The organism is Streptomyces sp. NPDC029041, from assembly GCF_040637515.1.
Lineage (GTDB): Bacteria > Actinomycetota > Actinomycetes > Streptomycetales > Streptomycetaceae > Streptomyces.
Genome location: NZ_JBEZWO010000016.1, coordinates 113,686 through 165,739, shown reverse-complemented (window position 1 = coordinate 165,739; position 52,054 = coordinate 113,686). Strand labels below are relative to the sequence as shown.

Annotated in this window: 25 protein-coding genes (1 of these 25 cut by a window edge); 2 read left to right on the top strand and 23 right to left on the bottom strand. The window is 74.7% G+C overall.

The window, feature by feature from the left end; all coding sequences use genetic code 11:
• The 20 genes from AB0F04_RS32855 to AB0F04_RS32760 form a co-directional block, all read right to left on the bottom strand.
• A partial coding sequence (locus AB0F04_RS32855) for a homocysteine S-methyltransferase family protein (protein WP_362048396.1) occupies positions 1-708 on the bottom strand: 708 nt, incomplete at its 3' end.
• The gene (locus AB0F04_RS32850) at positions 705-1,688 is read right to left on the bottom strand and encodes a carbohydrate kinase family protein (RefSeq protein ID WP_362048393.1); all 984 of its coding nucleotides are present in this window, start codon (positions 1,686-1,688) and stop codon (positions 705-707) included. The genes AB0F04_RS32855 and AB0F04_RS32850, both read right to left, overlap by 4 nt.
• Positions 1,689-1,716: 28 nt before the next feature.
• Positions 1,717-2,946: a methionine adenosyltransferase gene (metK, locus tag AB0F04_RS32845; protein ID WP_362048390.1), complete on the bottom strand. Its 1,230-nt coding sequence runs from the start codon at positions 2,944-2,946 to the stop codon at positions 1,717-1,719.
• A 31-nt stretch (positions 2,947-2,977) separates the two neighbouring features.
• Positions 2,978-3,811: an LLM class flavin-dependent oxidoreductase gene (locus tag AB0F04_RS32840; protein WP_362048387.1), complete on the bottom strand. Its 834-nt coding sequence runs from the start codon at positions 3,809-3,811 to the stop codon at positions 2,978-2,980.
• Positions 3,808-5,100, bottom strand: coding sequence for an LLM class flavin-dependent oxidoreductase (locus tag AB0F04_RS32835; RefSeq protein ID WP_362048384.1), 1,293 nt, complete (start codon positions 5,098-5,100; stop codon positions 3,808-3,810). Before AB0F04_RS32835 ends, AB0F04_RS32840 begins: the two co-directional genes overlap by 4 nt.
• Before the next feature lie 36 nt (positions 5,101-5,136).
• The gene (locus AB0F04_RS32830) at positions 5,137-12,483 is read right to left on the bottom strand and encodes an amino acid adenylation domain-containing protein (protein WP_362048381.1); all 7,347 of its coding nucleotides are present in this window, start codon (positions 12,481-12,483) and stop codon (positions 5,137-5,139) included.
• Between the two features lie 151 nt (positions 12,484-12,634).
• Entirely contained in the window at positions 12,635-13,957 is a 1,323-nt protein-coding gene (locus AB0F04_RS32825; RefSeq protein WP_362048378.1) for a PLP-dependent aminotransferase family protein, read from the bottom strand.
• Complete coding sequence (locus tag AB0F04_RS32820) at positions 13,954-14,172, bottom strand: MbtH family protein (RefSeq protein WP_362048375.1); 219 nt, start codon at positions 14,170-14,172, stop codon at positions 13,954-13,956. Before AB0F04_RS32820 ends, AB0F04_RS32825 begins: the two co-directional genes overlap by 4 nt.
• A complete protein-coding gene (locus AB0F04_RS32815) occupies positions 14,169-15,014 on the bottom strand; it encodes an alpha/beta fold hydrolase (protein WP_362048372.1) in 846 nt (281 codons plus the stop codon). The genes AB0F04_RS32820 and AB0F04_RS32815 overlap by 4 nt, the downstream gene beginning before the upstream one ends.
• Positions 15,015-15,081: 67 nt before the next feature.
• Positions 15,082-16,494, bottom strand: a complete 1,413-nt coding sequence (locus AB0F04_RS32810) for an enoyl-CoA hydratase/isomerase family protein (protein ID WP_362048369.1) — start codon at positions 16,492-16,494, stop codon at positions 15,082-15,084.
• A 17-nt stretch (positions 16,495-16,511) separates the two neighbouring features.
• The gene (locus AB0F04_RS32805; RefSeq protein ID WP_362048366.1) at positions 16,512-31,046 is read right to left on the bottom strand and encodes an amino acid adenylation domain-containing protein; all 14,535 of its coding nucleotides are present in this window, start codon (positions 31,044-31,046) and stop codon (positions 16,512-16,514) included.
• Complete coding sequence (locus AB0F04_RS32800; protein WP_362048363.1) at positions 31,043-38,836, bottom strand: amino acid adenylation domain-containing protein; 7,794 nt, start codon at positions 38,834-38,836, stop codon at positions 31,043-31,045. Before AB0F04_RS32800 ends, AB0F04_RS32805 begins: the two co-directional genes overlap by 4 nt.
• A 104-nt stretch (positions 38,837-38,940) precedes the next feature.
• Complete coding sequence (locus tag AB0F04_RS32795) at positions 38,941-39,651, bottom strand: response regulator transcription factor (RefSeq protein WP_362048360.1); 711 nt, start codon at positions 39,649-39,651, stop codon at positions 38,941-38,943.
• 140 nt (positions 39,652-39,791) lie between these two features.
• Positions 39,792-40,598: a 4'-phosphopantetheinyl transferase superfamily protein gene (locus AB0F04_RS32790; protein WP_362048357.1), complete on the bottom strand. Its 807-nt coding sequence runs from the start codon at positions 40,596-40,598 to the stop codon at positions 39,792-39,794.
• Between the two features lie 124 nt (positions 40,599-40,722).
• A complete protein-coding gene (locus tag AB0F04_RS32785) occupies positions 40,723-42,513 on the bottom strand; it encodes an acyl-CoA dehydrogenase (protein ID WP_362048354.1) in 1,791 nt (596 codons plus the stop codon).
• Positions 42,510-43,466, bottom strand: a complete 957-nt coding sequence (locus tag AB0F04_RS32780; RefSeq protein WP_362048351.1) for an aromatase/cyclase — start codon at positions 43,464-43,466, stop codon at positions 42,510-42,512. The genes AB0F04_RS32785 and AB0F04_RS32780 overlap by 4 nt, the downstream gene beginning before the upstream one ends.
• A 46-nt stretch (positions 43,467-43,512) precedes the next feature.
• Positions 43,513-44,316: a 3-oxoacyl-ACP reductase FabG gene (gene fabG, locus AB0F04_RS32775; protein ID WP_362048348.1), complete on the bottom strand. Its 804-nt coding sequence runs from the start codon at positions 44,314-44,316 to the stop codon at positions 43,513-43,515.
• Positions 44,313-46,052, bottom strand: coding sequence for an FAD-dependent oxidoreductase (locus AB0F04_RS32770; RefSeq protein WP_362048345.1), 1,740 nt, complete (start codon positions 46,050-46,052; stop codon positions 44,313-44,315). The genes fabG and AB0F04_RS32770 overlap by 4 nt, the downstream gene beginning before the upstream one ends.
• Positions 46,049-46,372 carry an antibiotic biosynthesis monooxygenase family protein gene (locus AB0F04_RS32765; RefSeq protein WP_362048342.1) on the bottom strand — a complete coding sequence of 108 codons (324 nt, stop codon included), beginning with the start codon at positions 46,370-46,372 and terminating at the stop codon, positions 46,049-46,051. The genes AB0F04_RS32770 and AB0F04_RS32765 overlap by 4 nt, the downstream gene beginning before the upstream one ends.
• 84 nt (positions 46,373-46,456) lie before the next feature.
• A complete protein-coding gene (locus AB0F04_RS32760) occupies positions 46,457-48,043 on the bottom strand; it encodes a class I adenylate-forming enzyme family protein (RefSeq protein WP_362048339.1) in 1,587 nt (528 codons plus the stop codon).
• Positions 48,044-48,239: 196 nt separating this feature from the next.
• Here AB0F04_RS32760 and AB0F04_RS32755 point away from each other — a divergent pair, with 196 nt between their 5' ends.
• Complete coding sequence (locus tag AB0F04_RS32755) at positions 48,240-48,692, top strand: nuclear transport factor 2 family protein (protein ID WP_362048336.1); 453 nt, start codon at positions 48,240-48,242, stop codon at positions 48,690-48,692.
• A 16-nt stretch (positions 48,693-48,708) separates the two neighbouring features.
• Here the strand turns inward: AB0F04_RS32755 and AB0F04_RS32750 are convergent, their stop codons facing one another.
• Positions 48,709-49,641, bottom strand: a complete 933-nt coding sequence (locus AB0F04_RS32750) for an MBL fold metallo-hydrolase (protein ID WP_362048333.1) — start codon at positions 49,639-49,641, stop codon at positions 48,709-48,711.
• A 252-nt stretch (positions 49,642-49,893) separates the two neighbouring features.
• On the opposite strand from AB0F04_RS32750, the gene AB0F04_RS32745 reads away from it, so the two are divergent.
• A complete protein-coding gene (locus AB0F04_RS32745; protein WP_362048330.1) occupies positions 49,894-50,112 on the top strand; it encodes a DUF6059 family protein in 219 nt (72 codons plus the stop codon).
• Between the two features lie 158 nt (positions 50,113-50,270).
• On the opposite strand, the gene AB0F04_RS32740 is transcribed toward AB0F04_RS32745, so the two are convergent.
• Together AB0F04_RS32740 and AB0F04_RS32735 are read right to left on the bottom strand one after the other, a co-directional pair.
• Positions 50,271-51,728, bottom strand: coding sequence for an FAD-binding protein (locus AB0F04_RS32740; protein WP_362048327.1), 1,458 nt, complete (start codon positions 51,726-51,728; stop codon positions 50,271-50,273).
• A protein-coding gene (locus AB0F04_RS32735; RefSeq protein ID WP_362048324.1) for an FAD-dependent monooxygenase crosses the window boundary here: on the bottom strand, positions 51,712-52,054 show its end. 1,010 nt of this gene lie beyond the right edge of the window; only the last 343 of its 1,353 coding nucleotides appear in the window; the start codon falls outside the window, past its right edge; the stop codon is at positions 51,712-51,714. The genes AB0F04_RS32740 and AB0F04_RS32735 overlap by 17 nt, the downstream gene beginning before the upstream one ends.

Below are 52,054 nucleotides of genomic sequence, written 5' to 3'. Positions count from 1 at the left end.
GCAGTTCAGGCCGATCATGTCGATGCCGAGGGGCTCCAGCGCGGTCAGGGCCGCGCCGATCTCGGAGCCGAGCAGCATGGTGCCGGTCGTCTCGAAGGCCAGCGAGACCAGCAGGGGCACCTCGACGCCGGTGGCCTCCATGGCGCGGCGGGCACCCAGGATCGACGACTTCGTCTGCAGCAGGTCCTGCGTGGTCTCCACGATCAGGGCGTCCGCGCCCCCGGCGAGCAGGCCCTCGGCGTTCGCCTGGAACCCGTCGCGCAGGGTGGTGTAGCCGGTGTGGCCGAGGGTCGGCAGCTTGGTGCCGGGACCGATCGAGCCGAGCACCCAGCGCGGGCGGCCGTCGCGGGCCGCGTAGGCGTCGGCGGTCTCGCGGGCGATGCGGGCACCGGCCTCGGACAGCTCGTGCACGCGGTCGGCGATGTCGTACTCGGCCATGGCGGAGTGGTTCGCGCCGAACGTATTGGTCTCCACGCAGTCGACGCCCGCGTCGAAGTACTCCTCGTGGACCGAGCGCACGATGTCGGGCCGCGTGAGATTGAGGATCTCGTTGCAGCCTTCGAGGTGCCGGAAGTCCTCCAGGGTCGGATCCTGCGCCTGCACCATGGTGCCCATGGCCCCGTCGGCCACCACCACGCGCCGGGCGAGGGCTTCGCGGAGGGCGCTCACGCGGTCCCGGGCGGACAGCGGTGTGGACGGGGCGGTCATGACGCGCTCCCGAGCCAGGGCCCGAACGGCTCGGCCGCTTCGGTGCCGTACGTCCGCGCCACCGTGTCGAGCAGAGCGGGGGCGTCCACGCGGTAGGTCTGTGAGCCGACCGCCGCCAGCGCCCGCGCCGCCATGGCGCAGCCGAACCGGGCCGCCGCCACCGGCGTCAGGCCCCGGGCCACGGCGCCGAGGAAGCCGGCGCGGAAGGCGTCACCGACGCCCGTCGGATCGGTCACCGGCACCCCGGTGACGGCGGGCACCGTCACAGCGGGCTCGCCGGCGCTGTCGACGTGGGCGCCCCGTTCGCCGAGCGTGGTGATCCAGGTTCCCACCCGGGACAGGACCTCCTCGCGTGTCCACCCGGTGCGCTCGCGCAGCAGCTCCGCCTCGTACTCGTTGGTGAACAGCCACCGTGCGCCGGACACCAGCTCCCTGACCTGCGGGCCGTCCAGCCGGGCCAGTTGCTGGGAGGGGTCGGCCGCGAACGCCACGCCGAGGTCCCGGCACTGCCGGGTGTGGCGCAGCATCGCCTCCGGGTCGTTGGGGGCGACGACGACCAGATCGAATTCGGCGGCCGGTACGGGCAGGCCGGTCAGGTCGATGTCGCGGGCCTCCGCCATCGCGCCGGTGTAGAAGGACGCGATCTGGTTGGAGTCGCGGTCCGTGGTGCACATGAAGCGGGCGGTCTGGCGGGTGCCGGACACCCGGACCCCGCCGGTGTCGACGCCGTTGTCCTTGAGCCACACCTCGTACTCGGCGAAGTCCGCGCCGACGGCGCCGACCAGCAGGGGTGCGAGGCCGAGGCCGCCGAGGCCGAAGGCGATGTTGGCGGCCACGCCGCCGCGTCGTACGTCGAGGCTGTCGACGAGGAACGACAGTGAGACACGGTCCAGCCGATCAGGGATCAGCTGGTCCGTGAAACGGCCGGGGAAGACCGTCAGATGGTCGGTGGCGATAGAGCCTGTCACCGCTGTACGCACGAGCACTCCCGTCGGGCCGACGCGCCGGTCAGATACCGGCGGCGACCTTGAGTTGCTGGGTGCGGTCGGTCCGCTCCCAGGTGAAGTCGGGCAGTTCACGGCCGAAGTGGCCGTAGGCGGCCGTTCGGGAGTAGATCGGGCGCAGCAGGTCGAGGTCGCGGATGATCGCGGCGGGGCGCAGGTCGAAGACCTCCCGGACGGCCTGTTCGAGGCGGGCCTGGGCGACCCTGCCGGTGCCGAAGGTGTCGATGAACAGACCGACCGGTTCGGCCTTGCCGATCGCGTACGCGACCTGGACCTCGCAGCGGTCGGCGAGGCCGGCGGCGACCACGTTCTTGGCGACCCAGCGCATCGCGTAGGCGGCGGAGCGGTCGACCTTGGACGGGTCCTTGCCGGAGAACGCGCCACCGCCGTGGCGGGCCATGCCGCCGTAGGTGTCGATGATGATCTTGCGGCCGGTCAGTCCGGCGTCGCCCATCGGGCCGCCGATCTCGAAGCGGCCGGTCGGGTTGACCAGCAGCCGGTAGTCGTCCGTCTCGAGCTTGATGCCCTCCTCGGCGAGCACGGCGAGCACGTGCTCGACCACGTGCCGCTCGATGTCCGGGGTCAGCAGGGTGTCCACGTCGATGTCGGGAGCGTGCTGTGAGGAGACGACGACCGTGTCGAGGCGCACCGGCCTGCTGCCGCGGTATTCGATGGTCACCTGGGTCTTGCCGTCGGGGCGCAGGTACGGGAGCGTCCCGTTCTTGCGGACCTCGGTCAGGCGGCGCGAGAGGCGGTGGGCCAGTTCGATCGGCAGCGGCATCAGCGTCGGCGTCTCGTGGGTGGCGTAGCCGAACATCAGGCCCTGGTCGCCCGCGCCCTGCCTGTCCAGCTCGTCCGCCGCGGCCGCCCGGGAGGCCCCGGCCCCCTCGACGCGGTGCTCGTACGCGGTGTCGACGCCCTGCGCGATGTCGGGCGACTGGGCTCCGATGGACACCGACACACCGCAGGAGGCGCCGTCGAAGCCCTTGGCCGAGGAGTCGTAGCCGATTCCCAGGATGGTCTCGCGCACCAGTTGCGGGATCGGTGCGTACGCCTTGGTGGTGACCTCGCCCGCGATGTGCACCTGGCCGGTCGTGACCAGGGTTTCCACGGCCACGCGGGAGGCAGGGTCCTCGCGCAGCAGGGCGTCCAGGATCGCGTCGCTGATCTGGTCGGCGATCTTGTCGGGATGGCCCTCGGTGACGGACTCCGAGGTGAACAGGTAAGAGGACATGTTTCTCCAGGGACCGGGGTGGGATGGAGCGTCAGGCCGTGCCCGTGGCGTACCGGCCGGCGGGGCGGCGCAGTCCGAGCCGGGCACGCAGGGTGGCCGGTGTCGTGCCGGCGCCGTGCGCCGCGGGGGGCGTCGTGGTGAGGAACGGATCCCCCGCGTCGCGCAGCGGGACGACGAGGCCGTCGGCGCCCGAGGCGGCGAGCAGACGCTCGGCGTCGGCGTGGTCGAGGAGCGGGACGAGGACCTTGGCGCCGGGGGCCTCGGCCCGCACGCCGGGCAGGTCCGCGGGGTCGTCGAGGAGGACGAGGTCGGCGTGCGCGGCCAGGGCGGGTCCGGACACGGCGACGACGGGGTGGCCCTGCGGCGGGCGGGCCACGTTGAGCGGGCCCGCCACGTCGAAGTGACGTCCGCGGTGGTCCAGTCGGTGGATCGCGTCGAGGCGCCAGTACAGGCCGTCGGCGCGGTCGTGGACGTAGGCGTCGTCGTCGAAGCTGTCCCACAGGCCGCGGGCGACCTCGATCAGTTCGGCCGTGCGGCCCTCCGGGTCGCCGGCGCCGGCCAGCCAGCCGGTGCGGCCCCGGCCGAGGTGGTCGAGCGAGGCGACGATCCGCGCCACGTGGTACGGGGCCTGGTCGGCGGGAAGCGGGGAGACGACCAGGCCGATGTGGTCGGTGCGGGCGGCGAGCGCCGCCGCCAGGGTCGTCGTCTCGAAGCGGCCCTGCCCGCCGGGCGGCCGGGACGAGTCGTCGAGTATCAGCGCGTCGAACCCGGCGTGTTCCGCGGCGCGTGCGAGTGCGGTGAGCGAGTCGAGCGTGGCGTCGTCGGCGTGCGTGTCGATCCGGCCGACCAGAAGAGGGGCGGTCATGCGGTGGCTCCTGCGGTGGTGTGGCCGGCCGTCCGGCCCGGCGCGGGGGCGTCCAGGCCGAGGTTCTCGCGCAGCGTGGCGCCCTCGTACGAGGTGCGGTACAGGCCGCGGCGCTGGAGCTCGGGGATCACGTGGTCGACGAAGTCGTCGGCGGAGCCCGGCAGATACGGGAAGTCGATGTTGAACCCGTCGGCCCCGCGCCCGGTGAACCAGCTCTCCATGTGGTCGGCGAGCTGCTCCGGAGTGCCGACGACGATGTCGCCCATCAGCCGCAGGGCCAGCTGCCGGATCGACAGGTTCTCGCGGCGGGCGAGCCCGATCAGGCGCTCGGTCGTCGACTGGGACTGGTTGGTGTACGGGATGTCGGGCACGGGGCCCTCGATCGGGTACGCGCTCAGGTCGACGTCGCCGAGGAAGTCCTGCAGGGTGCGCAGCGCGACGTGGTCGTGGGTGAGGTCCTGCAGTTCCTGCCGGCGCTGCTCCGCCTCGGCCTCGGTGGCGGCGACGATCGGCGCGAGGGTCGGCCATACGAGGACCTTCTCCGGGTCGCGGCCCTGGCGGGCGACGCGCGCCTTGAGGTCGCCGTAGAAGTCCTGGGCATCGCTGAGCGTGTTGTGCCGGGTGAAGATCACCTCGGCGTGCCGGGCGGCGAACTCGCGTCCCACGGGCGACGATCCGGCCTGGATGATCACCGGGCGGCCCTGCGGCGGGCGGGCGACGTCCAGCGGTCCGGCCTCGTCGAAGTGCTCGCCGTGGTGGTCGATCGGGCGGTTCCCGCTGTCCCAGAGCGCCTTGACGACGTCGATGAACTCCTGGGCGCGCTCGTACCGCTTGCCGTGCTCCAGGTGCTCGGGGAAGCCGAAGTTGGCGGACTCCCAGGGAGCGGCGGAGGTGACGACGTTCCAGCCGGCGCGGCCGCCGCTGAGGTGGTCGAGCGAGGCGAAGCGGCGCGCGATGTGGGCCGGTTCGTTGTACGTCGTCGTCGCGGTGGCGCACAGCCCGATGTGCTCGGTGACGGCGGCGTAGGCGGCCAGCAGTGTCAGCGGTTCGAAGTGCTCGGTGCGCGAGGTGCGGCACAGCGAGTCGAGGCGGGTGCCCCACACGGCGACGATGTCGGCGATGAACACCGCGTCGAACAATCCGCGTTCGAGGGTCTGGGCGTTCTTGGCGTGGAACGCGAAGTCGAGTTGGGCGTCCGCCTGGGTCGACGGGTGGCGCCAGGCGGCGACGTGGCCGCCGGGGCCGTCGATGATGCCGGCGAGCGTGATGCGCCGGCGGGGCGTGGTCATGGTCGGTGCTCTCCCTGGGGTTCGGTGCGCCGGTCGTCAGTGCCTGACGGCGGACGCCAGGATGCGGGCGAGGCCGCGGACGTTGTCGCCGGTCAGCATCGTCACGTGGTTGCCCGGTACGACCCGGATGGACAGGTCCGCGACGTGGTCCTCCCAGCCGAGCCCGGCCCGGGCGTGGAAGCGGTCGCTCTCGTCGTACTTCGTGCCCTTGCCGAAACCGGTGTCCCCGGCGCGCAGCACGACGACGGGGCCGGAGTACGGGCGGGGCCCGTAGCGCTGGACCGCCTCCACGCTGTCGCGCATCAGCGCGACCGGGTCGCCGCCGCCGTCGCCGCGCATCCACTCGGCGATCTGGGCGAGTTCCTTCAGGTAGGAGGCGGAGCCGTCGGGTTCGGCGAGGGCGCCGGCCGGCACGGCCTTGTCCTCGGCGGGCCGCGCGCCCGGTCCTTCCGCGTCCGGGGCCGGGGTCCGGCCCTCGGCGACGGCGCGCAACTGGCTGGCGAAGGAGCCGTCGGCGTCGGCGTCGGTGAGCTCGCCGTCGGGGGCACCCGCGTCGACGAGCACGACCAGCGGGGGCCGGCCGCCCTCCTCGGTGATCATCCGGGCGATCTCGTAGGCGATGACACCGCCGCCGGAGAAGCCGCCCAGGACGATCCGCTCGTCCGCGTCGAGGGCGGGCCGCAGCGCCTGGAGGTAGTGATCGGCGAGTTGCTCGACGGACAGGTGGCGCGGTACGGACTCGTCCACCCGGGGGTCACGGATGCCGACCAGCGCCTCCGGGCCTTCGTAGCAGTGGGCGAGCTGCGCGTAGCAGGCGACCTGGCCCCCCGGCGGGTGGACGAGGTAGACGGTCCCGGCGCCGGGCCGCTCGGCAGGGCGCAGCGGGACGAGGACGCCGTCGCAAGCGGTGGTGCCGGTGTCCCCCGGTTCCCGGCCGAGCAGTCCGGCCAGTTCCCCGGCCCTCGGGTGGGCGAGCAGTTCGTCCAGGCGCAGGGACTGTCCGGAGCGCAGGTTGATCTCCCGCAGCAGCCGCATCGCCAGCAGCGAGTGACCGCCCGCCTCGAAGAAGTTCAGGCCGGGGCCGAGGGGCTCGGTGCCGAAGACGGCCTGCCACGCCTCCTTGACCAGCCGGGTGCTGGGCCCTTCCGGCCAGGTGACGTCCGCGTCGGCGGCGCCGGTGGCCGGCTCGGCACGGTCGGCCATCCTCGGCAGGTCGGGCGCGGACAGGGCGGCGACGATGTCGCCGACGGTCGTGGAATCGTCGGCGGTGCCGGGCAGGTCGCGCAGCAGCCGGGCGCACTGGCCGACGAGCCGGTCCGCGTCGGCGTCCGCGAGCCGGCCGCGGTCGTGCACCGCGGTGAGGACGAGGCTGCCGTCCACGTCGCGGAAGGCGAGGAGGGTGACCGGGAAGGCCGTCTGGGACCCGGCGGCCTCCGGGAGTTCCACGCGGATGTCCTGCGCGGCGAGCGCGGACTCCAGGTGGTCGGAGGAGCGCGGATAGTTCTCGTAGACGAGCAGGCTCTCGACGAGTTTCTCGTCGGCCCGGCGACCGCTCCACTCGTGGATCTGTCCGGTCGACACCCACTCGTACGCGGCCATGTCGAGCGCCTGGTCGCGCAGTTCGGCGAGCAGTTGGGGCACGGTGTGCGCCGGGTCGACCTGGAGGGTCATGGGCAGCGAGTTCATCAGCAGCCCGGGCAGCCGCTCGACGGAGTCGAGGGGGATGCCGCGGCCGGACACGGTGACGCCGAACCCGACGGGGGCGGGCCCGTCGACGCCGGAGGCCCGGTACAGCAGCAGCGCCCACACCGCCTGCAGCGCGCTGGACTCGGTCGCGGCGCGGGCGGCGGCCCAGGCGCGCAGCCGGTCGGCCTCCGAGCGGCTGAGCCGGGCCTCGGCGCGGCCCCAGCCGCTCTGGCCGGTCGCGGGGCCGGGGAGCGCGGGCCGCACGACGGGGGCCGCGGACGGCACGGCCGCCGACCAGAACTCCCGTGCCGGAGCGGTGTCCTGCTCGGCCAGCCAGTGCGCGTAGTCGCGGATGTCGGGCCGCCGTTCGCCGCCGGGCAGCGAGCCGTCGGCGAGATAGGCCCGGTAGAACTCCTGGATCAGGACGGACACGCTCCAGCCGTCCAGGAGGACGTGGTGGAAGGTGATCAGTACGCGGGTCGACGGGGCTTCGGGGCCGTCGGTGTCGTCGGTGTCGTCGTCGACGAGGGTGGCGCGCAGCAGGCCCGGCTCGCGCAGGTCGAAGCCGCGCAGCCGGTCCCGCTCCATCAGGTCGTCCCACTCGACGGTGCCGGCCGGGTGCCGGACGACCTCGGCGGTGACCTGGTCGTGCAGGACCAGACGCGGCTCGTCGTCCCAGTCGAAGGCGGCCCGCAGGACGGTCTCGCGCTCGAAGACGGACTGCCACGCGGCCCTGAACCGGTCGGTGTCCAGAGGCCCGTACCAGCGCCAGAACAGCTGCTCCACGTAGCGGCCGCTGCCGCGGTGGGCGAGCGCGTCCAGCAGCAGGCCGTGCTGCTGAGGTGTGACGGGCACCGTCTCCGGGGCGTTCGCCGCCCACGGTTCGGTGCCGGCGGTGGCGTCGGGGCGCTGCGGGACGGGGGTCCGCTCGGCGCGCCGCGGCAGCGTGACCGGGCGGCCCGGGGCAGCGATCTCGGCGGCCGAAACGGTGTCCGGGTCGGCGCCCGCGAGGGTCGCCAGGACCCAGCGCATCTGGTCCACGAGCGCCTCGACGCCCGTCTCGTCGACGCCGTCGGCGGGGCTGGGGACCCAGGTGAGCCCCATGCGCAGCCTGCCGCCGTGGACGATGCCGTACACCTCGATGCCGTACACCCGCTCACAGCGAGCGGAGTGCTCGCGCGGAATGGGCCGGCCGGACATGGTGAAGCCGCCGTTCGCACTCAACTGGTCGGCTTGACCGTAGTAGTTGAAGCAGACCAGGGCGGGCGGCAGGGTGCGCAGGAGGGTGCGCAGTCCGGGGTCGGAGGAGAACTCGCGGCACGCGCCGAAGCCGACGCCGCCGTCCGGCACCGCGGTCAGGCGGTCGGCGACCTGCGCCAGCCACCCCTGCGGGTCCCGGGCGCGGTCGGCGCCGAGGACGACCGGATGGATGGAGGTGAACCACCCGACGGTGCGGAACAGGTCGTCGCGACCGTGCCGGCCGTGGGTCTCCACGTCGAACGTCACCTGACCGGTGCCGCGCCACCGGGCGAGGGCCTGCGCGAAGGCACCGGTCATCACCTGGTGCACCTGCAGGCCCAGTTGCCGGGGCAGCGGGCCGATGAGCCGGGCGGTGGCCTCCGGGTCGAGGGAGAACTCGATCCGGCGGATGTCCCGCTCGTCGGGCGCCGGGGTGGTGAGCAGCAGGCTCTGCACCTCGCCCCGGGCGGCGGCCAGGGAACGCCAGTAGTCGGCCTCGCCCGGACGTGCGGCGACGGCGGGCAGGGAGGCCACCCAGTCCTCGTAGCGGCACGCCTCGGCGGGCAGGGTGGGCAGCGCGCCGTCGGACAGCGAGGCCAGCGCGTGTTCCAGGTCCTCCAGGAGGATGCGCCAGGAGACGCCGTCGACGACCAGGTGGTGGATGGCGACGAGCAGCAGGCCGTCGCCGTCGGCTCGGCGGCGGTCGTGCACCAGCAGGGCCCGCACGTGCACGCCCTTGAGCGGGTCGAGACTGCGCTCGATGTCCTCCAGGGCCTCCTCGAGTTCCCCGTCGTCGCTCACCTCGCGCTCGCGCAGGACGTCGCGGGGGTCGTAGGCGGCGAACGGCGCGGCCTCGAGCATGTGGCCCTCGGCGTGGTCGCCGTGTGCGTCGGCCTCGAAGCGGGCGCTGAGCGCGGGGTGCGCGGCGACGACCGCCTGCAGGGCCAGGCGCAGCACCGTGGGGTCGACGGGACGGTTCAGCTCCAGGAGCACGGACTGGTTCCACTGGTGCAGGTCGGTCCTGATGTGCCGGAAGAACCAGGACTGCACCGGGGCGAGCGGTGAGCTGCCGCTGCCGCGGGGGCCGGCCGCCGGGACGGTCGCGGCGGCGGGGGCGGGGGCGTCGGCGGGGCGGGGGGCGGCGGCGTCCATGTGCGCGGCCAGGTCCGCCAGGACGGGGTGGCGGTAGATCTCCCGCATGGCGAGCGTGAAGCCCTCGCGGCGCAGCCGGGACACCATCTGCATGGCGAGGATGGAGTCTCCTCCGGCCTCGAAGAACTGGGCGTCGTCGCGCGCCTCCCCCAGCAGTTCCCGCCAGACGGCGCGCACGGCTCGCAGCGCGCCGCCGGTGCCCGCGCCGTCGGGGCCCTGCCCGCGGGGGACGGCCGGCGCCTCGGCGGATGGCGCTGCGGCCACCTGGGCGTCGGCCGCCGGGGCAGGGGCCTCGGAGGCGCCGGCCAGGGGTGCGCCGGCCACAGGTGCACCGGCCTCGGGTGCGCCGGCCACAGGTGCGCCGGCCTCGGGTGCGCCGGCCTCGACGGCCTGGTCGTCCCGCGCCGCCAGGCGGGCCAGGGCCTGCCGGTCGGTCTTGCCGTTCGGGAGGACCGGGATGAGGGGGACGCGGTGGAAGTGGGCCGGGACCATGTGGGACGGCAGCAGCGCGGCGAGCGCCGCCCGCACCTGCGTCACCTCGGCGGACGTCACCACGTGGGCGACGATCTGCAGGCTGCCGTGGGCGTGCCGGGACACCTGCACCGCGGCGTCCCGGACGACGGGCAGCGACATCAGCGCTGCCCGCACCTCGCCCAGTTCCACCCGGTTGCCGTTGATCTTCACCTGGTCGTCGAGCCGGCCCAGATGGGTGAGCGCGCCGCCCGGCAGCATCCTGACCAGGTCACCCGTGCGGTAGACGGTGTCGGTGCGCGGGCCCAGCTCAAGGCTGCGGTAGCGCTCCGCGGTGCGATCGGGGTCGCCGACATAGCCGTCGGAGACGGTGCCGCCGCCGATCCACAGCTCGCCGGGGGCGCCCGGCGGGAGTTCGCGCAGACACTCGTCGAGCACGTAGCAGCGGATGTTGTCGAACGGCACGCCGATCGGCACCTCGGCACGGCGCGTCCAGAAGCTGTCGTCGCCGCGGGTCCAGGAGAAGACCGTCGAGTACGAGGTCTCGGTCGGCCCGTAGGCGTTGTGCAGCCGCGCCGGGTGGGCCGCCTCGAAGGCGGCGCGCAGTTCGTTGGGCAGCGACTCTCCGGTGGAGACGACCGCGCGCAGCGTGCGGTTGCGCGTGAAGGCGTCCGTCTCCAGCAGCAGCCGCAGTTGGGAGGGGACGGCGTGCAGCAGGGTGACGCCGTGCCGCTCGATGGACTCGGCCAGCAGGTCCGGGTCGCGTTCGGCGTCCGGTGGCGCCACGACCAGCCGGGCCCCCGACACCAGCGCGACGAGCATCTCGTGTGCGCTGACGTCGAAGGTGAAGGGGGCCTTGAGGAGCATCGCGTCGTCGGCGCCGATGCCGAAGTGGCGTACGGCGGCCAGCACATCGGTGACCAGCGCGCGGTGACTGAGCTGGACGCCCTTGGGGGTGCCGGTGGAGCCGGAGGTGTACAGGATGTGCAGCGCGTCGCCCGGCGCGGGGCGCCGTACGTCCGCCGGGCCGGGCCGGGCCAGGTCGGCCAGCGGCACCTGTTCGGGGCCGGGCGGGCAGGCCGCCGCCGTGTCGGGGGTGACGATCGCGAGCCGCAGCCCGCTGCTGTCGACGATGTGGCGGCGCCGCGCCTCCGGGTGGGCGGGGTCCAGCGGGACGTATGCGGCGCCGGTGCGCAGGATGCCGAGCATCGCGGCGACGGCCTCGTCGCTGCGGGGCAGCAGCACGCCGACCCTGTCGCCCGCGCGCACGCCCCGCGCGGTCAGTCCGGCGGCGTACGCCTCGATCCGTGCGTCCAGTTCGCGGCGGGTCCAGCGGCGGTCGCCGAATTCGACCGCGACGGCGTCCGGGCGTTCCTGGGCGGCGCGGCGGATCAGCGTGTCGATGTCGGTGTCGTCGAGCCGGTGGTCGGTGGCGTTGAGGGAGTCGAGTGCGGCGCGGGCGCGCGGCCCGATCCCGTCGAGCCCGGTGACGGCCGCGTCCGGCCGGCGCACCATCTGGCGGGCGAGCTCGGTGATGTGCTCGGTGAACGCCTCGGCGGTCGCGGCCTCGATGCGCGCGGCGTCGTACTTGAGCCGGCCGCGCAGCGTGCCCCCGCCCTCGTACAGCTCAAGGGTGAGCAGGCCGAGGCCGGGTGTGGGCACGTCCTGGCGCCAGCGGGCGCGCAGCCCGCCGCGCAGTTCGACGCCCTCGTCGGCGGCCGCGCCCGGGTCGGCCCAGCTGTGCATGACGAACGTGCAGTTGAAGGGTTCCGCGGTGGCGCCGCCGGGGGCGAGCCTGGCGATGCGCGGGAAGGGCAGGCGCGCGTGGTCGACGGCACGGGCCAGTTCCCTCTGCACGCCGGCGACGAACTCGGCGGCGGTCAGCTCCGCGTCCTGGGTGGGAGCCCGCACCAGGAGGGTGCGGACGAAGTAGCCGACCGTGCGGTCGAAGCGCGGGTCCGTGCGGGCGCCCAGCGGGACGCCGACGGTGGGCGCCGGCTGACGGCCGTACGTGCCGAGGGCCTTGAGATACGCGGCGAGCAGCACGGCGGCGGCGCCGGCCCGGCGCGCGCGGGAGAAGTCGGTGATCTCCCCCCACAGTCCGGCGTCCAGTTCCAGCGGCACCATCGCCTCGCGCGGGGTGTCCGCGCCGGGGGTGTCCAGCGGGAAGTCGACGGTGAGGTCCGCGCCGTCGAGCCGCTCCCGCCAGTACGCCTCGGCCTCCGCGGTGCGGGTATCGGCCTCACGGGCGCGGTCGGTGACGTAGGCGCCGAACGCGGTGGGCGTCCGGCCGGGGATCCGCCCGTGCTCGTAGGCGTCGAGCAGGTCGGTGAGGAGCAGGCCGGTGGACTCACCGTCGACGACGACGTGGTGCACGACGAGCAGCAGCGTGTGGTGCTCGGGGCCGTGGCCGATCAGCACGGCGCGCAGGACGCCCTCGCGTTCCAGGTCGAGTTCGCGCCGGGCCTCGGCGAGCAGCGCCCCGGCGGTGCCGTGGCCGGGGTCGTCGGTGGCTTCCCGGCGCTCCAGCCGCGGGGCGCGGGCCGGGTCGACGTCGAGGCGGGGCGGCCCGTCGCCGTCGTCGTCGCGGATGCGGGCGGACAGCAGCGGGTGGCGGGCGACCAGCCGGGCCAGGGCGCTCTCCAGGGCGGCGGGGTCGAGCGGTCCGCGCAGATCGACGGCGAGCGGCACGTTGTAGGGCGAGTTCTGCGGGTCGGCCCGGTGCTGGAGCAGCAGTCCGAGCTGTTCCTCGGTCAGGGGTACGGTGCCCGCCTCGTCCGCCCCGGGGCCGGCGGTCGCGGCGGTCTGCGCGCCTGAGCGCTGGAGCATGGTCATCGGGTGTCTCCTGAGTCGGCGTTCCGGGGCTTGAGGTCTTCCGGGCACACCTCGGCCCGGGGTCCGCGCACCGTCCGGGCACGAGTGTGGTGCGCGTCGCCGACGCGTCGCTGACGTGCGGCTGATGCGGGGCGGGATGATGGACCGAAGGTCAGCCGCGGTCCGAGCGGGCCTCGACCAGGGCCGCGAGGCGGTCCAGGCCGACGGTGATCTCGTGCGGTGTCAACACGGAGTAGGAGAGCCGCAGTTGACGCAACCCGCCGGTGCCCGCGTAGAAGTGGCGCATCGGGGTCCACAGCACGCCGAAGCGGCGGGCCGACTCCTCCAGCGCCTGCTCGTCCGCCGTGAACGGCACGGTCACGACGGCGAAGAGGCCGCCGGCGGGGACGTTCCAGCTGACGCCGCTGTCGCCGTCCGGCGGGAAGCGCCTGGCCAGGCCGTCGAGCAGGGTCCGCAGATTACGGCGGTAGACGGCGGCCTCCCGGGCGCAGGCGCGTTCCATGCTGCAGTCGTGTTCGAGCAGCAGTCCACCGATCGCAGCCTGGGCGAGCGTCGAGGTGTTCAGCGTGAACATGCTCTTGAGCTTGGCGAGCTGGTCGGCGAACAGCCCGCCCTGGACGACCGGCTGGTCGGCGACGACGTACCCGATCCGGGCACCGGGGTAGGCGGTCTTGGCGTACGAGCCGATGTAGACGACCCGGCCGGTGGTGTCCAGGGACTTGAGGGTGGGCAGCCGTCCCCGGCCGTCGTGGAACATCGAGTACGGGTTGTCCTCGATCAGCAGGATGTCGAGGTCCTCGGCGACGCGCAGCAGACGCCTGCGGTCGTCGAGGGACATCCGGGAGCCGCCCGGGTTGGCGAAGTCCGGGATGACGTAGCAGGCCCGGGGGCGGGCGCCGTCGGCCCGGGCCCGGGCGACGGCGCGCGCCAGGTCCGCGGGGTCCAGCCCGCCCGGCCCCTCGGGCACCGGGTGGACGGCCATCTCGGTGAGCCGGGCCGCGCCGGTGAAGCCGACGTAGGTCGGCGCGGCGGCCAGCACGACGTCGCGTTCGTCGCGGCGCAGCGCCCGCAGCAGCAGGACCATGGCCTCCTGGCAGCCGGTGGTGACGACCACCGCCTCCGGGCCGGCCTGGATCCCCTCGTCGGTCTGGAGCTGGCGGACGATCAGTTCGTTGATGGTGCCCTTGGTGGGCCCGTACTGGAACAGGGTCCGGCGCACCTGCTCCGCGCTGAGGCCGCGTTCGCGCTCCAGGTACCGGGTGTAGCGCCGCAGATGCCGGTGCAGGGCCTCGGCACGGTAGTGGCCTTCGTAGGGGCGGCCCGCCGCGAACGACACGGCGTCGGGGTAGTCGCCGGTGATCTCGTTGAGCAGGGTCATCGAGGTGAGGGCGGGATCGCTGAGGCTGGCGTGCAGGTCGGCGGTGACCGACAGGGGCGCGGCCCGGGGGGCTTCGAGCAGCGCGGCGGACTTCACGCGGCCGCCCCGTCCATGGCGTCCACCAGGCTCTTGGGCCGCATGTCGGTCCAGTGCTCACCGATGTGGGCGAGCGCGCTCTCGCGGTCGGTGGCCGGCAGGGCGACGGTCCAGCCGGCGGGGACTTCGGCGAAGGACGGCCACAGCGAGTGCTGGCCCTCGTGGTTGACCAGGACGAGGAAGGTGCCTTCGGCGTCTTCGAAGGGGTTGCTCATGACGATCTCCCGGTTGCTCGAGCTGACGGTGAGGGGACGGCGTGTGCAGTGGTCCCCGCCCAGGCTGGCCGGGCGGGCCGACGCGGGGCTGACATGTCGCTGACGAGGTCGTCGACGATCTCCAGCAGGACGGGCGCGGGCTCGTCGGCCAGGTGGAAGTGGCCGCCGGAAAAGGTCCGGTGGCGCACCTGCGCGGTGGTCACCCCGGCCCAGCCGGCGGCTTCGTCCGCGCTGAGCTCGGGGTCGGCGGTGGCCCGGTGCACGGTGAGCGGCAGGGCCGGAACCGGGCCGGGGCCGGGGGTGTAGGTCTCGGCGAGCGCGTAGTCGGCGCGTGCGGTGCGCAGCACCAGGTCGAGCAGGTCGGGGTGGGCCAGCACCTCGTCGGGGACGCCCCCCAGGCGCCGCAGTTCCGCGATGAGCTCGGCGTCGGTGCCGAGGTGGACCGCGCCGGGCCGGACGCGGTGCGGCGGCGGCATGCCGGACACCGTCAGCCGCACCGGCGCACGCCCCGCGGCCGCCAGGCGCCGCGCGGTCTCGTAGGCGACGAGGGCGCCGAGACTGTGCCCGTAGAGGGAGACGGGGCGGTCGAGCAGCGGGAGCAGGGCGTCGGCGGCGGCGTCGGCCAGCGCGTGCAGGCCGGTGTGCAGGGGCTCGGCGATGCGGTCGGCGTGCCCCGGGTACTGGACGGCGCGCAGCTCGACCGTGTCGGGCAGCAGGGCGGGCCAGCCCCAGTAGGCGGTGGCCGATCCGCCGCCGTGCGGGAAGCACACCAGCCGCAGGCGCGCGCGGGGCCGCGGCACGGGGCAGCGGTACCAGGCCGCGGCGTCCTCCGCGGCCGTCATGCGGCCGCTCCGAGGGGCCGCTCCGGGCGGTTCACCGCGTCGGGGAGGCGCCGGACGCCGGACACCGTCATCGCTGATCGCCGCCGCCCGTGCCCCGGTTCCGGTTGATCCAGGTGCGTTCCAGGGTGGAGATCAGCGCGGGGCTGTGGAGCTGGCAGGCCTGTTCGTAGGCGTACTGGGCCAGGTAGCGGCGGAACAGGTCGACAGGCTCCTCGACGAGGTTGAGCATGCGCCGGTTGGCGCCGACGGCCGGGTGGTCGAGGTGTTCCGCGGCGGCGCGGACGGCGCCGTCCATGGCGTCCGCGGGTACGGTCTCGTCGACGAACACCGACGCCTCGGGGTCGGTGGCCCGCAGTTTCCTGCCCCAGAAGATCAGGCGCCGCGACAGCCGGGACCCGGTCGGGTGCAGCAGCCGCATGTTGGCGAGTCCGGGGACGAGGCCCTCTTCCATGGCCGGCAGACTGAACCAGGAGTCGTCGGCGGCGACGACCCGGTCCATGGCGGGCAGGATCTGCATGCCGCCGCCGATGGCGAAGGCGTCGACAGCGGCGACCCACGGCTTGTCGGCGTCCGGCCACCAGCCGTCGCCCGCCGTGTCGTCCAGGCACAGGCCGCGCACGAACTTGGCGATGTATCCGGCCTCGCGGCGCAGCATGAAGCCCAGCAGCGAGATGTCGCCGTGGTAGAGGTTCGTGAGGTTGATGCCCGCGCTGAACACCCGCCGGCCCGCGTAGGCGGGGTGGGTCTGGGGGGCGCCGCGCAGCACGCCCACGTGGCTGGCCGGATCGAGCAGCACCAGGTCGGTGCCGGTCTCCAGCGCCTCGACGGCGACGTCGTCCTCGGCGTTGAGGAACTCGTCGTTGCACAGTTCCAGGTGGGCGATGCCGTCCTGGCGGGTGACGGTGGCGACGCCCAGGTCGGCGCGGCCGGTGTGCTGGTAGTCGAGGAGGGCGGCGCGGGCGCGCTCGGTGGGCCGCAGCATCGAGCGCAGCAGGTGGTTGCCGGCGGTGGGGGCGCTCAGAACCGCCTGGAAGAAGATGCCGAGGGCCACCTCCCACCCTTCCTTGCTGCGCTGCATGTGCCGTGCGTCGTCGGCGAGTTGGCCGGAGGTGGGCACCAGGCCGGGGAAGTGGACGGCAGCGCGGGCGGCCAGTTCCTCCATGCGCGGGTGAGAGCGGAGCCCGTCGGTGAGTTCGGCGTAGACCCGCTCCGCGTGCGCTGCGAGGAACCGGCGGCGCAGGGCGCTCGCCCCGGCGTGCAGGTCGCGCGCGTCGCGCTGCTGGGCGGCGGTGCGTGCGATGCGCGCAGGCAGCGCCTCGATCAGCCGCGTGGTTGACTCCAGATGGGCGGTGACAGCGCTCCGGTCCCGGTGGAAGTCGCCGGTGAGGACGGGCGGGTGGCCCGGCTCCGTGCGCGTCAGCACGGCGGGTCCTGCGGCGGCGTCGGGTAGGGCGTGGTCGGCGAGTGTGGGTGTGCGCACGGTGTGTCTCCGATCGTTCAGTCGGCGGCCCGCGGGGCACGGCGATCCGCCAGGGTTCGGGCGATCCGGCCCAGTGCCTCGGGCCGGGCGAGCCCGGCGTGGTCGGTGTCCAGGTGGTGCTCCTCGATGCGGCCGGTGAGGTAGGGCCGCCACGTGTCCGGTGTGAGCCCGGGGTCGGTGCGGCCGACGGTGGCGCCGAAGAACACCAGGTCGCCGTCGAACCGGCGCGGCCGGAAGTCCGCGATGAGCCTCGTGTTGTTGAGGAAGACCGTGACCATGCGGCTGACCGAGGCGTCGTCGAGGTTGGCCAGGGCGCTGCCGGTCTCGCCCAGCCGCTCCAGGACGGCGGCCCGTTCCAGCGGCGCGTCGCCGAAGGCCTCGACCCGGTCGACGCCGGCGGCGTTGAGCAGGATCGCGAGGACCTGTTCCTCGCCCACCTCGTGCTCGGTGCCGTCGTAGGCGTCGGGGTACCCGTCGAGGACGGCGAGCAGGCTCACTTCGGCACCCTCGTCCTGCAGCCGGGTGGCGACGGCGTGGGCGACGAGGCCGCCGAAGGACCAGCCGAGGATCTCGTAGGGGCCTTCGGGCACGGTCTTGCGGATGTGCTCCGCGTAGTCGCGGGCCATGGCGTCGATGTCGGCGGGCAGCGGCTCCTCCTGGCTCAGGCCGCGGGCCTGGAGCGCGTACAGCGGCTGCTCGGGGTCGATGTGGCGCAGCAGGCCGGAGTAGATCCAGCCGAATCCGCCGGCGGGGTGGACGCAGAACAGCGGGGTCCCGCTGCCCGTGGCGCGCAGCGGGAGCACCACGCCGAACGGGTCGTGCAGGGCCGGTGAGCCGCCGTCGACACGGGCGGCGAGCGCGGCCACGGTGGGGGCCTCGAAGAGGGTCCGCACGCCGACCTCGACGCCGAGCCGGGCCCGGATGCGGCCGACGAGCCGGGTGGCGAGCATGGAGTGTCCGCCGAGTTCGAAGAAGTTGTCGTCGATGCCGACCCGCTCGGTGTCCAGGACCTCGGCGAACAGCCGGCACAGCAGTTCCTCGCGCGGCCCGCGCGGCAGCCGGCCGCTGCCACCGCCCCATGCGGGTTCCGGCAGCGCGGCACGGTCGAGCTTGCCGTTGGGGGTCACCGGCAGGGCGGTCATCGGCACGAACGCGGCCGGGACCATGTAGTCGGGCAGCGACTGCTCCAGGTCGGCGCGCAGTTCGTCGGCGTGGACCGCCTCGCCCACCACGTAGGCGACGAGCACCTTGTCCCCGCCGGGCCCGGGGCGGGCCACGACGGCGGCCCGGGTCACGCCGGGGTGGCGGGCGAGCGCCGTCTCGATCTCGCCCGGTTCGACGCGGAAGCCGCGGATCTTCACCTGCTGGTCGGCGCGCCCGAGGAACTCCAGGGTCCCGCCGGCGCTGCGCCGGGCGATGTCGCCGGTGCGGTACATCCGTCCGCCGGCGTCGTCGAAGAGGTCGGCGTAGGGGTCGGCCGTGAACCGCTCGGCGGTACGCACGGCCTGTCCGAGGTAGCCGCGGGCCAGACCGGCGCCGGCGATGTACAGCTCGCCGGGGACGCCGGGCGGTACGGGCCGCAGCCGTTCGTCGAGGACGTAGGCGCGGGTCTCGTCCAGGGGGCGGCCGATCGGCACGGCGGCCGGGATCTCGTCGGCCTCGGTGAAGCGGTGCCAGGTGCAGCCGAGGGTGATCTCGGTGGGGCCGTACAGCACCTTGACGGTGGTGCCGGGGCAGGCCTCGAGGACGCGGCGCACGGCGGTGGACGGGACGACGTCGCCGCCGGTCCACACGTCCTTGACGCCCGCGAAGACCTCGGGGGCCTCGTCGGCGACGACACCGAGCAGCCCGGCGGTCAGCAGCAGCGAGGTGACCCCCTGTTCGGGCAGGACGCGCCGCAGGGACCGCGCGTCGACGTCCCCCGGGGGCGCGACGACGATGCGGCCGCCGGCCAGCAGCGGGCTCCACAGCTCGTACGTGGAGATGTCGAAGGCGTACGGGGAGTGCATGAGGACCCGCGAGGAGGCGGTGGTCTCCCAGCAGCGGTCCACGGCGAGGGCGATGGCGTCGCGGTGCGTGATGCCGATGCCCTTGGGCACGCCGGTGGATCCGGAGGTGTACATGATGTACGCCAACTGGTCCGGCAGGACGGTGACATCCGGTGCGCCGGTCCGCCCGGCCGTCGGTGCGAGGGGCGGCTCGGCGTCCACGGCGAGGGTGCGGGTGCCGAGCCGGGCGGCGGCCCCGGCGTGGACGGCGTCGGTGAGCAGCAGCGCCGCGCCGGTGTCCGCGAGGACGTGCCGCATCCGGTCCTCGGGATATCCGGTGTGCAGCGGCACGTATACGCCGCCCGCCTTGAGCACGGCGAGTGTGGTGACGACGAGGTGCGCCGAGCGTTCCTGGAGGACGGCGACGGGTGTCTCGGGACGGACGCCCTCGGCGACGAGGCGGTGGGCCAGCGCATCGGCCCGCGCGTCGAGTTCCGCGTAGGTGAGCGTGCTGCCGTGGGGTTCGGTGACGGCGATGGCGTCCGGGGTGCGGGAGGCCTGCTCGGCGACGCGCTGCGGCAGGGAGGCGTCGGCGGCGGCCCGGCCGGGGCGGTGCGCGGTGTCGTTCCAGCCGGTCAGCACGAGGCTGCGCTCTCCGGCGCCCAGGATCGGCACGTCGGTGATGGGCGTGTCCGGGTGGGTGACGACGTACCGCAGGAACGCGATCAGGCGGTCCGTGAGGGCCTGCGCGGTGGCCTCGTCGAACAGGTCGGTGCTGTATTCGAGGACGGCGTCGATCCCCTGGGGCTCACCGTCGGTGTGCCGCTCGGCCAGGTTGAACGTCAGGTCGAACTTGGCGGCTCCGAGCGTGACCACCTCGTGCCGGGCGGTCAGGCCGGGCAGCTCCAGGGCGGCCTCGGGGGTGTTCTGCAGGGCGAGCAGCACCTGGAAGAGCGGGTGCCGGGACAGGGAGCGCCCGGGGCTGAGTTCCTCCACGAGTTTCTCGAACGGCACGTCCTGGTTGGCGTACGCCGCCAGGTCGAAGTCCCGCACCCGGTCCAGGAGTTCACGGAAGGTGGGGTCGCCGGAGGTGTCGGTGCGCAGCACCAGCGTGTTCACGAAGAAGCCGACGAGGTCGTCGAGGGCGTCGTCGGTGCGGCCCGCGATCGGGCTGCCGACCGGGATGTCGGTGCCCGCGCCGTGCCGGGTCAGGACCGCGGACAGCGCGGCCTGCACCACCATGAACAGGCTGGCTCCGCCGGCGCGGGCGAGTTCGAGCAGCTGCCGGTGCAGTACCGGGTCGAGGGTGCGGAAGACCGCCTCGCCGCGGTGCGCCGGAACGGCCGGGCGGGGCCGGTCGGCGGGCAGCTGGAGTTCGTCGGGCAGGGCGGCCAGCGCCTCCTTCCAGTAGGCGCTCTGCCTGGCGACGGTGCTCGCCGGGTCCCTCTCGTCGCCGAGCACGTCGCGCTGCCACAGCGTGTAGTCGGCGTACTGCACGGGCAGCGGCGCGAAGTCGGGGGCGCGGCCCTGCCCGCGTGCCTCGTACGCGGTGATCAGGTCGCGGGTGAGCGGGGCGAGCGACCAGCCGTCACCGGCGATGTGGTGCAGCAGGAGCAGCAGCACGTGCTCCCGCTCGCCGAGGCGGAACAGGACGGCCCTGAGCGGGAGTTCGGCGGTGAGGTCGAAGGAGTACCGGGCCTCGGCGGCCAGTTCGGCGGCGAGCCGGTCCTCGCCGGTGTCGCGGCGGTGCAGGACGGGGCGGGCGTCGGCGGGGGCGAGGACGTGCTGACGGGGATCACCGTCGTCGCCCTCGGGGAAGACGGTGCGCAGCGTCTCGTGCCGGGCCGTCACGTCGGCGAGCGCAGCGCTGAGCGCCGAGGCGTCGAGGGTGCCGGTCAGGCGCAGGCCCACGGGCATGTTGTAGCCGGGGTCGCCGCCGGTGAGGCGGTCGAGGAACCACAGGCGGCGCTGGGCGTAGGACAGCGGCAGCGTCGCCGGCCGGGCCGCGGGGCGCAGAGCGGGACGCCGCCCGCTCTCGGCGGCTGCCACGGCCTCGGCGAGCCGGGCCACCGTGGGCCCCTCGAACAGGTCGCGCAGCGAGACCTCGGCGCCCAGGACCGTCCTGATGCGGCTGAGCAGCCGTGTCGCCAGCAGCGAATGCCCGCCCAGGTCGAAGAAGTTGTCGTCGATGGAAACCTGTGCGGTTCCCAGCACCTGTGCGAACAGGCCGCACAGGACCTCCTCGCGCGGATCGCGCGGAGCGCGGCCCGACGCGGCGGGCGCGTCCGGCGCCGGCAGTGCCGCCCGGTCCAGCTTGCCGTTGGGGGTGAGCGGCAGCTCGTCGAGGACGAGGTAGGCGGAGGGGACCATGAAGTCCGGCAGCCGCGCGGCCAGCCGGGCCCGGACGTCCGCGAGGTCGGCGCCTTCCCGGGTGACGAGGTAGGCGACGAGCCGGTCGCCGTGCGGCAGGACCGCGGCGCGGGCGACGTGCGGGTGAGCGGTGAGCACCGCCTCGACCTCCGCGGGCTCCACACGGAAGCCGCGGATCTTGACCTGGTGGTCGGCGCGGCCCGCGAACTCCAGTCGCCCGTCGGTGTTCCAGCGGCCGAGGTCGCCGGTGCGGTACATACGGGTGCCCGGGGCTCCGTAGGGGTCGGCGACGAAGCGGGCGGCGGTCAGGGCGGGCTGCCCGAGGTACCCCCGGGCGAGGCCCGCGCCCGCCAGGTACAGCTCACCGGTGACACCCGGCGGCACCGGGCGCAACGCGCTGTCGAGGACGTAGACCCGGTCGTGGTCGACGGGGCGGCCGATCGGCGCGGACACCGGCCAGTCGGCGGGGTCGGCGGGCAGGGTGTGGGTGGTGACGGCGTGTGTCTCGGCGGGGCCGTACACGTTGTGCAGGCGCCGGCCCGGGACCGCGTACGCGAAGTCGCGGACCCGCTCGGTCGGTGTGAGCGCCTCGCCGCCCTGGAGGATGTCGGTGAGCCGGGGCAGTGTGCGGCCCGCTTCGGCGGCCGCCTCGGCGACCGCCTCGACGACCAGGTTCGGCGCGAACAGCTCGGAGACCTGCTGCTCGTCGAGCCAGGCGGTGAGCAGTTCGGCGCTCTGCCGCACGTCCTCGTCCGGCACGACCAGTGCCTTTCCGGTGACCAGCGGCGAGAGGATCTCCTGCACGGAGAAGTCGAACCCGATGGCCGTGAACTGGGCGGTGCGCACGCCCGGTCCGCCGGGGAAGCGGCGGGCGTGCCAGGTCAGCAGGTTGACCAGGCCGCTGCCCGGCATGACGACGGCCTTGGGGGTGCCGGTGGAGCCGGAGGTGTAGATGACGTACGCCGGGTGCTGCGGCAGCAGCGGCGCGGTGCGGTCGGCGTCGGTGAGGTCGTCGTCGGCGTACCGCGCCAGGCCCCGGGGCAGCTCGTCGAGGACGAGGGCCGGACGGGCGTCCCCGATCATGAACGCGATGCGCTCGGCCGGGTAGGACGTGTCGACGGGGAGGTAGGCGGCGCCGGACTTGAGGACGGCGAGGACGGCGACGTACAGGTCGAGGGAGCGGGGCAACCGCAGCGCGACGATCCGCTCGGGGCCCGCGCCCCGCTCGACGAGATACCGGGCGAGCCGGTTGGCCCGTGCGTTGAGCTGGGCGTACGTCAGCGACTCGACGCCGTGCACCAGCGCCACAGCAGTCGGCGTACGCGCCACTTGGTGTTCGAAAAGCTCCGGTACGCGCGCATCCGCGGCCCTCTTTCCTGCCTCGGTCTCGTTCCAGTCCTCCAGGACCCGCCGCCGCTCGGCGGGGTCGAGGAGTTCGATGCGGCCCAGGGTGATGCCGGGGTCGTCGGCGACGGCGCCGAGCAGCCGCAGCAGCCGCTCGACCAGTGCTTCGGCGGTGGTGCGCTCGAACAGGTCGGTGCTGTACTCCAGGGCGGCCCGGACACCGCCGGGTGCCCCGTCCCCCGCGCGCTGTTCGACCATGCTCAGGTGCAGGTCGAACTTGGCGACGCCGACGCCGACCGGCAGCGCTTCGGCGGTCAGACCGGGCAGCGCGAGGCGGGCCTCGCCGCTGTTCTGGAAGGCGAGCATGACCTGGAACAGGGGGTGGCGGGCCAGGGAGCGCTCCGGGCGCAGCCGCTCCACGAGTTTCTCGAACGGCACGTCCTGGTGGGCGTACGCCGCCAGGTCCGCCTCCCGCACCCGGTCCAGGAGTTCGGTGAAGGTGGGGTCGCCGGAGGTGTCGGTGCGCAGCACCAGCGTGTTGACGAAGAAGCCGACGAGGTCCTCGAGGGCGTCGTCGGTGCGGCCCGCGATCGGGCTGCCGACCGGGATGTCGGTGCCCGCGCCGTGCCGGGTCAGCAGCGCGGCGAACGCGGCCTGGAAGACCATGAACAGGCTGGCCCGGCGCTCCCCGGCGAGGGCGGCCAGGCGCTGGTGCAGCCGGGGCTCGATCCGGAACGGCACGGTCTCGCCGCGGTGACTGGCGACGGCGGGGCGCGGCCGGTCGGCGGGGAGCTCCAGTTCCTCGGGCAGCCCGTGCAACGCGCTGGTCCAGTAGTCGAGCTGGCCGGCGCAGCGGCTGTCCGGGTCGTGTTCGTCGCCGAGCAGTTCGCGCTGCCAGAGCGTGTAGTCGGCGTACTGCACGGGCAGCGGCGCGAAGTCGGGGGCGCGGCCGGCGCGGCGTGCGGCGTAGGCCTCGGTGAGGTCGCGGGCGAGCGGCGGCCACGACCAGCCGTCGCCGGCGATGTGGTGCATGAGCAGGAGCAGTACGTGCTCGCGCTCACCGAGCTCGAACAAGGTCACGCGCAGCGGCAGTTCATGGGCGAGGTCGAAACCGCGCCGGGCCGCGCCGGCGAGGTCCGCGTCGAGCCGGCCGGCGGTGGTGGCCACGGTCTCGAAGGCGGGCGCGGTGGGTTCCAGGATCTGCTGGCGCGGTACGCCGCCGCGCTCGGGGTAGACCGTGCGCAGCGCCTCGTGGCGGGCCGTGACGTCCGCGAGGGCGGCGCGCAACGCGTCCCGGTCGAGGTCGCCGGTCAGGCGCAGGCTCATCGGGATGTTGTAGGTGGGGCCGGGGCCCTCCACACGGTGGAGGAACCAGAGCCGGTACTGGGCGAAGGACAGCGGCACCTCGTCGGGGCGGGTGCGGGCGGTCAGCGCCGGGCGGGCCTCCTGGGCGCCGTCGATGCGTTCGGCGAGCGCGGCGACGGTCGGCGCCTGGAACAGGTCGCGGACGGCGAGTTCGGCGCCCAGCACGGTACGGATGCGGCTGAGCAGCCGCGTCGCGAGCAGCGAGTGCCCGCCCAGGTCGAAGAAGCTGCGGTCGATGCCGACCTTGGGCAGGGTGAGCACTTCGGCGAACAGCGTGGACAGGATCTCCTCGCGGCGGGTGCGCGGCTCCTGCCCGGTGGCCTCGGCGCCCCGGTCGGGGGCGGGCAGCGCGGCCCGGTCGAGCTTGCCGTTGGCCGTCAGCGGCAGGGCGTCGAGCAGGACGTAGGCGGCGGGTGCCATGTGGGCGGGCAGCCGGGCGGCGACGAGGTCGCGCAGTTCAGCGGTGAGGCGGGTGAGCTCGGTGCCGTGGGCGGGGTCGTTGGCGAGCGGGCGGTCGCCGCCGCGCGGGACGTAGGCCGGTCCGTCGCCCGTGTACACGTCGAAGGTGTCGTCCCGGGCTCCCCAGGTGCACCGGGCGCCCAGGGCGTGAACGGTCTCGGGGTCGACGGCCCCGGCGGGCACGGGAGCGTCCAGCAGCGCGGCGGCCCGGTCGGCCGCGGGCCCGGTGAGCGCCTCGCACGCCGAGATCTCGCGTACGAGCCGGGCGTTCGGTATGCCGGTGACGCGGACGGGTCCGCCCGCGCGCAGGGCGTCGGCGAGCGCTTCGGGCGTGCCGAGGTCCGCTCCCCAGGACAGGGTGCGGGCCGGGACGCGGGCGGTGCCGGGCGCCGGGGCGCGGCGCAGGGTCACGTCGTAGCGGTGGCGGCTCATCTCGTTGTGGTGGGTGCCGGTACGCAGGGTGATGTCGGCGCCGGCGAGCAGCGGCTCGGACGCGGCGAGGTCCGTGAAGAAGTCCGGGTCGAGGAGGAGTTCCTTCTCGGTGACGAGGGACTGCTCGACGGCGCGGCGCACCGCCGACGGATCGGCGAAGGCGCCCGCGCGGCGCAGTTCGACGGCCGTGCGGAAGGTGCGCAGGGTCCGCAGGTTGCGGATGTCGCCGAGGAAGATCGTGCCGCCGGGGGCGAGCAGCCGGGCGGCCGCACGCAGCACCTCGGCCAGGTAGCCGGCGTTCGGGAAGTACTGGACCACGGAGTTGACGACGATCGTGTCGAACCTCCCCTCGGGCAGCCCGTCCGTCTCGTGGGCCGCGGCGGCGCGGAGGGTGACCTTCCCGGCCAGCCGGGGCCGGGCGTCCAGGTGGGAGCGCAGCTGGTCGACGACGCTCGACGACAGGTCCGTGCCCCAGTACTCCGTCACGTGCGGGGCGACCTGCGACAGGATCAGGCCGGTGCCGCAGCCGATCTCCAGGACGCGGCGCGGCCGCAGCGCGAGGACGCGCTCGACGGTCGCGGCCCGCCACTCCCGCATCTCGCCGCGCGGGATCTCCTCGCCGGTGTAACTGCTGTTCCAGCCGGAGAAGTCCTCGCCGAACTCACGTCCCGGTTCGGCCTCGTAGAGCTGTTCGTACGTTGCCTGCCACATGCCGACCTGTTCGGCACCGGCGGCCGCGTCCCGCTGCCCGCCGTTCCGGTCGCGCACCAGGTAGGCCACGAGGCGCTTGTCGCCGGGCTCGTCCTCGCGGGCGACGACGGCGGCGGTGGCGACCGACGGGTGCGTGGTGAGCGCGGCCTCGACCTCGCCGGGCTCGACCCGGAAGCCGCGGATCTTCAGCTGCTGGTCGGCGCGGCCGGCGAACTCCAGCTGGCCGTCGGCGCGCAGCCGGGCGAGGTCACCGGTGCGGTACATCCGGGCGCCGGTCTCGCCGAAGAGCAGGGCGTACGGGTCGGGCACGAACCGCTGGCCGGTCAGCTCGGGGCGGCCGAGGTAGCCGCGGGCGAGCCCGGCGCCGGCCACGTACATCTCGCCCGTGATGCCGGGCGGCACGGGCCGTAGGCGCTCGTCCAGGACGTACACGCGTGCCCCCTGGACGGGGCGGCCGATCGGGGGCACGGCGGCCCCGGCGAGGGGCTCGCTCATCGCGGCGCACACGGTCGTCTCGGTGAGCCCGTAGGCGTTGACCATGCGCCGGCCGGGGGCGAACCGGGCCGCCTGGTCGGGGGCGGTGACGTCGCCCGCGACGATCAGGTCGGTGCCGGGCGGCAGGCCGTCGCCGGGCAGCGCGGGCAGGGCGCTCGGCGGGAGGGCGATCAGGGTGACGCCCCGGTCGCGTACGAGACGGGTCAGGCCGGGCCCCGGCAGCAGTTCGTCGGGGGTTGCGAGAACGAGTGCGGCGCCGGTGAGCAGGGCGGAGGTCAGCTCCCACAGCGCCGCGTCGAAACTGATCGAGGCGAAGTTGAGGACGCGGCTGTGCGGGCCGAGGCCGAAGACCGCGGCCTGCGCGGGCAGTGTGGCGGCGGCGGCCCGGTGCGGCACCACGACGCCCTTGGGCAGGCCGGTGGAGCCGGAGGTGTAGATGACGTACGCGGGGTGCTGGGGCAGCAGCGGGCCGCGGCGGTCGGCGTCGGTGAGGCGGGTGTCCGGATAGCGGGCCAGGTCCGGCGGCAGCGCGTCGAGGACGAGCGCCGGGCGGGCGTCCGCGCACATGTGGGCGATGCGGTCGGCGGGGTAGTCCGGGTCGATGGGGAGGTAGGCGGCGCCCGACTTCCACACCGCGAGCAGCGCGGTGATCAGGTCCAGGGAGCGGGGCAGCCTGAGGCCGACGATCCGCTCCGGTCCCGCGCCCTGCGCGACGAGGTGGCGGGCGAGCCGGTTGGCGCGGGAGTCGACCTGCCGGTAGGTGAGCGAGCGCTCCCCCATGACCAGGGCGGTGGCGTCGGGGGTGCGGGCGGCCTGCTCCTCGAAGAGCGCGGTGAGGGTGGTCTCCCGCGGGGCGGGGCCGTCCGCCGTGGCGTTGAAGCCGACGAGCAGCCGGTGGCGCTCGGTGGCGCCGAGCAGATCGATGGAGCCGATCGTGCGCCGCGGGTCGTCGGCGACCGCGTCGAGCAGCCGCACCAGGCGCTCGCCGAGCGCCTCGACGGTGGTGCGCTCGAAGAGTTCCGTGCTGAACTCCCAGTCGCCGCGGATACCGGCCGGGGCGCCGTCGGCGGTGTGCTCCTCGACGACGGCGAGACCCAGGTCGAACTTGGCGAAGCCGACGCGGACCGGCTCGGCGGCGACGTCCAGGCCGGGCAGGGCCAGGTCGGCGGCGGGCATGGACTGGAGGGCGAGGACGACCTGGAAGAGCGGGTTGCGCGCGAGGGTGCGCTCGGGGTTGACCTCTTCGACCAGTTTCTCGAACGGCAGGTCCTGGTTGCTGTATGCGGCGAGGTCGAACTGCCGTACTCGTTGCAGGAGTTCGGCGAAGGTGGGGTCGCCGGAGGTGTCGGTGCGCAGCACCAGCGTGTTGACGAAGAAGCCGACGAGGTCGTCGAGGGCGTCGTCGGTGCGGCCCGCGATCGGGCTGCCGACCGGGATGTCGGTGCCCGCGCCGTGCCGGGTCAGCAGCGCCGCGAACGCGGCCTGCAACACCATGAACAGGCTGCTGTCCCCGGCCTTCGCGAGCGCGGTCAGCTTCTCGTGCAGCTCGGCGCCGATCCGCAGCGGCACGGTCTCGCCGCGGTGGCTGGCGACGGCGGGCCGGGGGTGGTCGGTGGGCAGCTCCAGGTGGGCGGGTGAGCCCTTCAGCGCCTCACGCCAGTGCGCGAGCTGGGCGCCGTGGAGCGACTGCGCGTCGTCCGCGTCGCCGAGCAGGTCGCGCTGCCACAGCGTGTAGTCGGCGTACTGCACGGGCAGCGGCGCGAAGCCGGGGGCCCGGCCGGCGCGGCGAGCGGCGTAGGCGCGGCCGAGGTCACGGGTGAGCGGCGCCAGGGACCAGCCGTCGCCCGCGATGTGGTGCACCACCAGGAGCACCACGTGCTCGTGCTCGCCGAGCTCGAACAGCGTGGCGCGCAGGGGAAGTTCGCGCGTCAGATCGAAGGGCCGGGCGGCGGCCTCGCAGAGCCGGTCGGCGAGTGTGGCCTCCTCGGCCGGCACGACGTCGAGCGGGGGCACGGCCTCGATGGGCGGCACGATGTGCTGGTAGGGCTCGCCCGCGTGGCTGGGGTAGCGGGTGCGCAGCGTCTCGTGGCGGGCGCTCAGGTCGGCGAGGGCGGCGCGCAGTGCGGCCCGGTCCAGGTCGCCGCGCAGCCGCAGGGCCAGCGGGATGTTGTACGTGCTGTTGGGGCCGTCCAGACGGCCCAGGAACCACAGGCGGCGCTGGGCGTGCGACAGCGGCAACCGGTCGGGGCGGGCAGCGGGCTCCAGGGCGGGGCGGGCCCCCGCCGCGCCGTCCAGGCGGTCACCGAGCCCGGCGACGGTCGGCGCCTCGAACAGGTCGCGCAGGGAGACCTCGGCGCCGAGAACGGTGCGGATACGGCTGATGAGCCGGGTGGCGAGCAGCGAGTGCCCGCCCAGGTCGAAGAAGTTGTCGTCGATGCCGACCTGCGGGACGTTCAGGACCGCCGCGAAGAGGGTGCACAGGATCTCCTCACGAGGCGAGCGCGGCCCGCGCCGTGCCGTGCTCACCCGGGGCGCGGGCAGTGCCGCCCGGTCGAGCTTGCCGTTCGGCGTGAGCGGCAGCGCGTCGAGGACGACGATCGCGGCGGGGACCATGTACTCGGGCAGCCGCTCGGCCAGCCGGGCGCGCAGGGCGGTGGGGTCGACGGGGCCGTGCGCCGGGACGACGTACGCGACGAGCCGTTTGTCGCCGGGCCGGTCCTCACGGGCGAGGACGGCGGCGTGGGCGACGGCCGGCAGGTCGGTGAGCGCCGCCGCGATCTCGCCGGGCTCGATCCGGAAGCCGCGGATCTTGACCTGGTGATCGGCGCGGCCCGCGAACTCCAGCTGCCCGTCCGCGGTCCAGCGGGCGAGGTCGCCGGTGCGGTACATCCGGGTGCCGGGAGCGCCGTACGGGTCGGCGACGAAGCGGGCCGCACTCAGCACGGGCCGGTTCAGATAGCCGCGTGAGAGGCCCGCCCCGGCCAGGTACAGCTCGCCGACGGCGCCGGGCGCCACCGGGCGCAGCGCGCTGTCCAGGACGTACGCGCGGGCGCCGGGGATCGGACCGCCGATCGTGGCGATCTCGCTCCAGGCCGCCGGGTCCTCGGGCAGGGCGGTGCCGGTCATCACATGGGTCTCGGCGGGCCCGTAGTGGTTGTGCAGCCGCCGGCCGGGCACGGCGGCCACGAACGCGCGCACGGTGGCGCCGAGCGCCAGTGCCTCGCCGGCCTGGGCGATGTGGCGCAGCGCGGGCAGGGTGCGGCCCGTTTCGGCGGCGGCCTCGGCGACGGCCTCGATGACGAGGTTCGGCGCGTAGAGTTCGGCGACCTCGTGGGTGTCGAGCCAGTTCGTGAGCTGCTCGGCGCTGCGTCGCACGTCCTCGGCCGGGACGACGAGGGTCTTGCCGTGGAGCAGGGTGCCGAGGATCTCCTGGGCGGCGACGTCGAAGCCGATGGTGGTGAACTGCGCCACGGCCGTGCCCGCGCGGCCGGGTATCTCGCGCCCGTGCCAGGCCAGCAGGTTGGCCAGGGCGCCGCCCGGCATGACGACGGCCTTGGGGGTGCCGGTGGAGCCGGAGGTGTAGATGACGTACGCCGGGTGCTGCGGCAGCAGCGGCGCGGTGCGGTCGGCGTCGGTGAGATCGGTTCCGGCGTGGGTCGACAGGTCCGGGCCGATGTCCTCGGCGGTGAGCACGGCGGCGGGCCGGGCGTCGTCCATCATGAACGCGATGCGCTCGGCCGGCAGGGCGACGTCCACCGGGAGGTAGGCGGCGCCGGTCTTCAGGACGGCGAGGAGGGCCACGTACAGGTCGAGGGAGCGGGGCAGACGCAGCGCGACGATGCGCTCGGGGCCCGCGCCGCGCTCGACGAGGTGGCGGGCGAGCCGGTTGGCGCGGGTGTTCAGCTCGGCGTACGTCAGGCGCTGCGCTCCCACGACGAGGGCCGTGGTGTCGGGGGTGCGGGCCACCTGCTCCTCGAACAGGGCGGGCAGGGTGCGCCGCGGGGCCGGGCCGCCACTCGCGTCGAGGTCCTCCACGACCAGCCGGCGTTCGTCCTCGGGCAGCAGGTTCAGGCGGCCGACGAACTGGTCGGCGCCGTGTTCGGCGACGCCGTCGAGCAGGGTGTCGAGGCGGCGCAGCAGGCGCCGCGCGCCCGCCTCGTCGAGGACGTCGCCGCGGTGGTCGAGACGGAAGCGGAGGGTCTCGCCGGGGATGGCGAGCAGGCTCAGCGGGTAGTGCGTGGCGTCGCCGACCTCGAATCCCGCCAGGCGCAGGCCCCGGGACTCGGCGCGCAGGACGGCCGGGTCGAGCGGGTAGTTCTCGAACACCACCACGGTGTCGAAGAGTTCGCCGGTGCCGGCCGCTGCCTGGACCTCGGTGAGGGACAGGTGGCGGTGCTCGATGAGAGCGGCCTGTTCCCGCTGGACGCGGCCCAGCAGCTCGCCGAGCGTCTCGTAGGGGCGGACGCGGACCCGGACCGGCAGGGTGTTGATGAACATGCCGATGGTCGACTCGATGCCGGGGATCTCCGGCGGGCGGTGGGCGACGGTGGCACCGAACACGACGTCGTCACGGCCCAGTTCATGGCCGAGGAGCAGCGCCCAGGCGCCTTGGACCAGGGTGTTGAGGGTGAGGCCGAGGGAGCGGGCCACGGCGGTGAGCCTCGTGGTGGTCGCGGCGTCGGTCTCGTGCCAGATCTGGCCGGGCAGGGCCGCGCCTGCGGCGGCGCCCCGGCCGGCTCCGGCGCCCGCGAGCAGACTCGGCCCCTCCAGGTCCGCGAGGGCGGTGCGCCAGGCCGAGCGGGCCGCGTCGTCGTCCCGTTCGGCGAGCCAGCCCAGGTAGGCGCGGTAGGGGGTGACGGGCGGCAGGCCGGCGTCGTCTCCCGACTGCCCGTACAGCGTGAACAGCTCGCGCACGAGCAGCGGCATCGACCAGCCGTCGAGGAGGAGGTGGTGGGTGGTGAGGACGAGTTTGTGGTGGTCGGGGCCGAGGGCGAGCAGGCCGAAGCGGATCAGCGGCGGGGCGCCCGGGTCGAAGCGCTCGGCACGGTCGTCGTCGACGTACGCGCTGACGGCGCGCTCGCGGTCCTCCTCGCCCAGCCCGGTGAGGTCGCGGGTGCGCCAGCGCAGCGGCACCTCGTGGGGTACGAACTGCACGGGCCGCTCGACGTTGTGCTGCCAGAAGCCCGCGCGCAGGTTGGGGTGGCGGCGCAGCAGGGTGCGGACGGCGGCCTTCAGGTCGTCCTCGACGAGCGGGCCGCGCAGCTCGAAGACCATCTGGACGGTGTAGACGTCCGTGCCCTCGGTCTCGGCACCGTAGGTGACCTGGAAGAGGAGACCTTCCTGGAGCGGGGACAGGGGCAGGACGTCGGCGAGTCCGGACTGCGTCATCGGGCTACCTTCCAAGCGGCTTCGAGCTGGTCGATCTGGTCCTGACTGAGCGCGACCAGGGACAGGTCGGAGGGGGTGATGCCGCCCGCGTCGGGACGCATCGCGTGAGTGACGAGGGCGTCGAGGGCGCGGAACCAGCTCTCGCCGAGGTCGCGCACGGCGGCCTCGTCGAGGAGCCGGCCCGCCCAGGTCCACACCGCCCGCAGGCGGGGGCCCGCGCTCTCGTCGCGGGTCAGCGCGTTGACCTCGACGGTGTGCGCCAGCGGCAGGCCGGGGCCGGAGCCGTCGCCGATCGCGTCGGCGTCGGGGGCGGCGGTCCACAGGCCGCCGTCCTCGCCCGGGAACCGGCCCAGGTAGTTGAACCCGAGGGCGGGAGTGCCGTGCGGCGCGAGCGCGGCGAGGCTGCGGCCGGAGCGGACGTCGAGGTGACGCAGCAGCCCGTGACCGATGCCGCCGTCGGGAATCTCCCGCAGCTGCTCCTTGATCCGCTTGACGGCCTGTCCGGCGGCGGGGCCGCCGGCGAGGGCGTCGGCGCGGTCGAGGGGGCCGGGGTCGAGACGGACGGGGTACATGCTGGTGAACCAGCCGACGGTGCGGGAGAGTTCGGCGCCGCTGTCGCCGGGTTCACGACCGTGCCCTTCGAGGTCGATGAGGACGGCGTCGGTGTCGCCGAGGCCGCGGCGCCGGCGCCAGTCGGCGACGGCGAGCGCGAACGCGGTGAGCAGCACGTCGTCGACGCGCCCGTGGAACGCGGCGGTGACGGTGGTGAGCAACGCGGACGTGGTCTTCGTGTCCAGGTCGAGGCTGAGGCTGCGGGCGGTGGCGGCGGTGTCGAGGGCGGGGTCGAGCGGCTGTACGGTCACGGGGGCGCCACCGCCCGCCAACGCCTGTGTCCACAAAGTGAGTTCGGCGCTGCGGGCGGGGCGTGCGGCCTCCGCGGCGAGGTGGTGCGCCCAGGCCCTGAAGGGGGTGCCCACGGGCGGCAGGACGCCCGTGGCGCCCGACTCCGCCGCCTCCCATGCCTCCTTGAGGTCGGGCAGCAGGATGCGCCAGGAGACGCCGTCGACGACCAGGTGGTGCAGGGTCAGCAGCAGCCGCCCGGGCCGGCCGGGGCCCGTGTCGAGCCAGACGGCCTGGCCGTTGCGGCCGGCGAACGGGTCGAGCCGGTCCCGGGCGGCGGCCGCCTGCTCGGCGGCCAGGGCGCGCAGCGCCGCGTCGTCCAGACCGGTGGCGTCCACGCGGCGCACCCAGTCCTCGGCGCGTACCCCGCCGGGGGCGTCGATGCGCATGGACCAGGCGCCGTCGGCGCCGTCCCCGCGTGAGAACACCGCGCGCAGCACGTCGTGGTGGCCGATGAGCGTGCGCACCGCCTCGACCAGCCGGGCCTCGCCCAGGTCCGGCGGGACCGCGACCACCATGGACTGGCTGAACGCCTCGACGGGGCCGCCGCGTTCACGCAGCCAGTGCATGATCGGGGTGAGTGGCACCTCGCCGGTCGCCGCCGCGGCGAGGGCGCCTTGCCCGGGCGGGCCGGACTCCTCGGCGAGGGACTCGGCAACGGTGGCGAGCGCGGCGACCGTCTTGTGCTCGAAGATCTGCGCGGCGCTCAGGGCCAGCCCGGCGCGGCGTGCCTTGCCGACGAGCTGGATGACCATGATGCTGTCGCCGCCCCGGTCGAAGAAACTGTCGTCGATGGAGACGCTGCCGGCGCCGAGCACCTCGGCGAACAGCACGGTGAGCAGTTCCTCGCGCGGGGTGCGCGGTGCGCGGCCGGCCGCGTCGGCGGCGCCGAAGTCCGGGGCGGGCAGGGCCCGCCGGTCGAGCTTGCCGTTGGGCGTGAGCGGCAGCGCGTCCAGGCCCACGAACGCGGCGGGCACCATGTAGTCGGGCAGCGCGGCCGCGACGTGCGTGCGCAGCGCGGCCGCGTCGGCTCCGGCGCCGGGTGCGGCGACGACGTAGGCCACCAGCCGCTTGTCGCCGGGCCGGTCCTCGCGCACCAGCACGGCGCACTGGGCGACGTGCGGGTGGGCGCCGAGCACGGACTCGATCTCCCCGAGTTCGATGCGGAAGCCGCGCACCTTGACCTGGTGGTCGGCGCGGCCGAGGAACTCCAGGACCCCGTCGGGACGGCGCCGTACGAGGTCGCCGGTGCGGTACATGCGGGCGCCCGGGGCGGACGCGAACGGGTCGGCGACGAACCGCTCGGCGGTGGCGCCGGGCCGCTTGAGGTAGCCGCGGGCAAGTCCGGCGCCGCCGATGTAGAGCTCGCCGGTGACGCCGGGCGGCACGGCGCGCAGCCGGTCGTCGAGGACGTGGCAGGTGGTGTTGTCGAGGGGGGTGCCGATGGGGACGGTGGTCTCCTGCTGCCAGGGCGCCCGCATGAAGTGGTGGGTGGCGAACGTGGTGGCCTCGGTCGGCCCGTAGCCGTCGACGACCATCGTGTCCGGGGACGCGTCGAGCACCCGGCTGACGGCGGCCGGCGAGACGACGTCGCCGCCGGTCCACACCTCGCGTACGCCGGTGAAACAGCCCGGGGACTCCTCGGCCAGCAGGTTGAACAGGCCGGAGGTGAGCCACATGCCGGTGACCCCGCCCTCGACGATCGCCCTCTCCAGGGCCCGGGTGTCCAGGTCGCCGGGCGGTGCGACGACGACGGCGCCGCCGGACAGCAACGGCACCCACAGCTCGTACTGGGAGGTGTCGAAGGAGTACGGGGAGTGCAGCAGCACGCGTTCCTGGTTGCCGGTGCGCCAGCAGCGGTCGGCGGCGAGCGCGGCGACATCGCCGTGCGTGATGGCGACGCCCTTGGGGTCGCCGGTGGAGCCGGAGGTGTACATGACGTAGGCGAGCTGGTGCGGGTGCACGGGGACGACGGGCAGCGCGTCGCCCTCGTCGGGCAGCGCGTCGACGACCAGCACCTCGGCGTCGCCCGCCCAGGAGGCGCAGGCGTGCTCGGCGTCGGTGGCGCTGTCGGTGAGCAGCACCCGCGCGCCGACGTCACGGATGATCAGGCGCATCCGGGAGGCCGGGTAGCGGGTGTTGAGCGGCACGTAGAAGCCGCCCGCGCGCGCGACGGCGAGCAGGGACACCACCAGGTCGGCCGAGCGCTGCTGGAGGACGGCGACGGCGGACTCGCGGCCGATGCCGGACGCGGCGAGCCGGCGGGCGAGCCGCCCGGACCGCAGGTCGAGTTCGGCGTAGGTGAGGGCGCGGCCGCCGTCGTCGACGACGGCGACGGCGTCGGGGGTGCGGGCGGCCTGCGCGGCGAACTGCTCGGCGAGCCCGCCGGCCGGGACGGGGCAGGCCGTGTCATTCCAGTGGGCGAGCAGTTCGCTCTCCGTGGCGTCGAGCAGGTCGTGCCCGCCGACGGGGGCGTCCGGGTCGGCGACGGCCGCCTCCAGCAACGTCAGGAGGCGGCGTACGACGGCTTCGGCGGTGGTCCGGTCGTACAGCGCGACGTCGTACTCGAGATCGCCGTCGATCCCGGCGAACCGGCCGGAGTCGGTCCGGTGCTCGACGAGGTTGAAGGTGAGGTCGAACTTGGCCACGCCGAAGTCGACCGGCTCGCGCCGGACGTGCAGGCCGCTCAGCTCGGCAGGGGCCTCGAAGTCCTGGTAGGACAGGACCACTTGGAACAGTGGGTGGCGGGCGGCGGAGCGTTCGGGCTGAAGACGCTCCACCACGCGGTCGAACGGCACGTCCTGGTGGGCGTAGGCGCCCAGGGCGGCGGTGCGGACGCGGGCGAGGAGTTCGGTGAAGGAGGGGTCGCCCGAGGTGTCCGTGCGCAGCACGACAGGGTTGACGAAGAAGCCCACCAGGCCGTCGAGGGCGCTGTCGGGGCGGGCGGCGGTCGGGCAGCCGATGGGGATGTCGGTGCCCGCGCCCAGCCGGGTGAGCAGGGCGGCCAGCGCGGCCTGGAGCACCATGTGGCAGGTGGCTCCCCGGTCACGGGCGAACGCGTCGATCCTGGCGTGCAGTGCGGGGTCGATGCCGAGCGGGACGGAGCCGCCGCGGTGTTCGGCCACCGGCGGGCGGGGCCGGTCGGCGAGGACGTCCAGCTGGTCGGGCAGGCCCGCCAGGGTCCTTTCCCAGTAGGCGAGCTGGCGTCCGGCGAGGCTGTCGTCGGCCCGCTCGTCACCGAGCAGTTCGCGCTGCCAGACGGCGAAGTCGGCATAGCTCACCGGCAGCGGCGGGAAGTCGGGCGCGTGCCCGGCGAGCCGGGCGCGGTAGGCGGTGGACAGGTCGGCGAGCAGGGGACGCAGCGACCAGCCGTCCCCGGCCACGTGGTGCATCAGCAGCAGCACCACCGTGTCCCCGTCGGGCAGCGCGAACAGGTGCACGCGCAGGGGAGGCCGGCGGTCGAGGTCGAAGGGCGTGCGGGCCGCGGCCGTGAGTGCCGCGGGCAGCTCCTCCGGCTCGCTTTCCGACTCGACGATCCGGGGTCCGGCCTCCTCGGGCGGCAGCAGCCGCGGGGCGGCGCCGCGCTCGCCGCGGGGGTAGACGGTGCGCAGGCTCTCGTGGCGGGTGACGAGGTCGCGCAGGGCCTCCCGCAGCGCGCCGCGGTGCAGCGGACCGGTGACGCGCAGCGCGAGCGGCATGTTGTAGGTGGGCGCCGCCCCTTCGACCTCGCGCAGGACCCACATGCGGTGCTGCGCGTAGGACATGGGGGGCTCGTCGCCGTGGGGCACAGGGCGCAGGGGCGGCCGGGCGGCGCGGGCGGCGCCGGCCACGCGGGCGGCGAGCGCCGCCGGGGTCGGGGCCTCGAAGAGGTCCTGCACGGTCAGTTCGACGCCGAGTCGCTCGCGCACGGCGGCGATGAGCCGCCCGGCCAGCAGGGAGTGCCCGCCGAGGGCGAAGAAGTCACTGCTGCCGCCGATCCCGGCACCGCCGCCGAGGCCGAGGACGTCGGCGAAGACCTGGCGCAGCGTCTCCTCCTCGGGTCCGGCGGGGAGTTCCCGGTCCTCCGCGGTGTCGTCCGCAGGCGTGAGGGGGGCGGGCAGCGCGGTCCGGTCGAGTTTGCCGTTGGCGGTCAGCGGCAGCGCGTCGAGCGGGGTGAAGGAGGCGGGCACGCAGTGCGCGGGCAGGGTCGCGGCGAGCAGCCGGCGCCAGTCGGCAGGTTCGGGAGCGCGGCCGGCGACGGGCACGGCGTAGGCGGCGAGCCGCTGGTCGCCCGGCCGGTCCTCGCGGACCGTGACGGCGGCCTCGGCCACGCCGGGGTGGGCGGCCAGCGCGTTCTCGATCTCGCCGAGTTCGACGCGGAAGCCGCGGATCTTCACCTGGTCGTCGCCGCGCCCCAGGTAGGCGAAGGTGCCGTCGTCGAGGCGGCGCACCAGGTCGCCGGTGCGGTACATGCGGGAGCCGGGCGGTCCGTAGGGGTCGGCGACGAAGCGCTCGGCGGTCAGGGCGGGACGGCGCAGGTAGCCGTGGGCCAGACCGGCCCCGGACACGTACAGCTCACCGGTGAATCCGGCCGGTACGGGTCGCAGTGCCGCGTCCAGGACCCGGGTGCCGAGGTCGGGGAGGGCGCCGCCGACGAGGCTTGCGGTGCCGGCAACCGCGTGCTCGGGGCCGAGCGGGGCGCAGGTGACGTGCACGGTCGTCTCGGTGATGCCGTACATGTTGACCAGCCGGGCGGCGGTGCCGCGCCGCGCGTACCAGTCGGCGAGCCGTGCGGGCTCCAGCGCCTCGCCGCCGAACACCACGTGGCGCAGGGCCAGGGGTGGCGCGTCGGCTCCGCGCTCGCGGTCGGCGGTGTCCAGCTGGTGGAAGGCGGTAGGGGTCTGGTTGAGCACGGTGACCCGCTCGCGGGCGAGCAGGTCGAGGAAGTCGCCGGGCGAGCGGCTGACGGTGTACGGGACGACGACGAGACGGCCGCCGTGCAGCAGGGCGCCCCAGATCTCCCAGACGGAGAAGTCGAAGGCGTACGAGTGGAAGAGCGTCCACACGTCGTCGGGCCCGAAGCCGAACCAGTGGTCGGTGGCGGAGAACAGCCGCACCACGTTGGCGTGCGGGACGACGACGCCCTTGGGCCGGCCGGTGGAGCCGGAGGTGTAGATGACGTACGCGGGGTGGCCGGTGCCCACGGCCGCGCCCGGGTCGGTGTCCGGGTGGCCGCTGAGGTCCCGGGCCATCGCCTCGGGCCCCAGCACCAGGACGGGCTGGGCGTCCTGCAGCATCCACGCGATCCGGTCGGCCGGGTAGTCGGGGTCGAGCGGCAGGTAGGCGGCGCCGGACTTCAGGACGGCGAGCAGCGCGACGACCAGGTCGAGGGAGCGCGGCAGGGTGACGGCGACGAGTCGGCCGGGCCCGGCGCCGGCCGTGCGGAGGTGGTGGGCCAGGCGGTTGGCCCGGGCGTCGAGTTCGGCGTAGGTGAGGTGCTCGCCCTCGTGGGTGACGGCGACGGCGCCGGGCGTGGCGGCGGCACGGGCCGCGAACAGGGCGTGCAGGGTGTCGCCGGCGGCCGGGGCCGCGGGGGCGGCGCCGTCGGGCGGCTGTTCCTCACCGGGCAGCCGGGCCGGCGGCACATCGGGGCCGGCTTCGGCCAGCGCGCGCAGGAAGCGGGTGAAGCGTTCCAGGTGGGCATCCGTGTCGGCCTCGCCGTACAGGTCCGGGTTCGCCTCGAGGTCGATGCGCAGACCGGCGTCGCCGGGCTCCTCGTAGAAGGAGAACTTCAGGTCGTCGACGGGTCCCGTGGACACCGGGTGCACCGCGGCGCGCACCTTGCCGAAGTCCAGGGCCCGCTGATAGGGCATCACGTTGACGACGGGGCCGTGCGAGGCCGCGCCCACCAGACCGAGCTCGCGGCGCACCTCCTCCTGCGGGCAGCGCTGGTGGCGCAGGACGGGCACCAGCGCGTCGCGGACGGCGGCGACCAGGTCGACGAGCGGGGCGGACGGCCGCGGTTCGACGTACAGGGGCTGCACATGGGCGACGGTGCCGGGGACGCGGCGGGCCGGCGGGGTCAGGCGTGCGGCCACCGGCATGCTCAGCGTGATGCCCTGCTCCCCCGTGAGCCACTGCACATACGCGGCGACGGCGGCCGGCACGACGACCGGCCAGGCCGTCTCGGCGGCGGCGGCGACGGTGTGGAGGCCGGCCAGCACCCGCGGGCCGAGGAATGCGGTGCGCCGCCGGGCGTGCGGCACGGCGGGCGCGGTGGCCCCGGCCAGGGTCACGGGCACGGTACGGGGCGCGGCGAGCCAGTGGGCGCGGTCCTGGTCGTGGGCGGGTGAGTCGCGCCACGCCTGCTCCGCGGCGGTCAGCTCGCTCACGGAGCCGTCGAGGGGGCCGTCGGTCCCGGTGTAGGCACGGGCGACCCGCTCGGCGACGAGCCGGAAGCCGACGCCGTCGAGGAGGAGGTGGTGCACGTGCTGGAACCAGCCGTGGTGCCCCTCCCCCAGCGTGAACAGCGCCTGGGTGAACAGGGGCCGGCCGGCGGTGACGTCGAGGGGGCGGGCGATGACGTCGCGCATCCAGGCGTCGGCGGCGGCGGCCGGGTCGGCGGCCGCGCTGACGTCGACGCGGTGGACGGTGAACGCGGGGTCCGGGTCGGCGCTCTGGGTGACCGTCCCCTCGGCGTCGGTGTGGAAGCGCAGCCGCAGCGCGTCGGTGCGGGCGATGACCTCGCGCAGCACCCGCTCGAAGCGGTCCGCGTCCAGCGGGCCCGTGAGTTCGACGTATTCGCCGGTGTTGTAGACGGGGCTGCGCGGGTCCCGAGCCTGGGCGAACCAGATGCCGAGTTGGGCCGCCGTCAGCGGCAGGCGCGCGTCGTCGGGAACGGGAACAGGCACTCTTCCCCCAAAGTCCGGGCCGTCCGCTGCTGGTCGGCGCAGTACCGGCTCAGCCTCGCGGGATGCCTTGACGGCACGCTGACCCGGACCTGATGCGGTGCGCGTCAGCGCAGGCCGGCCTCGAAGGCGTAGATGGCCACGTGGACGCGGTTGCGCAGGCGCAGCTTGTGCAGCAGGTTCTGCACGTGTGTCTTGACCGTGTGCTCGGACAGCGTCAGCGACTGCGCTATCTCCGTGTTGGACAGACCGCGCGAGACGAGGTCGAGCACCTCCCCCTCGCGGTCGGTCAGCGCGTCGGGCGGCACGTCGGAGACGGAGGTCTTGCCCCTCGGCCGGTCGGCGGCGCCGCCGCCGTCGGTGGTGGCGGGCGGTCGGCCACGGGTCAGGGCGTAACCGGCCGCGGCCAGCGACACGGCGGCGGCGAGCTGCCGCGCGGTGGTGGTGGCGGGCAGGTGGCCGTGCAGGCTCTGGGCGCAGCGCGCGTCGGGCTCGCAGCCGCCGACGGTCAGCACGGGCAGCGCGGGATCGATGCCGTCGAGGAGGGCGGCGACCTCGCGCGGATCGCGCGGTGCGTGCAGGACGAGCACGTCGGGGCGGTGCGCGCGCAGCGCCGCGAGCGCGCGGGGGCCCGGCTCGTCGTCGCCGACGACGGTGCAGCCGTCGTGGCCGGCGAGCAAGGACATCACTCCCGCACGGGCGAGCGCGTCGCCGCCCATGAGGAAGATCCGCACCGCTCCGGCCGCGGGCGCGGCGGCACCGCCGGGCAGCACCCGCAGCCTGGCGGCCGGTACGAAGTCGACTCCCGCTTCCGGCATGACGCGCCCCCTCACGCACTCGTGGATGCCGAGCACGCTATCCGGCGCGGGGCACGCCGCCGCCCTGCCTCCAGCCGGTTTCGAGGACCCGGCGAGCGCCTCTGGAGCCGGGGCCGGTGCCGGCAGGGGCCGGCGCGCCGCTACGAGGTCTCGGCCATGGCCGCGGCGAACCCCGGGTCGAGCATGGTGCGCGCCGACGTGTCGTGCGCGGTGTCCAGGCCCGTGTCATGGCAGGCGACGCTGAGCAGATAGCGGCCGAGGGCCCGGTGGGTGGCGAAGCTCCACTCCCCGCGCGAGCCGCGGGTGCCGTCCGGGGCAAGCAGCCGGCCGGTGCGCAGGCCGAAGCCGAACTCCGTGAAACCCAGCCGCATGCCCTGGCCGAGCGCCTTGGTGTACGCCTCCTTCAGTGTCCACAACCGCAGGGTCTCGGCGGCCTGTTCGTCCTGCGGCAGGCGGGCGAGCTCGGCCGCCTCCGTGGGCGTGCACATCTGCGCCTGCAACACGTCGAAGCGCATCCTGCGGTCGGCGGGCTCGGCGTCGACACCGATGCGTCCGTTACGGCTGAGCCCGACGGCCATCAGGTCGCCGGTGTGCGTGAGACTCAGGTCGATCTGGTCGAAGCCGCGCAGATAGGGCCGGCCGCCCAGCCGGTACGACACGTCCAGCGACTCCGGTTCGACCCGCAGGGCGGCCGCCGCCGTGTACTTCATCAGCAGGCGCGAGGCGACGAACCGGTAGCGGACGGTGGGGTCGGGGATGCGCCGGCAGCGCGTCCAGTCCCGTCCGAGCAGCAGGCGCAGCCGGGGCTGGGTGACCGCGGCGGGCAGCCATTCGCCCCAGGTGGTGTGGACCACCGCATTGCCGTACGCCGTCAGGTGCTCGGGCACCTTGCGCCACGGCCCGTCGGGCCGGACGTGGAGGGGCGCGCCGATTCCCCGCTGGTCCATGGTGGCTCCCTTCCGGATTCCAAGGGCCTGTCGTTCGTCTGGAGCTCGGGCAGCCGGCGGCCGGCGACGCCGCCCGTGTGCGTGCCCGTCCCCGGCGTCCTCGGCGGGATCCCGACGACAGGTCCTAGCCCGCGATGCGGGTGTCGTACACGTCGAAGCTGCGTCCTTCGCGGTACCGCAGGAGCACCTCGTCCAGGACGGGCCCCGTGGCGGTGTCGGGCAGTTCGGGGACCCGCGCGCCCAGCCTGCGGCCGATCCGGGTGAGGGCGAGCACCACCCATTCGGGCTGTGCGAGGAAGGAGTCCATGCCGTCCTGGCCCTCCCACACCCCCAGGCACGCGGCGGCGGCGAGCACCAGCACGTAGCGGTCGGCGAGCGTGCAGGCCCGCGGGTCGGCGAGGGTGGCCTGCGCCGACTGAGGCAGCGCGGCGCACTGTTCGCGCAGGGCGCGCATCTCCTGGACGAAGGCGTCCGCGAGATCGGCGAGTGCCGCCCACAGAGGGCCGTGGCCGCGCAGCGGTCCCAGCCGCTCGGCGGCGCCGACGAGGGACGCGGTCAGCACGTCGTCGCCGCCCGACAGGGACAGCTTCCGGTAGTCGAGGGGCGGGACGGGCGCCGACAGCAGGAAAAGACGCGCGGTGGGCTCCTCGTCGCAGAACCAGGACCTGCGGGCGAGCGCGCGCAGCCGCGGCACGAGCACGGCCTGGCAGGCCGCGCTGCCCGCATGGCCGAGACCGGCGACGGGCAGGTCCCGGACGAGTTTCTGGAAGCCGCCGTACAGCGGCCCGCGGTCGTAGCCGTGCGCGCCGAGGACGGTGGCCAGTTCCTCCAGGTCCTCGCGCAGCAGGTCCGGCATGGTCAGCTTGACGGCCGCGGCCACCAGATGGGCGCTGTCCGGCAGCAGGCTCAGCGCACGCAGTCCGGTGACCGCCATGCTGTCGCAGGCCAGCAGATCGGCGAAGACCCCGGCGAGTACCGCCTGGTGACGGCGGGCCGGCTGTCCGGTGGGGCGGCCCTCGGTCGCGGCCCGCACCGCGAAGCGCAGGGCGCTGTCCACCCCGGCGACGACGGTGCCGGGGATCAGGCACCGGTTGACCATGAACGTACGCAGGGCGAGCTGGACACCGTCGCCGACGTCGCCGACCAGCGTGCCCGCGGGGACGGGGCAGTCGGTGAACTCCAATCCCGCGAAGCGGCTGCCGCGCATCCCGTGGGTGGGGACGCGCGGCAGCCTGCGCAGGCCGCCCGGCGGGAGCCGCTCGGGGTCGAGGAACAGCACGGAGTGGCTTCTCGGGCCTGCCGAGGTCGCCGTGCGGGCGTACATCACGAACCTGTCCGCCCGGTCGGCGTTGATGACGACGTCCTTGCGCCCGCCGAGCACGAAACCGCCACCGGGCGCGGAGCGAGCGGTGAACTCGTCGCGCAGGATGGCGTTCGCGTGGGCCAGTTCGTGGTGCAGGATCGTGGCCCGGCCGCCGGAGAGCAGCAGCCGGGCGGTGTCGGCGCGTCGGCGCTCGTCACCCGCCGCCCAGACGGCGGAGGCGCCGAACAGGGAGGTGATGCCGTAGCCGAATCCGAGTGCGACGTCGCGCCGGAAGACCGGTCGCAGCGCGCGGGCGAGCACATCGGGGCGGGCCAGCCGCCCGCCGAGGTCCCGGGGGACGAACTCGGCGCCGAGGCGCACGTCGGTCAGGAGCGCCTCGGTGGCCTCCGGTACGTGACGCTGTGCGTCGGCGTCGAGCAGGGCCCGGTAGCCGTGCGGGTTGTGCGGATCGCAGGGGTCGCCGAGCAGGCGCTCGAGCCGCGCGGCGCGTTCGACGCCGTGCGCGGTGTCCTCGGCCGCGTCCGGGGGCGGGGCGGGCGGGCCCGCGGTGTCCGCCGCCGCACGGGCGACGGCGGTCGGCGTCGTGCTCACAGGACCGTTACCGCGCTCTCCGCATGCTTCTTGGCGAGTTCGAGCGTCGCCGTGCTGTTGCGGCCCAGGGCCTCCCGTACGTAGCGCCGGGCCTGTGCGAGGTCCGCGTCCTCGCCCAGCACCCGCGCGATGTTCTCCTCGCGCAGCACGACGCTGTGCTGCGCGAGGACGGTCACGCCCGTCTCGTCGGGGACGACGGACCATTCACCGGTGTGCGCCGACATGAGCAGCGGCGTGGCCGTCTGCTTGTAGACGATGCGTCCGGCGTGCGGGAAGCACACCCGGACGGACCGCGTGGTGTGCGAGGAGCCGTCGGCGGTGCGGGTGTCCATCGACATGACCTGCACGCCCGGCTCGTCCTCGGTGAAGTCCAGCCGGGAGACGTGCGGCACCAGCTCGGGCCAGTCGCCGATCCGGTAGAGGAAGTCGTAGACGAGCTCGGCCGGACCGTGCACGCGCACCGAGTCCTCGAACGACAGGACCAGGTCGTCCAGGCGCCCCCACTGCTCGGCCAGCCGGCGCAGACTGTCCAGCTCGGTGCGGCTGTTGGTGTCGGTGGCCCGCTCCACCCAGGCCACGTCGTCGGGGGCGTCGTCGGCGACGGTGAACTCGTGCAGCAGCGTCAGCCGGGACCGGTCGGCGCCGAGGGCGTCGACGGTCCACGTACCGCCCATGGCCTGGACGGGGGCGGCGGGCAGCTCCTGGCGGAACTCGACGCGGCGCAGTGCCGGGTCCAGGAGGCGGCGCGAGGTCCAGGACCTGACCTGGCCGTTGGCGGTGGCCCACATGCGCAGCCGCTCGCTGTCGCCGTCGAACTCGAGCTGCTCCACGTGCACATTGGGCGGGAAGAACAGCGGCCAGCGGACCGCGTCGGAGATCAGCCCGTAGACCACGCCGGCGGGCGCGGCGACGGTCACCTCGTGTGTCGTGCGGTGCACTCGCTCAGCGGACATGTCCGTTTCTCACTTCCTGGTCAGGAGGCCGCCCCGGGCCGGGCGGTCAGAAGTTGCCGAGTCCACCGCAGACGTTGAGCGCCTGGGCGGTGATGGATGCGGCGTGCTCGGTCGTCAGGTATCCGACGAGACCGGCGACCTCCTGCGGGGTGGAGTAGCGGCCGAGCGGGATCTTCGCCTCGAACTGCTCCTGCACCTCTTCCTCGGTGGTGCCCCAGGCGTCGGCGTAACCCCGGCGGACCCGCTCGGCCATGGGCGTCTCGACATAGCCGGGACAGACCGCGTTGACGGTGACGCCGGTGGGGGCGAGTTCCTTGCCGAGCGCCTTGGTGAAGCCGACGACTCCGTGCTTGGAGGCGGAGTACGGGGCACCGAGCAGGACGCCCTGCTTGCCGGCCGTCGAGGCGATGTTGATCACCCGGCCGCCCCGGGCGTCCGCCAGGCCGCCGTTGCGGAGCGCCTCGCGGGTGAGCAGGAAGACGCTGTCGAGGTTGGTGGCGATGACGTCGTGCCACAGCTCGTCGGAGATGCCGGCGGTGGGGCCGCCACCGCTGCGTCCGGCGTTGTTGACGAGGACGGTGATCGGGCCGAACGCGTCGACGGCGGCCCGGACCAGCGCCGCCACCGACGCGGCGGAGCGCACGTCGGCGGCGGTGCCCGCCGCCTCCAGCCCCTGCGCGCGCAGGTCCCGGACCGTCCGCTCGACCTCCTCGGCGGTCCGCGCGCAGATGAAGACGCGGTGGCCGCGGGCGCCGAGTTCGCGGGCGACGGCCAGCCCGATGCCGCTCGTCGCGCCCGTGACCAGGGCGACCGGCTTCGTGGACGACGGTGAAGACGTGGGTGACGTCATCGTGCGCTCTCCCTTTCCATGGCACCGGCAGTGGTCTCGACCGTGTCCTGAACGGCTCGACGGCCACCGGAGGGCCGCTGGAGCGGCGCCGCAGAAGCACCGGCCGCCGGGTACAGGGGGGCGATGGCCCGGGCGAGCGCGCCCCGGGTCAGGAAGTCGCCGCGTGCGGCCAGGTAGCCGTCGGGCCGCACCAGCGCCCAGGCGCCCGCCGCGAGGCCCAGTGCGGCGCACAGCGCGCCGTCCGGGTCGGGCAGCGGCGCGGGGCCGGCGCCGCTGCCGCCGACGGAGCGCACGGACAGCCAGGCGCCGTGGGCGTCGGCGGCTTCCTGCGCCGCGCGGACGGGGGCGCCCGTACCGTCGTGGCCACCGGGGGCGACGAGCAGGGTCCAGCGCACGTCGCGCAGTTCGCGCACCAGGGCGTCGCTGACGGTGGCGGCGCCGGCCACCCGCTCGCCGGGCGCGGGCACGTGGGCGCGGCGCGGCACCATGACGGGAGAGGCGACCGGAGCGGCGATGGGCACGGGCTCGGGTCCGCCGCCGGTGGTCAGGGGTGAAGCGGCGTAGTCCAGGCGCAGTCCCGACATGCCGCCCAGGACCTTGCGCTGGATGGCGCGGCGCAGCGCGGGCACGGCGCGCACGACGGAGAACACGAGCGGCAGGGCCACGCCGGCGAGGGCGTTCTTGAACTGGACCAGGGCGGTCGCGGTGCGGGTCGAACCGAGCAGCGCCCGGCCGACGGGGACGCGTTCCAGCCCGTAGGTGTCGATCAACTGCCGTCGCGCGTGTCCCTGTTGGACGGCGGCCAGCTTCCAGGCCAGGTTGTACGCCTCCTGGATGCCGGTGTTCATGCCCTGACCGGAGGCCGGACTGTGCACATGGGCGGCGTCACCGGCGACGAACACCCGGCCCTCGTGCATCCGTGGCACCATGCGCTGCTGGAACGTGAACACGGACGTCCACTCGGGTTCACCCACGCGCACGTCCGTGCCGAGCCCCCGGGAGAGTTTGGCGGTGAACCGGTCCGCCGCCCCGGCCGCGCCGGAGGCCCCGGGGGCCGTGTCGAGCAGCCGCCAGTGTCCCTCGCGGGCGTAGGGGACCATCATCAGGGCCTGGCCCCCCGTGTGGACCCAGTAGATGCTGTCGGGCGGCAGGTCGGTGCGGACGGGGGCGTCGGCGAGCATCCAGGTGTCGCGGCTCTCGCCGAGCAGCGGCAGGCCGAGGGTCTTGCGCACGGTGCTGTGGCCGCCGTCGCAGCCCACGAGCCAGGGCACCTCGCCGTGTTCCTCGGTGCCGTCGGCGTGCCGCAGCCGCACGCGGACACCGGCCGCGTCCTGCTCGAACCCGGTCAGGCGGACGCCCCATTCGACGTCGGTGCCCAGCCGTGCGACGGCGGCGCGCAGCACGGCCTCGGTGCGGGTCTGCTCGATGATGACGCTGTAGGGGTGGCGGGTCGGCATCGAGCTGTAGTCGGCGTCGAGACGCACCAGGCGGCGGCCGGCGGCGTACATCGTGAACGCCCGGTTGCGGCGGCCGTGCCGGAGGATGCCGTCGACCATGCCCATCTGGTCGAACGTCTCCAGGGTGCGCGGATGGACGGCGACGGCGCGGCTGGTGCGCGAGGGGCCGGCCGCGGCGTCGACGAGGCGGACACGCAGACCGCGGCGGGCCAGTTCGTGGGCGGCGGTCAGGCCGACGGGTCCGGCGCCGACGACGAGGACCTCGGCACCGGGGCTCATCGCAGGCCGGCCGCGGCCGGCTCGGCACGGGCGCCGCTGCGCTCGGGCAGGGTCTCGTACAGGCCGGGGTCGGGGGTGGCCAGGCGCCGCAGGCCGCCGACGAGCTCCCGGAAGGCCGGGCTCGTGACGGCGGCGCGGTGGGCTGCGGCGTCCTGCCACTGGGCGAGTTCGAGGAACACCGGCTCGCTGCCGACCAGGCGCAGCGTCTGGTGGCCGAGGTAACCGGGCTGGGCGCTCATGTAGGCCGTGACGCGGTCCTTGGCGGCGAGGAACTCCTCGACGTCGCCGTGGACGGTCAGTTTGTTCACGAACGTCACCATGATGGGGCCTCCAGTCGGGCGGTCAAGGGGTGGGTCGGTGGCGGGGAACGAACGGTGGGGGGACGAGGCGGGGCGGCGGGCGGTTCAGGCCGCGGCCTGTGCGCCGGAGCGCAAGCGGCGTCGCAGCACCCGCCGTTCGGGCTTTCCGGTGGGGGTGCGGGGGACGGCGTCCAGGGCCTCGATCGTGCGGATGCGCTCGAACGGGGCGAGACGCCGGTTGGCGTGCGCGGCGATCGAGTCGAGAACGGTGTCCGGCGGCCCGGCGGGTGGGTCGCGCAGGACGACGCCCGCCCACACGGTGGCGCCGTGCACCGCGTCCGGCCGGCCGGCGACCACGCACTCGGCGACCCTCGGGTCGTCTTCGACGATCCGCTCGACGCTGCTCGGCGACACGAGCTCGTTGTCGTGCTTGAAGACGTCGCCGAGCCGGTCCACCAGGAACAGGCGGCCGTCCTCGTCGAGGTAGCCGACGTCCCCGGTGGAGAACCAGCCCTCGGCGTCGACCGGGGACGGCCCGTCGTCGTCCAGGTACCCGGCCATGACCTGCGGGCCGCGCACCTGCACCTCCCCGGCGGACCGCACCCCGAGGGGCTCTCGTGAGCCGAGGTCCACGACACGGCATTCGGTGCCGGGCAGTGCCCGGCCGACGGAGCCGCTCACCGGCAGGTCGCCGGGGCGCTGGGTGTGCGAGAGCGGGGAGAGTTCGGCGAGGCCGTAGCCCTGGACGACGGGAACGCCGAGGGCCCGGTGCAGGCGGCGGGCCGCCGCGGGAGCCAGTGCGGTGCCCCCGGACAGGACCGCTGTCAGCCGCGGGGACGCGGGGACGCCCTCGCGGGCGGTGGCCAGCCGCGGGTCGTCGGCCAGCCGGTGCAGCCGGGCGGGCAGCCCGTAGTAATGGGTGGCGCCGGCGCGCGCGGCCACGGCGAGCGAGGCCACCGGGTCCGGGTCGCGGCACAGGATCTGTGAAGCACCCGCGTACACCGCCGAGTTGAGGTGCATCACGTGGAACAGCGGCAGGTGGTTGAGGGTGACCGAGCCGGAGCCGAGACGATGGGCCCGGGCGGTCTGGCAGGCGTTGGCGACGAGGTTGCGGTGAGTGAGCCGGACGCCTTTGGGGCGTCCGGTCGTGCCCGTCGTGAACTGCAGGCACGCCACCGCACCGGGCTCGGGCCCCTCCCCGGCCGTGTACGGCAGGCCGGGCACGCCGTCGAGCGCCGTGTGCAGGGGCACGGCGTCCGCGGGGACCATGCCGTCGTCGGCGTCGGTGACGACGACCGTGCGCAGCGCGGGCAGCCGGTCGCGCAGCTTCGTCAGCTGCTCGGCGGTGGCCCTCGGCACCAGGGCGATCTCGACGCGGGCGGTGGCGCAGACGTGGTGCAGCGCGTTCTCGTTCAGCAGCGGGTTGATCAGGGTGACGGTGCCGCCGGCGCGGCTCGCGCCGTAGTAGGCGGCGGGGAAGACGGTGTCGAGGGTGTTGGCCACGCCGATCACCGCGCCCCGGCGGCCTGCCGCCCGTGCGAGGAAGGAGGCGATCCGGTCGGCGCGGGCGTCGAGCTGCCCGTAGGTGACGGTGTCCCGCTCGGTCGTGAGGGCGGCCGCCCCAGGGGCGCGTGCGGCCGCGCGCCGCAGGAGTCCGTCCAGTGGCAGTTCCGGGTACGTGAAGCGCGGCACGGCGAGCGGCCCCCTTCGACGGGCTGACGGGCTGACGGGCCGGCGGGTCGGCCGGCTGTCACCCACCACGCTCGGCGCCGGGGCTTGAGGGAGGTTCGAAAGCCGCTCGATCCCGGCCACAGATGCTGACCGGACCCGCCGGAGCCCGGCACCGCACAGCACGGTGCGGCTCGGCTCCTCACCGAACGGAGTGGCCATGACCACGCAGCTCGAAACCGCCCCGCACGGCGCCGCGTTCGCCGCCCTGTACGCCCAGGTGCAGCAGTTCTACGCGCACCAGATGCAGCTCCTGGACCGTCACGCCGCGCGGGAGTGGGCGGCCACCTTCACCGAGGACGCGCTGTTCGACGTGCCGACCCTGGCCGAGCCGGTGCGCGGGCGTGCGGAGCTGGCCGCAGCCTGCCGGGGCGCCGCGGCGCGGCTGGCCGAGGCAGGCGAGCGGCACCGTCACTTCATGGGCATGTTCGACGTGGCCGAGCGGCCGGACGGCGCCCTGGACGTGCGCTCGTACACCACCGTCTACGCCTCGGCCGTCGGCGGCGCCTCCCGGGTGCACCGGGTGTGTGTCTGCGAGGACGTGCTGGTGCGGGACGCCGACGGGCGGTTGCTGGTGGCGACGCGCAAGGTCACCCGCGACGACCTCGAGTGAGCCGCGGCGTTCCGGTTCAGGCCAGACAGCAGGGCGGCCCGCCGTTGAACTCGATCATCTCGCCGAGTGCGGCCTGCCGCTCGGGCATCGGCAGCGGGGCGTCCGCGGGCAGCCCCTGCAGTTCGGCGTACGCGCGGCGCAGGTTCGGGGCGAGCCGCTCCGGGTCCAGCAGGTCCGCGTAGGGCCCCAGATGTGCGGCGTGTGCGGCCTCGAGGGGGGTCAGGCCGGCCCGGAGACCGTCCTCGGCGAGGCGCTGCACCAGCCGCAGATAGCCGTCGACGGCGTCGAACAGCTCGGGGCCGCCGACCGGGCCGTGGCCGGGTACGACGGTGGTGGCGCCGTATCGGCGCAGCGCTCGCAGCGCCGTGCGGGACCCGGCGATCGACCCCATGAGGCAGAACGGCGTCACGCCGTTCATCACCAGGTCGCCGGTGAACAGGACCCGCTGCTCGGGCAGCCAGACCACGGTGTCGTTCGAGGTGTGGGCGGGGCCGACGTGGGCCAGCTCGGCGCGCAGGGCGCCGACGTGCAGGCCGAGGCCGTCGCGGTAGGTCACGGTGGGCGGCGCGAGCCTGATGTCGCCCCAGGCCACGTCCGGCCACAGGCCCGTCAGGTGCAGCCCGGCGGCCAGCATCTCGCTACGGGTGCGCTCGTGGCCGATCACGACGGCCTCGGGGAAGACGAAGTTGCCGAAGGCGTGGTCGCCGTGGAAGTGCGTGGTGACGATGGTGCGCGGCGGCGCCGGGTTCAGTTCGAGTGCGGTGGCGCGCAGATGGCGGGCCCGGACCTCGGTCGCGGTGGTGTCGACGAGGGCACTCTCGCCGGCGGAGACCAGGAGGCCCGCGTTGTTGAGGCACCAGCCGCCGGGCGGCTGGAGATAGGCGTACACGCCTGCGGCGATCTCGGTCGCCCGGCCGGCCGGGGCGGGGCGGGTGGGACTGGGGCGCACGGCCGCTCTCCTCACGAAGTTCTCCGCTGTCGAAGGTGCCGGGACGGCTGGGGGCGCCTCGCGGCGCGGTGGGCGAGCCCGGTGAGGCCCTCCCTCCTGCCGAGGTGCTCGGGCTCTCGGACGGTGGCGGGAGCGCGTGCCGGACGTCGCGACGGGCGACGGCGTCTGCCGTGGCACCAGCGGGTCTCGACCGGACGTCGACCGATTCCGGACACCGTTGCGGACGACCGGTTCACCGAACGAGGGAGCCACATGAGCCAGGGCCGCCGATGGCCGGCTCGCCTGCTGCGGCACGCGTGGTCCGGGCTCGTCGCCATGGGCACCGTCTACCTGGCCGGCGAGACGAGCCGCCCGCAGACGCCGGACGCGCCACCCGCCGGGCCGCCCGCGGGCCATCCGGAGCGGCTGCGCCCCGACGTGCCGCTGACCCGCCTGGAGCGGGCACTGCTGCGGGAGCTGGGCGAGCGCTGACCCGTGGGCGCGCTCCCCCAGAGGCGTCCCGCAGATCGTGACATCGCGCCCGGCTCGCCCGGGTTCGTCCGGGACCGGGCATGACAGACGGTCCACGACGAGCCGGGCGGCCGGAGCACGGTGTGCAGGGCACCTCCAGGGCCTGTCTGAGACAGGCCCTAGGCCGGGCGGATGCCGAGCCCCTGCCGGAACATGCCGCGCGGGTCCCACTTCGCCTTCACGCGTTGCAGGCGGCGGTAGTTGTGCTTGTGGTAGAGGCGGTGCCAGGGCACGCCCGAGGTGTTCCAGGCCGGGTCGGCGAGGTCCGTGTCCGGGTGGTCGGCGCAGCAGCCGTCGCTGCCGCCCTCGCCCGGCACGGGCACACCGCCCGTCGAGGCGAACACGTCCCGGTACAGGCGGCGCAGCCGGTCGACCGGGCCGGCGTCGGCTGACGGGTCCTGCCAGGTGACCGTGAAGGCGGCGTCCATGACGGAGTCGCGGTGGGAGCCGGCGGTGGCGTAGGTGGGGAGCGTGTTGGCACGGCCGCCGAAGGACCGGAGGGTCACGGACAGCGTTCCGGTTCCGGACGCGTCCAGATGGGCGCGGAGGGCGTCGGCCTGCTCGTCGGTGAGGCCGCGCCGCAGATAGGCCGACTTGGTCCGGTGGCGGCTGCTGCCGGTGTCCTGCGGCGCGGTCGCCGCGGTCAGCCAGGGCGCGGTGGTCGTGTCGCTGACGAGGGCGGTGGCCGCGACCCCGGCGGTGAGGTCGGCGGCGTAGCGGCGCAGCATGCCGCGGGCGTCGGGCAGCGTGGCGTCGAGGTGCGTGCTGACGATCGCGCTGTGGCCGGGGTCCTTGTGCGCGAGCCGGCCGGACAGGACGAGGCTGCTGTGAAGCGCGGCGTACGGGGAGTGGGCGCCGCTGTTGCGCTCGTGCCACAGCCCGTGGTTGCGCACGAGCCGGCGGAACGCCGCCCCGTCCAGGCCTGCGCGGGGGAACATCACCGCGTTGGACAGCAGGGTGCCGGGCGGGCGCGGCAGCAGTGCCGTGGGGTCGGTGCCGGTGGCGTCCGGGGAACGGAACCAGCAGCGGGTGACCACACCGAAGTTGCCGCCACCACCGGTGTGGGCCCACCACAGGTCGCGGTGGGGGTCGTTGCGTTCGCGGGTGGCCACCACCGCGCGGGCGTGCCCGAACAGGTCGACGACCACGACCTCGACCGCGTGGAGGTGATCGGCGGCCAGGCCGAAGGAGCGGGTGAGGGAGCCATGGCCGCCGGCCGTCACGTGCCCGCCGATGACCGCTTCGGCGTCGGCGCCGCCCGGCAGGGTGACCCCCCAGCCCTCGTACAGCGTCCGGTACACGTCCGTCAGGCGCGCGCCGGCCTCGATCATGAAGGCGCGCCGGACCGGATCGTGGGCGACGGCGGTCATCGCGCTCAGGTCGATGACGGCGCGTGCCTCGGGGTCCGCGACGGGGTTGTCCTGGCGCCGGCCGGCGCGGACCTCGACGCGCTGTCGCCGGCGTGCGGCGTCGGCCACGGCCCGGACGACCTCCTCGGTCGTGGTGGGGAGAGGGAACACGGCGCCGGGTGTCGCGGGGTGGCCGACGCGGCGTCGAAGGCTAGGAGCGGTGGTCATCGTGCACCTTTCTCGCATGGGTCGCATGAGGCGCGTGGCTCGCGGGACAGGCGGCACCCGCGTCGAGGGGGACGGGCTCGGCGACGGGGTGCGTGAACAGATCCGTCCGTACGTGGACGGGTGAGCGGCCGTATGCCACCCCGGCGGTGATGCGCGCGCCGATCGGGGTGCGGGTGACCAGCTTCGCGGCGCCGGCCCGGGCCAGCGTCGCGGCGCGTCCGGCGGTCCCGAAGAACGCCCTGGCCTGGAGGCGCTGGGCGCGGGTCACCGCGTCGGCGGCGGGGGCGCGCAGCTCCTGGAAGCGGGCGAGGCGGGCGCGGGACACG

Coding starts and splice junctions, on each gene's coding strand:
- metK (WP_362048390.1), bottom strand. CDS start 2,946: ATGTCCTCTTACCTGTTCACCTCGGAGTCCGTCACCGAGGGCCATCCC.
- AB0F04_RS32840 (WP_362048387.1), bottom strand. CDS start 3,811: ATGACCGCCCCTCTTCTGGTCGGCCGGATCGACACGCACGCCGACGAC.
- AB0F04_RS32835 (WP_362048384.1), bottom strand. CDS start 5,100: ATGACCACGCCCCGCCGGCGCATCACGCTCGCCGGCATCATCGACGGC.
- AB0F04_RS32830 (WP_362048381.1), bottom strand. CDS start 12,483: ATGACCATGCTCCAGCGCTCAGGCGCGCAGACCGCCGCGACCGCCGGC.
- AB0F04_RS32820 (WP_362048375.1), bottom strand. CDS start 14,172: ATGAGCAACCCCTTCGAAGACGCCGAAGGCACCTTCCTCGTCCTGGTC.
- AB0F04_RS32815 (WP_362048372.1), bottom strand. CDS start 15,014: ATGACGGCCGCGGAGGACGCCGCGGCCTGGTACCGCTGCCCCGTGCCG.
- AB0F04_RS32805 (WP_362048366.1), bottom strand. CDS start 31,046: ATGACGCAGTCCGGACTCGCCGACGTCCTGCCCCTGTCCCCGCTCCAG.
- AB0F04_RS32795 (WP_362048360.1), bottom strand. CDS start 39,651: ATGCCGGAAGCGGGAGTCGACTTCGTACCGGCCGCCAGGCTGCGGGTG.
- AB0F04_RS32790 (WP_362048357.1), bottom strand. CDS start 40,598: ATGGACCAGCGGGGAATCGGCGCGCCCCTCCACGTCCGGCCCGACGGG.
- AB0F04_RS32780 (WP_362048351.1), bottom strand. CDS start 43,466: ATGTCCGCTGAGCGAGTGCACCGCACGACACACGAGGTGACCGTCGCC.
- fabG (WP_362048348.1), bottom strand. CDS start 44,316: ATGACGTCACCCACGTCTTCACCGTCGTCCACGAAGCCGGTCGCCCTG.
- AB0F04_RS32770 (WP_362048345.1), bottom strand. CDS start 46,052: ATGAGCCCCGGTGCCGAGGTCCTCGTCGTCGGCGCCGGACCCGTCGGC.
- AB0F04_RS32765 (WP_362048342.1), bottom strand. CDS start 46,372: ATGGTGACGTTCGTGAACAAACTGACCGTCCACGGCGACGTCGAGGAG.
- AB0F04_RS32755 (WP_362048336.1), top strand. CDS start 48,240: ATGACCACGCAGCTCGAAACCGCCCCGCACGGCGCCGCGTTCGCCGCC.
- AB0F04_RS32745 (WP_362048330.1), top strand. CDS start 49,894: ATGAGCCAGGGCCGCCGATGGCCGGCTCGCCTGCTGCGGCACGCGTGG.
- AB0F04_RS32740 (WP_362048327.1), bottom strand. CDS start 51,728: ATGACCACCGCTCCTAGCCTTCGACGCCGCGTCGGCCACCCCGCGACA.